At 58.8% G+C, this 57,671-nt stretch carries 50 protein-coding genes (2 of these 50 only partly in view); 22 read left to right on the forward strand and 28 right to left on the reverse strand.

The genetic code is table 11. From position 1 onward, the window contains the following. Together PMI11_RS26080 and PMI11_RS26085 are read right to left on the reverse strand one after the other, a co-directional pair. Window positions 1-1,274, reverse strand: partial view of a mannose-1-phosphate guanylyltransferase/mannose-6-phosphate isomerase gene (locus PMI11_RS26080; protein WP_007823284.1) — the 5' portion only. It extends 154 nt beyond the left edge of the window; the window shows 1,274 of its 1,428 coding nt (coding positions 1-1,274); the start codon lies at window positions 1,272-1,274; its stop codon lies off the left edge, out of view. Window positions 1,275-1,317: 43 nt separating this feature from the next. Continuing rightward, complete coding sequence (locus PMI11_RS26085) at window positions 1,318-2,742, reverse strand: phosphomannomutase (protein WP_007823286.1); 1,425 nt, start codon at window positions 2,740-2,742, stop codon at window positions 1,318-1,320. Between the two features lie 299 nt (window positions 2,743-3,041). Here PMI11_RS26085 and ung point away from each other — a divergent pair, with 299 nt between their 5' ends. The 3 genes from ung (at window position 3,042) to PMI11_RS26100 (ending at window position 5,420) form a co-directional block, all read left to right on the forward strand. After that, window positions 3,042-3,734, forward strand: a complete 693-nt coding sequence (gene ung / locus PMI11_RS26090; protein ID WP_007823289.1) for a uracil-DNA glycosylase — start codon at window positions 3,042-3,044, stop codon at window positions 3,732-3,734. Between the two features lie 129 nt (window positions 3,735-3,863). Further along, window positions 3,864-4,796: a VOC family protein gene (locus PMI11_RS26095; RefSeq protein WP_007823294.1), complete on the forward strand. Its 933-nt coding sequence runs from the start codon at window positions 3,864-3,866 to the stop codon at window positions 4,794-4,796. A 15-nt stretch (window positions 4,797-4,811) separates the two neighbouring features. Continuing rightward, window positions 4,812-5,420 carry an alpha/beta hydrolase gene (locus PMI11_RS26100; RefSeq protein ID WP_007823295.1) on the forward strand — a complete coding sequence of 203 codons (609 nt, stop codon included), beginning with the start codon at window positions 4,812-4,814 and terminating at the stop codon, window positions 5,418-5,420. Between the two features lie 65 nt (window positions 5,421-5,485). On the opposite strand, the gene PMI11_RS26105 is transcribed toward PMI11_RS26100, so the two are convergent. After that, window positions 5,486-7,786, reverse strand: a complete 2,301-nt coding sequence (locus PMI11_RS26105) for a polysaccharide biosynthesis tyrosine autokinase (RefSeq protein WP_162137083.1) — start codon at window positions 7,784-7,786, stop codon at window positions 5,486-5,488. Between the two features lie 571 nt (window positions 7,787-8,357). Here PMI11_RS26105 and PMI11_RS26110 point away from each other — a divergent pair. Then, complete coding sequence (locus PMI11_RS26110; RefSeq protein ID WP_007823297.1) at window positions 8,358-9,191, forward strand: metallophosphoesterase family protein; 834 nt, start codon at window positions 8,358-8,360, stop codon at window positions 9,189-9,191. Between the two features lie 14 nt (window positions 9,192-9,205). Here PMI11_RS26110 and PMI11_RS26115 read toward each other — a convergent pair whose 3' ends face one another. The 4 genes from PMI11_RS26115 to PMI11_RS26130 form a co-directional block, all read right to left on the reverse strand. Then, window positions 9,206-9,865: a hypothetical protein gene (locus PMI11_RS26115; RefSeq protein WP_244430689.1), complete on the reverse strand. Its 660-nt coding sequence runs from the start codon at window positions 9,863-9,865 to the stop codon at window positions 9,206-9,208. 256 nt (window positions 9,866-10,121) lie between these two features. After that, on the reverse strand, window positions 10,122-10,802 hold the full coding sequence (locus PMI11_RS26120; RefSeq protein WP_007823299.1) for a hypothetical protein: 681 nt from the start codon (window positions 10,800-10,802) through the stop codon (window positions 10,122-10,124). 93 nt (window positions 10,803-10,895) lie between these two features. Next, a complete protein-coding gene (locus tag PMI11_RS26125; protein WP_051034647.1) occupies window positions 10,896-12,107 on the reverse strand; it encodes a polysaccharide biosynthesis/export family protein in 1,212 nt (403 codons plus the stop codon). A gap of 252 nt (window positions 12,108-12,359) precedes the next feature. Further along, window positions 12,360-13,793, reverse strand: coding sequence for an O-antigen ligase family protein (locus PMI11_RS26130; RefSeq protein ID WP_244430691.1), 1,434 nt, complete (start codon window positions 13,791-13,793; stop codon window positions 12,360-12,362). A 332-nt stretch (window positions 13,794-14,125) separates the two neighbouring features. Here PMI11_RS26130 and PMI11_RS26135 point away from each other — a divergent pair, with 332 nt between their 5' ends. Continuing rightward, complete coding sequence (locus PMI11_RS26135; RefSeq protein ID WP_007823311.1) at window positions 14,126-14,719, forward strand: transglutaminase-like cysteine peptidase; 594 nt, start codon at window positions 14,126-14,128, stop codon at window positions 14,717-14,719. 99 nt (window positions 14,720-14,818) lie between these two features. Here PMI11_RS26135 and PMI11_RS26140 read toward each other — a convergent pair whose 3' ends face one another. Beyond that, window positions 14,819-15,862 carry a substrate-binding domain-containing protein gene (locus tag PMI11_RS26140; RefSeq protein WP_007823313.1) on the reverse strand — a complete coding sequence of 348 codons (1,044 nt, stop codon included), beginning with the start codon at window positions 15,860-15,862 and terminating at the stop codon, window positions 14,819-14,821. Window positions 15,863-16,147: 285 nt separating this feature from the next. On the opposite strand from PMI11_RS26140, the gene PMI11_RS26145 reads away from it, so the two are divergent. From PMI11_RS26145 to PMI11_RS26170, 6 genes are all read left to right on the forward strand, one after another. After that, on the forward strand, window positions 16,148-17,182 hold the full coding sequence (locus tag PMI11_RS26145) for a Gfo/Idh/MocA family protein (protein ID WP_007823314.1): 1,035 nt from the start codon (window positions 16,148-16,150) through the stop codon (window positions 17,180-17,182). 11 nt (window positions 17,183-17,193) lie between these two features. Continuing rightward, the gene (locus tag PMI11_RS26150; protein ID WP_007823317.1) at window positions 17,194-18,096 is read left to right on the forward strand and encodes a sugar phosphate isomerase/epimerase family protein; all 903 of its coding nucleotides are present in this window, start codon (window positions 17,194-17,196) and stop codon (window positions 18,094-18,096) included. A gap of 65 nt (window positions 18,097-18,161) precedes the next feature. After that, the gene (locus PMI11_RS26155) at window positions 18,162-19,394 is read left to right on the forward strand and encodes an ABC transporter substrate-binding protein (RefSeq protein ID WP_007823319.1); all 1,233 of its coding nucleotides are present in this window, start codon (window positions 18,162-18,164) and stop codon (window positions 19,392-19,394) included. A gap of 106 nt (window positions 19,395-19,500) precedes the next feature. Beyond that, on the forward strand, window positions 19,501-20,403 hold the full coding sequence (locus PMI11_RS26160; protein WP_007823320.1) for a carbohydrate ABC transporter permease: 903 nt from the start codon (window positions 19,501-19,503) through the stop codon (window positions 20,401-20,403). Beyond that, a complete protein-coding gene (locus PMI11_RS26165) occupies window positions 20,400-21,227 on the forward strand; it encodes a carbohydrate ABC transporter permease (protein WP_007823322.1) in 828 nt (275 codons plus the stop codon). The genes PMI11_RS26160 and PMI11_RS26165 overlap by 4 nt, the downstream gene beginning before the upstream one ends. Continuing rightward, window positions 21,224-22,294 (forward strand): ABC transporter ATP-binding protein, encoded by a 1,071-nt coding sequence (locus PMI11_RS26170; protein WP_007823324.1) that lies wholly within the window; start codon window positions 21,224-21,226, stop codon window positions 22,292-22,294. The genes PMI11_RS26165 and PMI11_RS26170 overlap by 4 nt, the downstream gene beginning before the upstream one ends. Before the next feature lie 428 nt (window positions 22,295-22,722). Here PMI11_RS26170 and PMI11_RS37465 read toward each other — a convergent pair whose 3' ends face one another. Then, the gene (locus PMI11_RS37465) at window positions 22,723-22,860 is read right to left on the reverse strand and encodes a hypothetical protein (RefSeq protein WP_157179701.1); all 138 of its coding nucleotides are present in this window, start codon (window positions 22,858-22,860) and stop codon (window positions 22,723-22,725) included. A gap of 80 nt (window positions 22,861-22,940) precedes the next feature. On the opposite strand from PMI11_RS37465, the gene PMI11_RS26180 reads away from it, so the two are divergent. Together PMI11_RS26180 and PMI11_RS26185 are read left to right on the forward strand one after the other, a co-directional pair. Continuing rightward, complete coding sequence (locus PMI11_RS26180; protein WP_244430694.1) at window positions 22,941-23,189, forward strand: hypothetical protein; 249 nt, start codon at window positions 22,941-22,943, stop codon at window positions 23,187-23,189. A gap of 139 nt (window positions 23,190-23,328) precedes the next feature. Further along, on the forward strand, window positions 23,329-23,631 hold the full coding sequence (locus PMI11_RS26185; RefSeq protein ID WP_007823329.1) for a hypothetical protein: 303 nt from the start codon (window positions 23,329-23,331) through the stop codon (window positions 23,629-23,631). A 6-nt stretch (window positions 23,632-23,637) separates the two neighbouring features. Here the strand turns inward: PMI11_RS26185 and PMI11_RS26190 are convergent, their stop codons facing one another. Next, the gene (locus tag PMI11_RS26190) at window positions 23,638-23,880 is read right to left on the reverse strand and encodes a DUF6074 family protein (RefSeq protein ID WP_007823331.1); all 243 of its coding nucleotides are present in this window, start codon (window positions 23,878-23,880) and stop codon (window positions 23,638-23,640) included. 228 nt (window positions 23,881-24,108) lie between these two features. Between PMI11_RS26190 and PMI11_RS26195 the strand changes: the two genes are divergently transcribed. After that, the gene (locus tag PMI11_RS26195) at window positions 24,109-24,888 is read left to right on the forward strand and encodes a DUF1194 domain-containing protein (RefSeq protein ID WP_007823333.1); all 780 of its coding nucleotides are present in this window, start codon (window positions 24,109-24,111) and stop codon (window positions 24,886-24,888) included. 16 nt (window positions 24,889-24,904) lie between these two features. Here the strand turns inward: PMI11_RS26195 and PMI11_RS26200 are convergent, their stop codons facing one another. After that, window positions 24,905-25,825, reverse strand: a complete 921-nt coding sequence (locus PMI11_RS26200) for a TIGR03571 family LLM class oxidoreductase (RefSeq protein ID WP_007823335.1) — start codon at window positions 25,823-25,825, stop codon at window positions 24,905-24,907. Between the two features lie 641 nt (window positions 25,826-26,466). Here PMI11_RS26200 and PMI11_RS36780 point away from each other — a divergent pair. Next, window positions 26,467-26,613, forward strand: a complete 147-nt coding sequence (locus PMI11_RS36780) for a DUF1127 domain-containing protein (protein WP_007823339.1) — start codon at window positions 26,467-26,469, stop codon at window positions 26,611-26,613. A 351-nt stretch (window positions 26,614-26,964) separates the two neighbouring features. Here PMI11_RS36780 and PMI11_RS37780 read toward each other — a convergent pair whose 3' ends face one another. The 3 genes from PMI11_RS37780 to PMI11_RS26210 form a co-directional block, all read right to left on the reverse strand. Beyond that, window positions 26,965-27,132 carry a hypothetical protein gene (locus PMI11_RS37780; RefSeq protein WP_007823341.1) on the reverse strand — a complete coding sequence of 56 codons (168 nt, stop codon included), beginning with the start codon at window positions 27,130-27,132 and terminating at the stop codon, window positions 26,965-26,967. A 96-nt stretch (window positions 27,133-27,228) separates the two neighbouring features. After that, window positions 27,229-28,155 (reverse strand): lytic transglycosylase domain-containing protein, encoded by a 927-nt coding sequence (locus PMI11_RS26205; RefSeq protein WP_051034653.1) that lies wholly within the window; start codon window positions 28,153-28,155, stop codon window positions 27,229-27,231. 97 nt (window positions 28,156-28,252) lie between these two features. After that, entirely contained in the window at window positions 28,253-28,516 is a 264-nt protein-coding gene (locus PMI11_RS26210; protein WP_007823346.1) for a DUF982 domain-containing protein, read from the reverse strand. A gap of 317 nt (window positions 28,517-28,833) precedes the next feature. On the opposite strand from PMI11_RS26210, the gene PMI11_RS26215 reads away from it, so the two are divergent. Continuing rightward, window positions 28,834-29,604 (forward strand): siderophore-interacting protein, encoded by a 771-nt coding sequence (locus PMI11_RS26215; protein ID WP_037072187.1) that lies wholly within the window; start codon window positions 28,834-28,836, stop codon window positions 29,602-29,604. A gap of 232 nt (window positions 29,605-29,836) precedes the next feature. On the opposite strand, the gene PMI11_RS26225 is transcribed toward PMI11_RS26215, so the two are convergent. From PMI11_RS26225 to PMI11_RS26255, 7 genes are all read right to left on the reverse strand, one after another. Next, complete coding sequence (locus PMI11_RS26225; protein WP_007823350.1) at window positions 29,837-30,211, reverse strand: hypothetical protein; 375 nt, start codon at window positions 30,209-30,211, stop codon at window positions 29,837-29,839. Window positions 30,212-30,277: 66 nt separating this feature from the next. Further along, window positions 30,278-30,496, reverse strand: a complete 219-nt coding sequence (locus PMI11_RS26230) for a hypothetical protein (RefSeq protein WP_007823352.1) — start codon at window positions 30,494-30,496, stop codon at window positions 30,278-30,280. A gap of 169 nt (window positions 30,497-30,665) precedes the next feature. Beyond that, window positions 30,666-32,669, reverse strand: coding sequence for an aldo/keto reductase (locus PMI11_RS26235; RefSeq protein ID WP_007823353.1), 2,004 nt, complete (start codon window positions 32,667-32,669; stop codon window positions 30,666-30,668). A gap of 36 nt (window positions 32,670-32,705) precedes the next feature. Next, a complete protein-coding gene (gene ugpC, locus PMI11_RS26240; RefSeq protein WP_007823354.1) occupies window positions 32,706-33,791 on the reverse strand; it encodes an ABC transporter ATP-binding protein in 1,086 nt (361 codons plus the stop codon). An 11-nt stretch (window positions 33,792-33,802) separates the two neighbouring features. Further along, window positions 33,803-34,639, reverse strand: a complete 837-nt coding sequence (locus PMI11_RS26245; protein WP_007823355.1) for a carbohydrate ABC transporter permease — start codon at window positions 34,637-34,639, stop codon at window positions 33,803-33,805. After that, entirely contained in the window at window positions 34,636-35,496 is an 861-nt protein-coding gene (locus PMI11_RS26250) for a carbohydrate ABC transporter permease (RefSeq protein WP_007823356.1), read from the reverse strand. The genes PMI11_RS26245 and PMI11_RS26250 overlap by 4 nt, the downstream gene beginning before the upstream one ends. Window positions 35,497-35,576: 80 nt before the next feature. After that, window positions 35,577-36,851, reverse strand: coding sequence for an ABC transporter substrate-binding protein (locus PMI11_RS26255; RefSeq protein WP_007823358.1), 1,275 nt, complete (start codon window positions 36,849-36,851; stop codon window positions 35,577-35,579). Between the two features lie 85 nt (window positions 36,852-36,936). Between PMI11_RS26255 and PMI11_RS26260 the strand changes: the two genes are divergently transcribed. Together PMI11_RS26260 and PMI11_RS26265 are read left to right on the forward strand one after the other, a co-directional pair. After that, window positions 36,937-37,845, forward strand: coding sequence for a helix-turn-helix domain-containing protein (locus PMI11_RS26260; RefSeq protein ID WP_037072188.1), 909 nt, complete (start codon window positions 36,937-36,939; stop codon window positions 37,843-37,845). Between the two features lie 210 nt (window positions 37,846-38,055). Further along, complete coding sequence (locus PMI11_RS26265) at window positions 38,056-38,340, forward strand: acylphosphatase (RefSeq protein WP_007823362.1); 285 nt, start codon at window positions 38,056-38,058, stop codon at window positions 38,338-38,340. Between the two features lie 3 nt (window positions 38,341-38,343). Here the strand turns inward: PMI11_RS26265 and PMI11_RS26270 are convergent, their stop codons facing one another. The 5 genes from PMI11_RS26270 to PMI11_RS26290 form a co-directional block, all read right to left on the reverse strand. Continuing rightward, a complete protein-coding gene (locus tag PMI11_RS26270; RefSeq protein WP_007823364.1) occupies window positions 38,344-39,324 on the reverse strand; it encodes an ABC transporter ATP-binding protein in 981 nt (326 codons plus the stop codon). 3 nt (window positions 39,325-39,327) lie between these two features. Continuing rightward, the gene (locus PMI11_RS26275) at window positions 39,328-40,152 is read right to left on the reverse strand and encodes a carbohydrate ABC transporter permease (protein WP_007823366.1); all 825 of its coding nucleotides are present in this window, start codon (window positions 40,150-40,152) and stop codon (window positions 39,328-39,330) included. Continuing rightward, entirely contained in the window at window positions 40,149-41,012 is an 864-nt protein-coding gene (locus PMI11_RS26280; protein ID WP_007823368.1) for a carbohydrate ABC transporter permease, read from the reverse strand. The genes PMI11_RS26275 and PMI11_RS26280 overlap by 4 nt, the downstream gene beginning before the upstream one ends. Before the next feature lie 63 nt (window positions 41,013-41,075). Next, the gene (locus PMI11_RS26285; RefSeq protein WP_007823370.1) at window positions 41,076-42,350 is read right to left on the reverse strand and encodes an ABC transporter substrate-binding protein; all 1,275 of its coding nucleotides are present in this window, start codon (window positions 42,348-42,350) and stop codon (window positions 41,076-41,078) included. A 75-nt stretch (window positions 42,351-42,425) separates the two neighbouring features. After that, the gene (locus tag PMI11_RS26290; RefSeq protein ID WP_007823371.1) at window positions 42,426-44,759 is read right to left on the reverse strand and encodes an alpha-L-rhamnosidase; all 2,334 of its coding nucleotides are present in this window, start codon (window positions 44,757-44,759) and stop codon (window positions 42,426-42,428) included. 141 nt (window positions 44,760-44,900) lie between these two features. Between PMI11_RS26290 and PMI11_RS26295 the strand changes: the two genes are divergently transcribed. After that, complete coding sequence (locus PMI11_RS26295) at window positions 44,901-45,920, forward strand: LacI family DNA-binding transcriptional regulator (protein ID WP_007823372.1); 1,020 nt, start codon at window positions 44,901-44,903, stop codon at window positions 45,918-45,920. A gap of 29 nt (window positions 45,921-45,949) precedes the next feature. On the opposite strand, the gene PMI11_RS26300 is transcribed toward PMI11_RS26295, so the two are convergent. Next, complete coding sequence (locus PMI11_RS26300; RefSeq protein ID WP_007823374.1) at window positions 45,950-46,369, reverse strand: RrF2 family transcriptional regulator; 420 nt, start codon at window positions 46,367-46,369, stop codon at window positions 45,950-45,952. A 103-nt stretch (window positions 46,370-46,472) separates the two neighbouring features. On the opposite strand from PMI11_RS26300, the gene PMI11_RS37095 reads away from it, so the two are divergent. From PMI11_RS37095 to PMI11_RS26315, 3 genes are all read left to right on the forward strand, one after another. Beyond that, window positions 46,473-47,162: a DUF1971 domain-containing protein gene (locus PMI11_RS37095; protein WP_007823376.1), complete on the forward strand. Its 690-nt coding sequence runs from the start codon at window positions 46,473-46,475 to the stop codon at window positions 47,160-47,162. Next, entirely contained in the window at window positions 47,155-48,369 is a 1,215-nt protein-coding gene (gene hmpA / locus PMI11_RS26310) for an NO-inducible flavohemoprotein (RefSeq protein ID WP_007823378.1), read from the forward strand. Before PMI11_RS37095 ends, hmpA begins: the two co-directional genes overlap by 8 nt. A 340-nt stretch (window positions 48,370-48,709) precedes the next feature. After that, entirely contained in the window at window positions 48,710-57,205 is an 8,496-nt protein-coding gene (locus PMI11_RS26315; RefSeq protein WP_007823380.1) for a GH36-type glycosyl hydrolase domain-containing protein, read from the forward strand. A gap of 64 nt (window positions 57,206-57,269) precedes the next feature. On the opposite strand, the gene PMI11_RS26320 is transcribed toward PMI11_RS26315, so the two are convergent. Continuing rightward, window positions 57,270-57,671, reverse strand: partial view of an adenylate/guanylate cyclase domain-containing protein gene (locus PMI11_RS26320; protein ID WP_037072191.1) — the final stretch only. It continues 657 nt past the right edge of the window; only the last 402 of its 1,059 coding nucleotides appear in the window; the start codon falls outside the window, past its right edge; its stop codon occupies window positions 57,270-57,272.

Below are 57,671 nucleotides of genomic sequence, written 5' to 3' on the forward strand. Positions count from 1 at the left end.
AGCATCTGCACATTGTCGCCGATCGTCACTTCCGCCGTTCCCTTCACCACGATCCAGTGCTCGGAGCGATGATGGTGCTTCTGCAGCGACAGTTTCTTGCCGGGCGTTACGAAGATACGCTTCACCTGGAACCGATCGCCGTTGAAGATCGAGGTGTAGCCGCCCCACGGACGATAGGATGTGGGATGCGTCTCAGTCAGCTTCGACGTCTTCTTCTGGCCGGCAAGCAGCTTGACGAGCTTGCCGACTTCCTGGCTCTCCTTCAGCGGTCCGACATAAACAGCATCCTCGCTGGCGATAACGGCGACATCGTCCATGCCCTGGACGGCAAGGTGAACGCCATGGGTCATGACGAGCGAGTTGCGGGTGTTGACAACAGTCGTATTGGCGGCGGCGATGTTACCGTTTTCATCCTGAACGCCGGTTTTCCATACCGCATCCCAGCTGCCCATGTCCGACCACCTGAAGGCGGAGGGCACGACCACCGCCTTGGACGTCTTTTCCATGACTGCGTAATCGATGGAGATGTCGGGGCTCTTTGCGAAGTGTTCGGCATCGAGACGCGTGAAATCGAGATCACGGGTTGCTTTGGATAGCGCCTTGTCGGCTGCCTTCAGCACATCAGGTGCATATTCCTGCATTTCGGAAAGCAGTTCGGCGACCGGGAACATGAAGATGCCAGAGTTCCAGTAAAAACCACCGGCGGCAAGCATTTGCTCGGCCTTCTCGCGTGCCGGCTTTTCGACGAAGCGCTTGACCTCGTGCGCGCCGCTGGGAAGCTGCTTGCCGATCTCAATGTAACCATAACCGGTCGCCGGCTCCGTGGGCGTGATGCCGAAAGTGACAAGCTTGCCCTTAAGAGCCGCATCCCGTGCAGTGCGGATGGCGTCGAAATAGGCTTCGTCCGCCAGGATTTCATGATCGGAGGCCAGCATCTGGATGATGGCTTCCTTGCCGAAATGCTCGGAGGCCAGGCTTGCAGCGGCTGCTACTGCAGCAGCAGTGTTGCGGGCGACCGGCTCCAGCAATACCGCGGCGAGCGGAATATCGAGTTCGCGGGCCTGTTCCGCGACGAGGAAGCGAAAGTCCTCATTCGTCACAACGACAGGAGCTTCGTAAAGCGCCGGATCGGAAACGCGGACCAGGGTTTCCTGAAACAGCGTCTTGTCCCCGACAAACTGAATGAACTGTTTCGGCGCGGTTGCGCGCGAGAGGGGCCAAAGGCGCGTGCCCTTGCCGCCAGCCATGATCACGGGGACGATTTTCTGTGTCATCGGATACTCTTCCTTGAAATGAACGGCCAGGTTTGTCGCATGCTTACCGGGCTTCTGCCCAGCGCTTAATTCGGGTCAATCCCGCATTCAAAAGTTCTAAGGCGGCTGCCTCTCCTTCGGCTTCCACGTAGCAACGCATTTCCGGCGCATTGCCGGACGGACGAAAATGAATGATGCGGCCATCGCGCAACGTCACGCGCAAGCCGTCAATATCGCTTTTCGAACCGACCTCGCCAATGGGCTGCAGGAATTCTGTGAGATTAGCGTCGGACCCACGCAGGTAGGTCATCAAGGCTGCGCTGGTTTCGACCGGGAAATTCTCAAGACGGTCGGCCGCCGCAAAGGGCAGTTTATATGAGGCCGCAACGATCGAAAGCGGTTCCTTGCGGATTGCGGCGAGCGAAAGCGTTGCCAGCATCGGCAAGAAGCAATCGCGCGTGGGCAACGCTCGCACGCTGTGGCCGTTGATATCGAAGGGTGTTGCCGTCAGGAGCCCGCCATTCGCCTCGAAGCCCATAACGAGGTCCTTGCCTGCGGAAACGGCCTCTTCCATGCCGGCGATAACGAAGGGAGAGCCGACACGCGTGCGAACGACTCTGAAAGATCCTGCCGCTTCAATTCCCGAATTGGAGGTGACCGGCGTGACGACGGTACCGGCGCCGAGGAAATTGGCAGATATCAATCCCAATAGGTCTCCGCGCAATGGCGTTCCGGTTTCGTCGGCAACCAGCGGGCGGTCGCCATCGCCATCGGTAGAAACAATCGCATCAAGGCCATGTGTGGAGGCCCAGCTCTTTAGAAGGGCGATCGTCTCTTCGGAAACGGCTTCGGTGTCGACGGGAATGAAGGTTTCAGACCGACCAAGGGCGACGATTTCGGCGCCATAATGGGCAAGAATATCGACCATCAGGTCACGGGCGACCGTGCTGTGCTGATAGATGCCGATCTTCATACCTAGAAATGCGCCTGCCGGCAGGAGAGCCGCATTGCGCTCGAAGAAGAGCTGCAGACAGGGCGCAGAGTGATCTTCCACTGCAGCCGGCGCGCTCACCACAGCCTCGCCGGAAGCTTCAATTTCGGCGGCAAAGCGCGTAATGGCGGCTTCGTCCGCTTTGTCGATCTCGCCATCGGGACGGTAGAATTTGATGCCGTTGCGGTCCGCCGGGATATGCGAACCCGTTACCATCAGGCAAGCGGCCTTTCTTTCCAGGCCGTAAAGCGCAAGCGCCGGTGTCGGGACGGGTCCGCAGTCGAGAACTTTGAAGCCGAGGCTTGCAAGCGCGCCGGCGCAGTTACCTGCAATCTCCGGGCTGGACTCCCGGAAGTCGCGGCCGATCAGGATGACATCGCCCTTTGCGGCTTTGTTGCTCTGCAGCAAATATTTGCCGAAAGCCATGGCATAAAGCGCCGATGCGCGTCCCGTGAGATCCATCGAGAGACCACGAAGGCCGCTTGTCCCAAACTTCATACGAAACACCCTCGCGCTGTGAACAACCGATTTCTACTGTGCTGATTTGCTTGGGTAAACAGCAAAATTAGGGCATAGTTAAAACGGCAGACGGCATAGCAAAGTATTGCCATCATTTGCGTATCGTTACCAGCACTTTTGGTAATGGTAGAGAATTTCCAATTTATGACAGCTGGAGCGCTCTTCGCATCTGCGAGATGGCAAGGCATAGCGTCGCAACCGTCGCGTATTGTGGCTGTGCGTAATTTTGCTAGAACGGTTTTCGTACATAGGCTGCATCGATCCGGGAGGTTTGCGTCGTGAACGACACGTCAGTCACTCTTGAAGAGAGTTGGAAAGCGGCGCTCGCCGGCGAGTTTGCAAGTCCCTACATGCAGCAGCTCAAGATCTTTCTCGTGGAGCAGAAGCAGCTTGGCCGGCGGATTTTCCCGAAGGGCGGGGAGTATTTCCGCGCCTTGGATCTGACGCCGCTTGCGAAAGTTAAAGTCGTGATTCTCGGGCAAGATCCCTATCACGGTATCGGCCAGGCTCACGGGCTTTGCTTCAGCGTTCGCCCCGGCGTGCGTATTCCACCGTCGCTCGTCAACATCTACAAGGAGATGGAGACGGATCTTGGAATTTCGCCGGCGCGACACGGCTTCCTGGAGCATTGGGCACAACAGGGTGTACTTCTCCTCAACAGTGTGCTGACGGTGGAGGAATCTCAGGCCGCCTCGCATCAGGGCAAAGGCTGGGAGCGTTTCACCGATGCCGTGATCCGCAAAGTGAACGACGAATGCGAAGCCGTCGTTTTCATGCTCTGGGGCTCCTATGCTCAAAAGAAGGCGGCCTTTGTCGATGCACGGCGGCATATGGTGCTGAAGGCGCCACATCCGTCGCCGCTTTCGGCCCATAACGGTTTTTTCGGATCCCGGCATTTCTCCAAGGCGAATGCGTTTCTGCAGTCGCATGGCCGTGAACCTATTGATTGGCAGCTTCCCGTCAATCCTTGAACGCTGCCGCATTGTCGTTCACAAAATAGAGACAATGCGTGTCAGCTTGCCGGGCTATGAGAACCGGCTCGAAAAGCTCATCTATGACCCATCGAAAGCCCGCCTGTTGCGGGCAGAAAGAGGTCTCAAATGCTCGATCAAATCAAAGGTCTGCACCACGTCACATCGATGGCGGAGGACGCCCGGACCAATAACCAGTTCTTCACCAATGCGCTGGGCCTGCGCCGCGTCAAGAAGACCGTCAATTTCGACGCTCCCGACGTCTATCACCTCTACTACGGTGACGAAACCGGTTCCCCGGGTACGATCATGACCTACTTCCCATTCCCAAAGATGGCGCAGGGGCGTCCGGGCACCGGTGAAGTCGGCACCACGGTCTACTCGGTTCCGCAGGGCTCGCTCGGCTTCTGGAGTGATCGCCTGACGAAGCTCAACGTCACCGGCCTGAAGACTGAGGAATCGTTTGGTGAAAAGCGCCTGAATTTTGCCGGTCCCGATGGCGACGGCTTTGCGCTCGTCGAGGTCAAGGACGATACCCGCGCTCCCTGGACGCATGGCGGTGTCAGCGAGGATCATGCCATCCGAGGTTTCCACTCCGTTGCCATGCGGCTGAGAGATGACGGTGCCACGGCCGAACTTCTGAAGTTCATGGGTTATGAGGTTCAGGAAGAACATGAAGGCGTCAAGCGTCTCATCATTCCCGGCGGCAATGGCGCGCATCTCGTCGATCTCGAAACCATGCCCAACATTGCCCGTGCGCTCCCAGGTGCAGGTTCCGTCCACCATGTTGCTTTCGCCGTTGAAAACCGCGAAAAGCAGCTCGAGGTTCGCAAGGCGCTGATGGACACCGGCTATCAGGTCACCCCGGTTATCGACCGAGATTATTTCTGGGCGATCTACTTCCGCACGCCGGGCGGCGTGTTGTTCGAGATCGCCACCAACGAGCCCGGTTTCGACCGCGATGAGGACACGGCTCACCTCGGCGAAGCGCTTAAGCTGCCGCAGCAGCACGCCCATCTGCGTGCCCTCATCGAGCAGCATCTGCAGCCGCTCGAAGCCTAAGCGGAGGTAAAGACGATGACGGACAATGGCTATGTGCACCGGCTGCATGCCGGTGCACCCGGAAAGCCCATCCTTTTCGTGCTTCACGGGACGGGTGGCGACGAGAATCAGTTCTTCGATTTCGGCAGGCGATTGCTGCCGGAAGCGACGATCGTTTCGCCGCGCGGCGATGTTTCCGAATATGGGGCGGCGCGCTTTTTCAAGCGAACCGGTGAGGGGGTCTATGACATGGCTGACCTTGCTCGGGCGACCGAAAAGATAAGTGGTTACGTCCAGAATCTGGCGTCGGCACATGGCGCATCCAGAATTCTCGGGCTAGGATTTTCGAACGGCGCCAACATTCTGGCAAACGTGCTTATCGAGAAGGGTCTGTTCGACGCGGCTGCTCTGCTCCATCCGCTCATCCCTTTCCGGCCTCGCGCGAATCCCGATCTTAGCGGCCGCAGGATATTGATTACGGCAGGCCAGCGCGATCCGATCTCGCCAGCCGCGTTGACGGAAGCGCTTTCTGCCTATTTCGAGGGCCAGAAGGCACAGGTGCAGACGGAGTGGCACTCGGGAGGGCATGACATCCGGCCGAACGAGATTGAGGCTGTCGGCAGGTTCTTTTCGGAATTGGCGTGACCAAAAAAAATTATGCGGCGAATTTCGCCGCATAATTCATTTCGAATTCCATTCGAAAAGTGTTCTTACGATTCGTGATAATAGGCGGAGTAGCGGTTGTAATAATACTCGCCGGAACCATAGGAACGATAAAGCTTCAGTTTTTCCGTATCGACCTTGTTCAGCACGACGCCGATGCACTTTTGCATGAGTTCAGGCTGAACTGCGAAGGTCGTGCGAACGACGCGCCGTGATGTACGGCCCCACTCGATGACGGCCAGCGAAGCATCGAGCATCGGGCTGATCGCGCGGGCATCGACGACCGGGCCAAGCGGAGGCAGATCGAGAACGATATAGTCGAAATGTGCCTTCAGCTCATCCAGCATGTTGACCATGATGGACGAGGAAAGCAGGTCAGAGGAGTGCGGTACACGGCGCTTGACGACCGCTGGCAGGAAGGCGAGCTTGGTCTTGCTGTCGAGCAGCAGCACGTCCTTCAGCGGCCTGCCTTCCAGCAATGCTTCCAGAATACCCTGTTCCGCATGGCGGCCGATGGCGCGCGTCGCACCCGGGTTGCGAAGGTCGGCGTCGATCAGCAGTGTGCGTGAGCCTTGCATTGCAAGGAGCTGCGCGAGGTTGATGGCGATGGTCGACTTGCCTTCGCCCGGGAGGCTGGAGATGACGCCAATGACCTTGCTGCGTGAGCTCGGATTTTCCATGTCGACGGCGATCTTTGCGCTGCGCATCGTTTCGGCGAAGGCCGACAGCGGATGGTTGACCACGTAATTGGTGATCCCGTTGCCGGTTTGCAGCCCGCGGGTCGACTCCAGCTCGCTGGCGCCGTTGGCGGCTTCCTTCGCGTCGACAGCAGGCACATGGCCGATATATTCCAGCGACAGCACATCGCGAACCTGATCACCGGTTCTGAAGAAGCGATCACGGAACTCTCGATAAGCGCCGACGCCGCTGCCAAAGATTGCACCAAGCGCAATTGCAAGAGCAAGAACGAGTGGCTTCTTTGGCGAGCTGGCAGATACCGGTACCTGCGATCGGGTGATGACGCGCGCTTCCGTGATGGGGAAAGTCTGTTGCTGAGTTGCTTCCTGGAAGCGGGCGAGGAAGGTCTGGTAAAGATTGCGATAGGTATCAGCGGTGCGCTCAAGCTCGCGCAGTTGCACCTGGGTTTCTCCAGCGGCAGCCGTCACGCTCGTTGCTTGCGTAACACTGTCCTGAAGGGACTTTTCTCGGCTCTGGGCGACCTGAAGCTCGCTCTGATAGCTTTCGGCAATACGATTTAGCTCTTCGAACATCAGCCGTTGATATTCGGCCATTTCGCCACGCAGTCGAACAGCTTGAATGTGATCCGGTCCCAGGCGGGCCGATATATCGGCCTCGATCTTCGAAGCCTCAAGATACTTCTTGCGCAGATCGTTGGAGATCGAGTTATCAAGAACGTCGGTTACGATCGCATCCGTACGCTTGTTGTCGATGATTGATTTGACGCGCTCATATTTCGCCTGTGCCTTTGCCGTTTCGGCTTGCGCAGTAATAAGCTGGGTCGTCAATTCCGAGAGCTGTTGATCACTGAGAAGCTGATATTGTCCGCCAGTGCTGACGAGCCCTTTCGCCGTACGGAACTTCTGGACCGCAAGGTCTGAATCAAGTGCCTTTTGGCGCAGCTCGTCTATCCGTTCCTGGAGCCAGTCACTCGCGCGGCGCGTCGCCTCGTATTTTGAGTTCAGCTTGTCGACGAGATAGGCGTCAGCAATTGCACCTGCTATGTTTGCTGCCAGATCCGGCGAAGTCGAGGTGTAGCTTATGGACAGAGCGTATGTGCGTCCGACGCGCTCGACATCCATATTGGAAACGATCTTGTCGGAGGCCGCCCGTCGTTTGGCGTCCATATCATCGGCGTCGACATCCGCGCTCGCAAACCATTTACGGAAATTGAGCATTGAACGAAGCATGGCGATCGGCGAGCGGTCAGGCGATGTAAAGGCCGGATTGTCCAGCAACTTTAACTTATCTATGACGGCCAAGCTGATCGTGTCAGACTTGAACAGCTCGACTTCGCTCAACACCGACGCATCATCCTCCACGGGAACGCCGGCGTTTGAAAGTTGGCTCAGGAGTTCGCTGTTGCCACGGTCGATAAGCACGCTCGTCGATGCAGTATATTTCGGAACTGCAGTGACAATATAAACAATCCCTAATACAAGGAAGGCAACTGCTGCAATCGCAACCGGTCGCCATTGACGCGCGGCGATTGCGATCAGCTTTTCAACGTCGATAGTGTCTCTTGACTCAGAGTGTTCCCACTCTTCGTTTGCGTATGCCGGGACCTTATCTGGCGAAAGCAATCCGAGACCTCCATTAAGTTGAGTCATATCAGGTAAAGGGTCTGTAGGTGCCCTTAATCAAATGCTTCCAGGAAGCCAATCGAAAGTGGGCGCACGCTACATGAAGGAGTAGCGCCAATCAATGTTTAAGCTCAAGCCGAGACAAAGCGCCCCGGCTTCAATGCTGTGAATTCGCACCAGGCCGCATTGACACCGTGTCTGCGCGGCGGTGATTTCTAATCACTATCTTAGCATCCGGCAACGCTGCTGTGACACCCCAGCCGGTCTGAATTTTATCAGAGGAATTTAGCTTTTTCTCACTGTCTGCATGTAGGCTTAGGATGTATTGATGGATAGGCAATCGACTCCGTGTTCGTTAGAATACTGTAGTCAGTAGTCATTGTTAAGCAAATCTTGGGATATGTCGAGGTCGTGCGCGAGATAATGGTGAATATCGATAGTGTTAGGCTAGCGCATGTTGTTGTTTTATCCCTTCCAGGATGACCAATCTATTTTAACTATTCGTTAACTTGCGTCTACCATCTGCGGAAGTTGTGATGCTGCTTTATGCACGCAGTAAGCTTCAACTACGGTAAGAGGTCTCGAGGATCAAAGTAGAATGTCGAATTCCCACGTGAAGCGCCATCAAAGCTTTATAAAGCCAACTTTATTTGGGGTGTTTCAGAAGCTCATAGGTAAAGGCAGGGCGCTGCCGGCGGTTCGCGAGCAAACCCGGCAAAGGCTCCATTTCGATCCGGCTGATTTCGCTGCTATCTACGCTATCGGCGACGTGCATGGTTGCCACAGCAAGCTTCTTGAAGCCAAGCAGAAGATATTCGATGACTTTTCGAGATATACAGGCACCGCATTAATAGTACTGCTTGGAGATTATGTAGACCGCGGCATATCCTCTAAAGATGTTCTCGAGTACCTTAGCAGGCCAACCTCTGCCAATATTAAGCAAGTCGCCTTGTGCGGTAATCACGACGACGCGTTTCTGCGATTGCTGGAGGAGCCGGATTTGCTTCCGAGCTGGTATCGCTTCGCTGGCTCGGAAACGCTGAAATCATACGGGATCGACGTCGCCTATTTGCTGAAGCATGGCGACAATGGGGCGGTCGAGCGTGCAATCAACGATGCCGTGCCAGTTCACCACAGAAAATTATTGGCTGAAATGCCGTCAATGCTCACTGTGGGAGATATCGTTTTCGTACATGCCGGGATTAGGCCGGGCATTGCTCTGCCTGAGCAAAGAGACCGTGATCTATTCTGGATTCGCGAGCCCTTTCTGACGCGAGGCCCCGAGCTCCCCCTGCTTGTGGTGCATGGTCATACGCCTGTTGCCCAACCGTTTTTTGGTAATGGTCGCATCGCCATCGACACCGGCGCGTTCGCCACGGGTAGGTTGACGGTGTTGCGCATCGTGAACCGCCAAGCGGTCGTGCTGAGCTGAAGCGGCGGCTTGCCTTACGGCAGTTTGTCGGGATTGAAGCCGAACCAGGTGAGCGAGCCCTTCTTGTTGGCTGGCAATTGTGTGACGGCCTGCTTCACATAAGGCAGCAGGGCAGTGCTGATTCTGGTCAATGCCGGCGCGACTTTCCGTGAATCTCCAAGCTTCAGGAGAAGGCTGACGTCGCTTTCGACCGTGGCTCGCGCATTTTCAAGCGTTGCTACGTTCAGATGGTTCCAGAAATAGACGCGGGCGAGAAGGGCGAGTTCGTCGGCGGGGGCGAGCCGGGCTGACATCGTCATCAGCCGAGCAATTGATTTTGGCTCTTGGACGATTACGGCACGAACGATCGCAAGCCTGAGCCAGAGATTGCTGTCGGTCGGCATGCAGGAGACGGCGTGACGCATGTATCGCTCGGCGTCGTCTGCAGCCTTAGCCCAGGCCTCATAGCCCGTGATCTCGTTTGCCGTGTCCAGCCTGTTCAGCACGAGTGTGGTGCCTGCCATGACGATATCCGAGCGGCAATAGTCGCCGGAGACGATCGTGTCGGTGTTGGCTGCCGTCCTGGCGAGCGTTTCAGCGCTGATTTGTCCGGATTGTTCAAGCCTTTCCGCGACGAGAAAGATATCAGCAAAGCGCGCTGACTGCCTGATATCGGCAACGGCGAAGGCCAGCAATGCAACGCCCGTCAAAATAAAAAGGACAGATAGGGGAGAGGGAAGTGACAGCGCAACCGGCGCCGTGGCCCTTCGCCGCGTTTGTTCGCTTGCCTTGGCGCGCTGAGACATGTCCTACCGGTCCGACCTGCTGCAGGAACGATCGGCTCCACTGCCGGCAACGACTCGCGCGAGATAGGAGCTTTTCTTTAAATGTTGAAAGGAGAGAAGAGGCCGAACGGCCTCTTCTGAGCATTACGTGAATTTTGGAAGCGTATCAGATGCTGCCACTGACAGAATTGTTGATTATAATCGTAAAATTGCCGGCGCCTGAAGCGCCCGTCTGAAGCGAACCCACGCCTGAGGCGTTCGTCTGAAGCGACCCCCCGCCTTGGGTGGCGCCGCCGGCATCCGCGCCGGCAGCCGGTCCACCCAAACCTGATGCACCAGGGCCGCTGATATCACCGCCACCTGCAGGGCCTGCGCCCGCGCCGCCGAGTGCTGCAACAGCGGTCTGGCTGGTCAGCGAAGCTTCAAATGCTGTGCGGAAGCTGCCGAGCGCCGGGTTGCTGACGATTGCTGCTGCGACAGCTGCCGCAATCTCGTCGGCGAGATCGGAGTGCTGCGGACGGCAAACGTTGACGGCGCGCCCAAGGCCGGCGCCGATAGCTGCTCTTTGAGCATCCGTTGTTGCTGGGTTGGCTGCCAGCGTCAGCAGCGTTGCCGTGACGTTCGTTTCGGTTGCTGCAAGATCGCGAACCGAGCCAGTGAGCACGCTGTCGGACGGATTGCCCGTGAGAATGCTTGCCGGCGTCGCGTTAAAGGCGTCCATCTGCGAACCGCTTGCCGCGCCCGGACCCGAAAAGCAGTTGCCTGCAAAGGACGACGTCGCAAAGCAAAGGGCGCCGAATGCGAAGACAGCGGTACCTTTCAATATATTCTTGCCTGCTTTTACCATTCCCAGCCTCCAAAGATTTCGGCGCTTATAGCATAAGCTCCGACGAGCACCAGTCCGTTCAATGTCAGGTGCTCGAAGTATTGTTTAATATATTTAATCTCCGAGATCTCGGACTGCGTCGCGGGTGTCGAGGGCATCGTTAGAAACGCCTCTGACCGTAGATGTAACCGAGTTCAGGACGTCGAGGAACTTCACGAGCTCAACAGTCTTAGCGTTGGAGATGTACATGACGTCCTTGTCGGCCATGCGGAACTCTTGAACCGCGAAAAGGGTCGCCGGATCACGCAGGTTTGCCCGGAAGATGACCGGCACCTGGTCGCTCTTAAAGCGGCTGGTGTCGATATTCAGGCGTTGAAGAGTGCTACGGTCGACCTTTCGATAGACCACGACTTCGCGCGGATCTGCACGCGAATCGAGGAGGCCGCCGGCCTTTGCCATGGCTTCGCCAAGGGTCAGGTTCGAATCCTCGAAGTCGATCCGGTTGTTGGTGCCGGAGGCGCCAAGGGCGATAAAGGTTCGGCGCTCGTGCTCGACCGAAACGGTGTCGCCCGGCGCGAGGTAGATGTTTTCGATCGGATTCTTCAGCAATGTTTCGTAAGCGATGGTCGCCGTTTTGCCACGACGCTGCAGCGTCACGTTTGTCTCGATATTCGGAGTCGTGAGACCGCCTGCCTCGGAAATCGCGTCCAGGATACGATCGCCGGCCGGCGAAAGAACGATCTTTTGCGGATCGTTGACGTCGCCAACGACGGCTACTTCGGATGAACGGCTGGTCGTGGTCGTGAGAACGACCTGCGGCTCGATCGCGCGGCTCGCCAGCTTGTCTTCGATGTCCTGCTCGACTTCTTCCTTCATGCGGCCGGCAGCGGGGACGCGGCCTGCATAGGGAATGCTGATCGTGCCAGCCTTGTCGATCGTCTGCTGCGGCAGGGTGATGTAATTGCCCGGGCGGCTGCCCGCGTCAGACGGGATGAAAAGACCGCCCGACTGAGCTTCGAAAATTGAAACCTGCACGACATCACCGAAGCCAAGCGGGATGTCCGGAGCGCCACCGCGGCCACCGCCGAATCCTGTCCGCAGAGAGCTTGACGGAATCTTATCGAAATAGGGCAGAATCCCCTTGTTGAGATCGATCAGAACGTAGTCGATTCCAACCTTGCGCTCGGGTGTCGTGACCTTAATTGCTGCATCGCGGTCGATATCCGTATGGTCCGGACCGGACCTAGGGAGAGAAGTGCAGCTGGAAAGCACGATCAGCATCGATACAATGATGCTGCCGCGTCGAGTTACAGGAATGCCCATCATGACCCTACTTGGTAATAGCACTAAAACTGTCTAGCCCGCTGATAACTTAAATGACAAGTAAATATCCGACTCTGTCAGATACTGCATACCTAACAGAAGGTTATTGTGGCAATAGCGCAACATGGATTGTCCCATTTATGGTAAATTAGAGAGAGTTGATACGTTAAGATTCTGTGGTAATTCGCATACAACTCAAACGAATATTCTGATCTTCTTTAATGGCGATTTTATGGGCACCTAGCCTTCAAATCGTCATATTTCAAGGATCTCCGATGAATGCTCGATTCTTGAGCTGGATGGAAGATCTTTCCTGTTCTCGCCGACCCTCTCTTCGCGCCCGCAGCAAATGGAGATAACTGTCGCGAGAAATGCCATAAAAAAAATGGCAAAACCGGGTATTTGAATCGAGAAATCGACGGCGGAATGAGCCGCTGTCAACAAGGTGCCAGCACAACCCAAAATTGAATAATGCCTCAGCCGACGGCGAGCCCGATAGCCGCTCCAGAAGGCCCGCATGAGCACGAAAAAGATCAAGCAAGCGACGACCGGGAATATTATTCCGAGAGTCAGGAAGGCTTCGAGATAGGAGCTATGAGCCCTGTCGACGATGCCGCCAATTCCGCAATCGGGTGTCCGGTAGGCCGAAAAGACGGTGCGGAATGTGCCGAAACCCGTTCCCTGAAACCAGTTCTGCGAGAGGGCGTGCATCGTATCGGACCAGACGCAGAAGCGATCGTCATCAGCGCCTCGCTGATCTGCACGCAGGATGGCTCTGCCGCCGAAAATAGCGGCGAAAACGAGAATAAGGGCGATCGCACCGGCTACCGTTATCCAATTTCGGGTCACAGAGCTGCCCGCTTCAGCAAGCAGCCTGGAGCGTCTGCCCTTCCATTGCCGGGCGAGATAGGGGAGGTAGAAGATCGAGCCAAGGCCTGTTGCAAACAGTCCGGCACGGGACTGGGTGAGCATCAGTGCAGTCAGGCAGGAGAGGCCGAGGCCGGCAAAAAGCCAGAAACCGAGGCCCTCCTTGAAACTGCCTGGTGGCGCGGATGAAAAGCCGAAATAGGCGCGGCCATTTTCCGAAGCAAATGTCGCAAGTATCAGAAAATTCAGCCCCAGGAAGGTCGCTGCCGTGTTGCGGTTGACGAAGACTGCAGTGAGGCTGTCGAGATAATAGCGCTTGCTTTCAGTCAGCAACATCTTCGGAAACAGCAGGAACTGGCCAAGCCCGAAGAGCGCGATCAAACCTGCGCCAACAGCAAGCACCATCAGGATACGGCGCGCCCGCTTGTCCGTATCTGCAACGATGAGACCGGTCAAAAACGTCATGACGGGCAGCGCTATATACAGAAGCGAAGTCAGTGTGTCGGCCGGCGCGACTGATATCGTATCTCTTGAGGCACCGGCGAGCGCGTTTGCATCCTTCCAGATCGGATTGATGAGGGATGGCCACGGGATGCGGATGGTCTGGATGATGATCCAGACCGAAGTAGCGATAAAGAGAAGCAGCGCCCACACGAAGACCCAGTGAGCACGCCGGGGCTCTCCGAAAAGCAGGAGTGCCGCGAGGCTCAGCGCGAACATGCAGATCGCGACGGCCGCGAAAGGCGTTGCATCGACCAGACCGAACGGAATGACAGCAACCAGCACCACCGTGCTGTAGAGGCCGGCAAATATGGTCTTCAATCTATCCGTCACAGCCACGGCCAAACTTTGAAAGGTCGGCCGCCCCTCCGGCGCCGCCGTGCTTGTCTCTGCAAGAATTCCGCGACTTTTGCAACCCTGCCCAATTCTGGTGCGACAATCGCACCAGAATTGGTGGCGGCACATTCGATCGCTTCGAAAAAACGCACTTCGTTAAAATTGTTGGGAACGATTTAAAAGGATCGAGAATGCTCCCTCCGTATGTTCCCCGTCATTGGCTGGAGCTGAACAGAACTTCGACCAAGGATCAAAAGCCGGATTTCAACCGGCATGGGCATTTGACCGTGTAGCGGTCGTCGAAACGGGGTAAGAAAATGTTTAAGCACGCACTGATTACCGCGGTGACGCTTGCATCTCTGTTTGTGGTTCAGACCGCGCAGGCGGCCGGTCCCGGCGGTATTGCCCGCGGATTGAAGGCAGCGCCGGCATTCAGCTACATTTCTGAAAAGCGCCGTACGACAGCACCTTTCGCGCATGTGATGTTCTGCGCGCAAAATCCCAATGAGTGCGTGGCACGCGGCGGAGCTTCGGAAGTTTCGCTGAGCGCGTTCGCAAGCAAGCAGCTTCGATCGGTCAATGCCTCGGTTAACCGCTCGATCCGCCCGGTCAATGACCGCCCCGATGAGGGCGATGTCTGGCAGGTGAATGTGAAATCCGGTGACTGCGAGGATTTTGCGCTGACGAAGCGTGATCATCTCATCGCCATGGGGTGGTCGCCGAAGGCGCTGCGTATCGCCGTTACCAAGACGCCCTATGGCGAAGGCCACGCTGTTCTCGTCGTCAAGACCGATCAAGGCGATCTGGTGCTCGACAACCGTACGAACGCGATCAAGGGCTGGAAGGATACGGATCTTCGCTGGCTGATGATCCAGTCGGGCGACAACCCGCGGGTCTGGTACGAACTTTAATTGAAATCTGCCGTCGCAGACGAAACGGGCCGCACGAGTGGTTTTGAGCGTAGTCGTTATTCTCTTATCAAGAACATGGATAGCGTGACGCACATCGCGTCACGCTTTGGGTTCTCTGACAAAAGCATCACTTTCCCCGGGTACAAGCTCCAGCGGCCAAATCCGGTTGTGCAAACCACTGCGGTAGATCTCCGAATAGGCAGGCATGCTTGCAAGCAAGGTTTCGGCAAGTGCTGCACCGAGGTCAGGCAGCGACATGCGGAAGCAGGTAAGCGTCGGCTGCAGGAATTTGGCGCGGGGCTCCTCGCGGAAGCCGATGACGGCGAGATCGCGGCCTGGGACGATGCCGGCTTCGACAAGGCGGCGGTAGAGGCCGATCGCCATCAGTTCGTAGATCAGGATGATCGCCGTCGGCCTGTCTTTGATCCGCAGCAGCTCGTCGCCAGCCTGATAGCCGCCCTGTTCGCTGGATTTCACGCGGATCACCAGCTTCGGATCATATTTGATGCCATGCTTTTCCAAAGCCTTCCGGTAAGCATCGACAAAGACATAGCCGAGATTGATTTCACCCGATGGTGCGGCAATCGCGATGCGACGATGGCCTTTGGCCACTAGACGGTCGACGGCGCAAATCGCAACACCTTCGAAATCTAGGTCGATCCAGGTGTAGTTGCCGCCTGAAGAGCTGCGGCCAAGCGCCACGAAGGGAATCTTCGTCTTGATGAGAAGATCGATGCGCCTGTCGATGCGCTGCGTCGCAGAAATGATCATGGCATCGACGACGCGGCGCGCCACCATGCGCTTCAGATATTCGTAGGGGTCCTCATCGCTGGGGCAGGGGAGCATGACGAGATCGAGCTTATGTCGCGAGAGCACGCTCTGGAGCCCGCCAGTGACGCCGAGGAAGAAGTTGTCGCTGTTTTCAACCGTTTCCGTGCTGGATTCGATCATCAGACCGATGACGTTGGTTGTTCCCTGACGAAGGCTGCGGCCGGATTGATTGGCGACGTAACCGAATTCTTCGGCAGCGGCCAGCACCCGCTTGCGCGTCTCCTCGTTAACATCGGCCTTGCCGTTCAGCGCACGCGAAACCGTCCCAATCGATATATCGAGATGTTCTGCGAGCTGGCGGATACCCTTCATCTGAGCGATCTTTCTTCCGATGCGATCATCTCATCTTATTGCCATGGGAAAACGTTTACGGAAAGCATTTGCCATGAAGGCGGAATGTATTTTTGCACGCTTCGAAAAAAATCTTGTTGCTGCATCGCCGAAGGTTTTGCCTAAGCGCCCGTTCGCATTGTGATTTTTCGCAGCATTTTGTCGAAACGCACTGGCATTGACAGCAGCAAACGTTTCCGCTTAGTATCGTAAACGTTTACGGAAGGCGTTTCGGGAGGAATCTGAAGCGCACCGCTGGAGGAAATCGTGAAATTGAATGCCGTTCTGTGCGGGTGCGGAGCTATGTCTAAAGGCTGGCTGCGTGCTATCAAGGAAACGCCTGATCTTGCCGAAGCAATCGAGGTCGTCGGCCTCGTCGACGTCAATCCGGCTGCTGCCGAGAAACTCGCCGAGGAATTCGGCTTGAACGCGCCTCGTATCGGCACTGACCTCGCTGCCGTCATCGCCGAAACCAAGGCGGACATCGTCTTCGACGTCGTTATCCCGACCGCACGTTTCAATGTCGTGTCAACGGCCATGAAGGCCGGCTGCCATGTGCTGAGCGAGAAGCCAATGGCGACTTCGCTTGCCGAAGGCGCAGCACTTATCGATCTCGCCGCCGAAACTGGCAAGATCCATGCGATCATTCAGAACCGTCGTTTCATTTCCGGTGTGCGCCGCCTGCGTCGCTTCGTCGAAAGCGGCGCGATCGGCGAGTTGACCGGCATTCATTGTGACTTCTTCATCGCTCCCCATTTTGGCGGCTTCCGTGAAGAGATGGACAATGTCCTGCTGCTCGACATGGCGATCCACACTTTCGATGCCGCCCGCTACGTGGCCGGCAAGAAGCCGCTCGCCGTCTACTGTGTTGAGCGCAATCCCAAAGGGTCCTGGTATCGGCATGGTGCCTCGGCCAATGCCACCTTCGAATTCTCTGACGATGTGGTCTTCACCTATCGCGGCTCCTGGTGCGCCGAGGGTGAGCGCACGAGCTGGGAAAGCCAGTGGCGCATCGTCGGCTCGAAGGGCATGCTGATCTGGGATGGTGAGGATGGTTTCAAGGCTGCCGTTTCGGCTAACGAGCCCGGTCTCCTTCACGGCTTTTCACCCGTCGAGGTTCCCGCACCCGAGCGTGCCGAAGAAACCCACGGTCATGCCAGCGTGATCGCCAGTTTCGTCGAAGCGATCCGCACCGGCAAGCGGCCGGAGACGGCCAGTTCCGACAATATCAGAAGCCTCGCCATGGTCTTCGGTGCGATCGAAAGCGCCAGGACCGGGCGTCGCGTCGAAATTTCAGCATAAGGATAGATGACGTGAGCAACCCCGCCAAAGCCATTCGTATCGGTACCATGGTCAGCGCCTCCAAGGGTGGCGCCGACAAGCGCATTGCCCAGATCGCCGATATGGGTTTTGAAAGCTTCGAGCCTTTCTTCTGGCAGACCACAAACGGCCAGGATCTCGCCGAGCTTGGTAAGCGCAGTGTTGAGGCGATCGGCGATCGCGATATCACCATCTCGACGCTCGGCATGTTCGGCAATCCGCTCGAAGAGACCGAGATCGACCTGCAGACGCTGCAGGGCTGGAAGGACTGCATCGATAATGCCCACCATTTTGGTGCCACCTGCGTCGCCGGTTTCACCGGCCGCATCCGCAACAAGCCGCTGACGGACAGCCTGCCGCGCTACAAGCAGATCTGGAGCGAGCTTGCCAAGCGCGCGGCCGACAAGGGCATCAAGATTGCCTTCGAAAATTGCGCCATGGACGGCAACTGGGCGACCGGCGACTGGAATATCGCCCATAATCCCGACGCCTGGGAGCTGATCTTCAACGAAACGCCCGATGACAATATCGGTCTCGAATGGGAGCCGTGCCATCAGATGGTTTATCTGATCGAGCCGCTGCCGCAGATCCGCAAATGGGCAAAGAAAATCTTCCACGTTCACGGCAAGGACGCGACGATCCGCTGGGATGTGATCAAGGAACACGGCATCTTCGGCAAGGAGAAGTTCGTCTTCATGCGCACACCGGGCTTCGGCGACAGCAATTGGACCGACATCATTTCCGAACTGCGGCTTGCCGGCTGGTCCGGCTCGATCGACATCGAAGGCTGGCATGACCCGGTCTATCGTGATGCGCTGGAAATGACCGGTCAGGTCTATGCACTCAATCATCTCAAACATGCCCGGGGCGGTGACTTCGTCGTTGATCCGGTATGAGACAACATGGCCGGCACGGAGGACATGCCGGCCATTCTCAAGGATAACCACAAAGGAGGAGAACTATGGCTATCCGCAAATTTGCAGTTCTGGGCGCGTTGGCGCTCGCAGGCGTCTCGCTCTTCGGTCTTTCCGCCAAGGCGGAAGACGTCAAGCTGACGCTCTGGTCGCTCGACAAGGACATCCAGCCGGCGCCGAACCTGGTCAAGGAATTCAATGACCAGCACAATGGTATCACCATTGAATATCGCCTGATCCAGTTCGATGACGTCGTCACCGAAGCGATGCGCGCCTATGCCACCGGCCAGGCGCCCGACATCATCGCCGTCGATAATCCGGAACATGCGCTTTTCTCGTCGCGCGGCGCCTTCCTTGATCTGAGCGACATGATCAAGAATTCCAAGGTCATCAAGCCTGAGAACTACTTCCCGGGCCCGCTGAAGTCGGTTGAATGGGATGGCAAATATTTCGGCGTGCCGAAGGCGACGAACACGATCGCTCTCTACTATAACAAGGACATGTTCAAGGCGAAGGGTCTCGACCCGAACAAGCCGCCGCAGACCTGGGATGAACTTGTCGAGGATGCTCGCAAGCTGACGGACCCGGCGAAGAACGTCTACGGCATGGCTTTCTCGGCAAAGGCGAACGAGGAAGGCACTTTCCAGTTCCTGCCCTGGGCGCAGATGGGCGGCGGCAGCTATGAGCACATCAATGCCGACGGTGCGGTCAAGGCGCTCGAAGTCTGGAAGACGATCATCGACGAGAAGCTCGCTTCTCCCGATACGCTGACCCGCGGACAGTGGGATTCGACCGGCACCTTCAACTCCGGCAATGCCGCCATGGTCATCTCCGGTCCCTGGGAGCTGGACCGTATGATGAAGGAAGCCAAGTTCGACTGGGGCGTCACGCTGCTGCCGGTCCCGAAGGAAGGCGCCGAGCGCTCTTCGGCCATGGGCGACTTCAACTGGGCGGTCTTCTCGACGACCAAGCATCCCGCCGAAGCCTTCAAGGCGCTTGAATATTTCGCCTCGCAGGATGACAAGATGTTCAAGAATTTCGGCCAGCTTCCGGCCCGTTCCGACATCTCGATCCCGGAGACCGGCCAGCCGCTGAAGGACGCCGCCCTCAAGGTCTTCCTCGAGCAGCTGAAATATGCCAAGCCGCGCGGTCCGCATCCGCAATGGCCGAAGATCTCCAAGGCGATCCAGGATGCAATCCAGGCGGCACTCACCGGCCAGATGAGCCCGAAGGACGCGCTTGATCAGGCTGCCGACAAGATCAAGGCAGTGCTCGGCTAACACCCGCATCACCGGATGGCCATCGGCCATCCCACCCTTTTCCTCCCGGCAGGGGCTGTCTCCCGCGAAAGCGCCAGGCAGCCCCGTTCGGAGCAATGGAGGACCCATGAGAAGGATCCTTTCCAGCGTCAGGGATGGCCGCGGTTTCGATATCGTGCTCGTCGCCTTTCCGCTCGGTTTTCTGTTCCTGATGGCAGGCTTGCCGCTCATCTACAATGTGGTGATGAGCTTCCAGGAGGTTGATATGTTCAGCCTCGGTACCTTCTCGCGCCCTTGGGTGGGTTTCAAGAATTACGTGGATCTTTTCGCGCAGCCGGAAACGCTGCCGATCCTCTACAATACCGCGATCTTCGTCGTTGGCTCGATCGCTGGCCAGTTCCTCATCGGCTTTGGTCTGGCGTTGTTCTTCTGGGTCAACTTTCCGGGCGCCTCCTGGCTGCGCGGCCTCTTTCTCGTCTCCTGGGTCATGCCCGGCCTCGTCGTCGGCGCGATCTGGAACTGGATCCTCTCGGGCGATTTCGGCGTGCTGAACTTCATCCTGAAGGAAAGCGGCATCATCTCCGGCAACATCTTCTGGCGCTCGGACCCGCATTATTCGCTTTACGCCGTCATCATCGCCAATATCTGGCTCGGCACGTCCTTCAACATGATCCTCCTGTCCGTCGGCCTTTCCGGCATTCCGGGCGATCTCTATGAGGCTGCCGAACTCGATGGCGCCACGGCCTGGCAGCGCTTCTGGACGATCACGCTGCCGATGATGCGCTCGACGATCGGCGCCATCATTGCGCTCGGCCTGATCTTCACATTGCAGCAGTTCGACCTTTTTGCCGCCATCACTTCAGGCGGACCGAACAACTCTTCCAACGTCACGCAATACTGGGCCTGGGATTTGTCTTTCCGCCAATATGATTTCGCCAAGGGCGCGACCATTTCCGTCATCATGATCGTCTTCGTGATGTTCGCCTCTGTCGTCTACGTGCGCTCAACCCGTCATGAGGTGCGCGGATGAGCGAGACTGCACGTAATCGCCTGATGCTCGTGATCGCCATCATCATGGCGGCGATCTATCTGTTCCCGCTCTACTGGATGTACATCACCGCGCTGAAAAGCGGCTCGGAGATGTTCGCCACCCCCCCGAGCTTCTGGCCGGCCTCGCCGCAATGGAGCACCTACGCCTATGTCTGGGAGAGCCGGAACATGGGGCTTTATCTCTGGAATTCGCTGGTGATTGCGATCGGTGCGGTGGTGATCATCACCGTGCTGGGGGTCGGCTGCGCCTATGTGCTCGCACGCTACCGCAATATCTGGGTAGATATCGGCCTCTTTCTCATCCTCATGCTGCAGGTTCTCCCGGCTTCACTGATGATCACGCCGATCTTCGTCGGCTTCTCGCAGATAGGCATGCTGAACTATCCAAGGCTTGCCGTCATCATCGCCATTGCCGCAAAGAGCATGCCGTTCTTCGTGGTACTGGTGCGCGCCACTTTCATGGCGGTTCCGATGGAGCTCGAAGAGGCGGCCCTCGTCGACGGCAATTCGCGTGTTGGCGCCTTCTTCAACATCGTGCTGCCGCTGGCCCGCAACGGCATCCTGGTCAGCGCCATTCTCATCTTCATGCAGGCCTTTGGCGAGTTCGTCTATTCCAAGTCGATGATCCAGGCGGCCGAGCTTCAGCCGGCAAGCGTCGGGCTCAATTCCTTCATGGGGCCGAACACCAATGAGTGGAACAACATCATGGCCTACGCCACGATGTATGTAACGCCGATCCTTGCCATCTTCGTTCTCTTGCAGCGCCGCATCGTATCCGGCCTCACTTCGGGAGCCCTCAAATGACCCCTCAGATCGAGCTTGCCGGCGTCAACAAATATTACGGCGCCTTCCACGCACTGAAGAATATCGATCTCTCCATCGCCAAGGGCACCTTCGTCGCGCTCGTTGGCCCTTCCGGCTGCGGCAAGTCGACCCTGCTGCGCTCGCTGGCCGGGCTGGAAACCATCTCCGATGGCAGCCTGAAGATTGCCGGCGCGCTGATGAACGGAGTGCCGCCGCGTAAACGCGATGTCGCCATGGTATTCCAGTCCTATGCGCTCTATCCGCATATGACCGTTGAGGAAAACCTCACTTACAGCCTGCGCATGCGCGGCGTTGCAAAGGTGGAGGCGAAGAAGGCAGCTGAGGAGGTCGCGGCCACTACAGGCCTTTCGCATCTGCTAAAGCGCTATCCGCGTGAGCTCTCCGGCGGTCAGCGCCAGCGCGTCGCGATGAGCCGCGCCATCATCCGCCACCCGAAGGCCTTCCTCTTCGATGAGCCGCTATCCAATCTCGATGCGGCCCTGCGCGTCCATATGCGCAAGGAGATCCGCGCGCTGCACGATCGTCTGCATGCGACCTCGGTTTATGTGACGCATGACCAGATCGAGGCGATGACCATGGCCGATCATGTCGTTGTCATGCGCGACGGTATCATCGAGCAGCAGGGCAGGCCGCTCGACCTTTACGACAAGCCCGCCAATAAATTCGTTGCAGGTTTCATCGGCTCGCCCGCGATGAACTTTATTCCGGCGATTGCCGGCGAGGATGGAAAAAGCCTGACGCTCGATCTCGGCGCGCTCAGGCCGCAGATCGCCATCGACCATCAGATCCAGCCAGGTCGCAGGGTCACCGCCGGTGTCCGTCCCGAGCATATCGGCATCACCAATCAGGGGCAGGGGAGCTTTGACGTGCCGGTCGCGGTCGTCGAATCCACGGGTTCCTCGACCTTCATCACTGCTGCGACCACACCCGAAATGACGATCGTCGAAACGGGCAGGGGATCGGTTCACCCGGGCCAGACAATCGGCCTCACAGTCGATCCGGCGCAGGTACATCTCTTTGACGAGACGAGCGGCGTCAGAATTTGAGATCTGGTTTCGGGCTGATCGGTTCCCGCAGAAACCCACTGCGGGACACTGCCGGACCATGACTTATCAGTGATAGATCTGATTGCCATATTCTCGGCCGCGATGATCGTCGGCCGAGCCGTTGCCGTGCTTATCGAGCGAGCGAAGCCGGCACAGCTTGCTTAGCTGCCACCTCTGTATCGTGCGGTCGTTCGTCGGAGTTTGCCCATACGGCCACAGCAAGTCCTGCGACTATAAAGTAGGGCAGTTTGCTTGAAAGCCTGAGCCTGCCGGAAACGGCATTGCCCCGGGTGCATTCAAAGCCGGACATTTCTGGGGTCATCAGTACCTGTCTCGTGTGAATATCACGCCGCAAACATAGTACATGCAGCGATTCGAATGAACCCCCAGATTAGGGGATATACAAGAAGTTGCTGACATCAGGCAGATCAGTGTCCGCCCTGATGGCCCGAACCCTCGCCAAGATCGGTCTTGCGCGGGATGAAGGCGAGCGGCAGAACTGCGAGCGACAGCCACATCAGCGTGTGGAAAACGTCGATATAGGCGAGATAACTCGCCCGGGACAAGCTGCAGAAGATTGCCGGCTTCGACGCCGGATATCTGTCGCTCTCGATCGAAGCGCGATAATGATGTCTGTGATGGGAAAATGTCGGACCCAACAAGCGAGCGCATCATGATCGACCGTTACATCAAACCTCGGGACGAAGCGCTGACATCGGATGACCTCGCCACATGCCAAAATGTGCTGGATGTGCTGAAGGCCGAGTTCGGGCTTGCCGATGACGACGAAGATGTGGCCCGTTCGGCCGCGATCATCATCGAGCTCTACCGTCAGGGCGTGCATGACGAGGAACGATTGAAGACGCTGGTCTTTGCCACGCGCGGCAAGATCTGAAGCCAGCACGTCTTCAATGTGGATGGATCGATCTGGTTTGTCATCCGCCCAAATCCTACCTTTATCGCGCGACATCAGCGCTGCTGTTGCGATTGAAGCCGCAAGCGTTGCTGCCAACCCGCCCGCATCAGGAGGTCTTATGAGAAGTTTGATTTTAGCGGCTGCCTTCTTAGTCCCCACAGCTGCCTTTGCTCTCGACGCCGTGGAGGTCAACGCGCGCGACCATTCCTGCCGCGAGCTCGCGCAGATTATCCAGCAGAAAAAGGCCGTCTTTGTTCGCATGGGCATCGGAGGCCGGAGCTTCCGTTACCCGCCTGCGCGATGCCGGCTGGGCGACAAATATGATGTCGCAAGGGTGCGCGCCGCCAATGGGGAAATGTGCGTGCTCGACTACGAGTGCGTTTACGACCCGCAATCCTTCTACAACCGCTTTCCCAAGTAATGCTTTCTATCGCTCCGCCGCCGCGGCGTAGACGACCTGAAGCTCCATCTGTACCGCATCCATGAACAGGGCGGCCTGCCGCGAGAGTTCGTGATCGCTGCAGCCCTGTTCTCTCAAATTGGTCGCGAACCCGGCCATCTCCGACCGCCAGAAGCGGTTGGCGGCCTCGCCGTGAAGGTTCTGAAGGGCCTCGGCGCAGCGCCTGATATCGGCTGTGCGTCGGTCGGCGGGAAACTGCAGAAGCGGCATGCTATCTCCGTCATTGCTGGGCGAATCGCCAAGTGTCCCGCAGAATGGCTGTGAGTTCTTCACAAGTGGTGAAGCCGATCGCGCGGACACGACTCCTCAAATGCTGCCCGTTCGTTCGATGTCACCCGACATCACTGAAAATTGACAGGATGCAGTCTGGCAGCACGCGCCGTCGCGCCAAGCTATTATGTTAGAGTTCTCGGCATAACGCAGTGATGGGAAGTGATGATGCTGACAACACTTGCGATGCTCGCGAGCCTGTCCGGCGCTGCCGCAACGATCGCGCAATCAAGCCAAAACGAAGTCGATGTCGAGCTGGTGCTGGCCGTCGATACGTCTCGCTCGATGGATTACGAAGAGGTCCGCATCCAGCGCGAGGGCTATGTCGAGGCGTTGCGGCACAAGGAGTTCCTCGACGCCGTGAAAGGAGGCCTGACCGGGCGGATCGCCGTCAGCTATTTCGAATGGGCCGGCTATGTCGTGCCCGGTTCCGTCATCGACTGGCAGGTGATCGAGACGCAAAAGGATGCGCTGGATTTTGCCGACAAACTGGAGGCGCGGCCGATTGCTACCCAGCGCCGTACATCCATATCCGCTGCGATCGTTCAAGGCGCGTCGATGCTTGCCGCGAGCCCCTATCAGGGGAACCGCGAGGTGATCGACGTTTCCGGCGACGGTCCCAACAATTCCGGCGATCCCGTCACACCTGCACGAGATGCGGCTCTGGAGGCGGGCATCGTCATCAACGGACTGGCCATCATGCTGCGACCATCCGATGTGCCCGAGGGGCTCGACAAGTATTACGGCGATTGCGTGATCGGCGGTCCCGGCTCCTTCGTTTTGCCTGTCCATAAGATCGAGGATTTTGCCGTTGCCGTCCGCAGGAAGCTGATCTGGGAAATCAGCGGGCTCGAACCGCCAGCGCGGGTCCGAAAAATTGCGACGAACCAGCCTACAACGGACTGCCTTATTGGCGAGAAAACTTGGCAGAATTTCTTCGACCGCTAACCGCGTACCTCCGAGATTATTGAGACGCCTGCAGTTCTGCGGCCTGGTTCAGTTGTGGCAGAACTTCCCGTGCGATGATCTCAAGATCGGTGAGAGCCTTGCGCCCATTGACGAGCAGGTTGAAGGCAACGTGGTGAACGCCGAGATTGCGAAGGGCGGCAAGAGTGGCGAGCAATCCCTCTGGTCCGGTCCGATAGCCGAGATTGATCTCGTCGATATGGTCTGATGGCGTATCCAGGAGATCAAGGGCCATGGCCTGACCCATGCCCCGGAATTCGGTGGTCGTGCGCTGTACCGCCCCATGCCACAGGGCTATCCGGTCCTTCTGTGCGGCAAGGGGCCGGTGGTAGGTCATCCAGGCGCCCGCATTTCTGGCGATCCATTCGAGTGATTGCGAGGACGAACCGACGGCGACCAGTGGAAGGCGCCGCCCGCTGCGTGGACGGATTTCGAATTGGTCTTCACTTGTCTGCGAGCCGATATGTCCGTTAAGCGCATTGCTGAGTGCAGCCCAGTTGGACCGAAACAATTCGCGCCGGTCATCGACATTGCGGTCGAAGGCCGCAAATTCCGACGGACGGTCGCCTGAACCAAGGCCGAGAACAAACCTGCCCGATGATAGGGCGTCCATCGACAGAGCCGCTTTGGCGACATGAAGCGGATGGCGCAAGGGCAGAACGATTGCGCCGGTCGCCAATGCGATCGAACGGGTAGATGCCGCCAGTGCGCCAAGCAGCACCCATGGGTCGGAATGTCCGACGGGATCCGGATAGGCGGGACTGTTCAAGGGGACGTCGCGGACCCAGATTGCCGAGAAGCCAAGCTCATCGGCGCGGCGCGCAAGCTCCAGCTGAAGGCCGAAGTCGATGTCGTGCCGCTCTCGCTCCTGCATGGGGAGAACGACACCGATCGTCAGCCGTGAATCTTCGAAGAGCATCAGTCATGTCCAGCACTGCCCAAATGCACTTGGGTGATCCGGGCAAGCTTTGCAATAGGATGAGATGCTGCGGCTACCAGAGGGCGACCGGCGCACTTGCGAGAAACTGTTCGAGAGCGGAAGCGACCGCGGGGGCGACAGCCAAGATCTCCTCATGGGTGGCGAAGACGAGCAGCCCCAGCAATGAAATCATCGATCCGACTTCCAGGGCGGACATCGGTTTGGCCTCGGACAATGGAACGCTAATGGGTAGAGCGACGATGGGTGGCCGGGTCGCATTTTGTCTATTGTCGTTTGCGGGATGGAACAGGCGGACAGGACGAGGGTGAGCGAGACGGGATTTACTGCATATTCCAGGATAGGTTTCGCAGACTGAGCTAGACATCGAATGTGCCCCTGATCGGTTTTGGAGGATCGTAGGGATCACGTGGGCCTTCGGCGGGCCGCCTTCAACTATACTCACGGATAGGAAACTGCCTCAGAAGAGGCCATTAGTCTGCTTCGTCATGCGTTTTGTGCATAGGTGAGCTGTAGTCTGAACGCTACTCATTCTTGCAACCCCATATTATATATTTCTCATCAAAGCGAACGAAGCGCCGCTACCTGGCAGCTGTCGCTGGACCCACGGAAAGGGGATTACAATGAACATTGCACGCACCTTCAACAACTGGCGCAAGTATCGTCAAACCGTTACTGAGCTTGGCCGTATGTCGAGCCGCGAACTGAACGACCTGGGCATTGCTCGCGGCGATATCCGCGACGTTGCACGCGCCGCTGTCGGCCGCTAAGACCAGTTCCTAATGAATGCCAAACGCGCTCGCCTGATGAAGGCGGGCGCGTTTTTGCGTCATATGAGCCCTTCTTCTGACGCATAGCGCATGGCAGCTTTGCAAATATGTGCCTAGAAGACTGGCAGGGACCGGCCTATATTCTGGTTCAACGAAGCGATGAAACTCCTCCCTCGTCGCTTTGTATGAGACGCGGCTTACCTCCTCCCAGCGTCTACGTGGCGGCATCCTCCTCCCGTCGCCACGCGTCATAAAAGGCGTCTGCTGGATCTCCTCCCCCGGCAGACGCCTTATTCTATTTGGGCGACGGCGGATACTAGACCGGTATTGGCGGTCATCGATCATGATCCATCAGGTGGAAGGGCTATCCTTTGACGGCTCCCGCCACGGGCGACCGGGTGCGATCGGATCGCTTGCCGGAAATGTTTCCTCAAGCGACTCCTCGAGAAAATCGTCCTGCTCCTGTTCGGAGGCGTCGGTGTCGTTAGGCTTGTTGGCAGCTTCGGCAGCTTTGATCATTTCAATCCCCTTGATGCTTGGTTTGGCGAAAGTAGCAAGCCCGGCGGCACTTCGGCACTAAACTGTCGGATAGGGCGAGCCGCGATGCGCTTCGGGTCAGCGATTCCGGAAGACCGTGCAGGCAACACCGGCAGCGCGGATCGTGCTGCAGAGCTTGGTGGCTTCGGCGCGTGTCTCACGGCCGATTCTCGCGGCATAGCGCGGGCGATAGCCGAAGTTTCCGCCCCTCTGGCGCACGATCAAGGCGCGCTCGGCGTTCAGCGGTTCGGGAAGCTTTGTGAGTGATATGGTGAAGAGCCGGTCGGCCACGGACGGATTGTAATGGGCGGCAAGCTGTACGCCCCACGGCGCCCAGTCGGCCGATCCGGTCAGGACCGGTTCATTCATTTGTCGGGTTTCGGCAAGCGCTATGCATGCGTCACGGAACGGCATGCCGTCCCGCAGCTCCGGCGCAGCGGTCTCCGGAGGGCTGTCCCGCCAGGTCTCGACGGTCTGCCCGGTAATCGCGAACACATAGTCGCGGGTCTCGATCGGCAGGCGGTCGGAGGAGAGAAACCGGCTGAGGCCGGATTCACCGGCATTATAGGCAGCGGCAGCAAGTCCGAGATTGCCGAAACGAAGCCTGAGTTCGTCGAGGTAGCTGGACGACGCTTTGAGCGCCTGGACGACGTCGAAGCTGTTTTCCAATGCCCTCAGCCGAGCAGTGCCCGGCATGAATTGGGCAATCCCCTCCGCGCCCTTCGGGCTGACCGCTTCTGGGCGGAACAGGCTTTCGCGCCAGATCAGCCGGGCGAAGAAGGCAGGTGGGATGTTATGGATCGCTGCGAAACGGTCCATGACCGTGCAGAGATCGGCATTGAAGTGATCTTTTCGAATGCAGAGCGTTTGCCCGTCACCGGCGTCCCCCTGGTAGAGGCAAGCCGCTTCGGGAGCGGATGGCTCGGCGGCGCTGGCCGCGGCCGCCACGATAACCCACGCTGCGGAAACCAGCGCCGCAGCCACTAAGCCTATGCCGCATCTCATCATCGCCAAACCTTGCCTGGCGACATCGTCGCGGTTTTCAGGCAAGACGGCAAGCTTCCTTCGTCACTCCCGCGGCCCTAGCCGCGGGCGACAGGCCTCAGTGCACAACGGTCAAGATCGCAATGCCGGCTTCAGCTGCCGCACGGCGAATGGCGTCCTGCAGTTCGCCAACATCGATCTGTCCGCTGATCGCATCGACGCAGGCCTTGACGGCCACGACATATTCCTCGCCGTCTTCCGACGGCCAGTCCGTTATCAAAACCTCAGCGGCGTCTCTCAACGTTCTGAGGACCCTGTATTTTTCCCGGCCACCCAGCATCAGCACAAGAGGGGGGAAGCGCTCGTATGTGTTCCATTCCATTACACTTGGTCTCCCCAACGTAAGGATATTGGTAACGTTGCAAGAACCATACCGATCGCGTGTGAAAATTTTGCATCCGACAACTTTAGGGTTGCGGGTCGATTTTGGGGTTCGGGTAACACTCAAAAATGGAGATGAAAACTCAAGTTTTTATTGCGTCTCGTTCCGGCCTTCGCTAAAGAAGGATCGTCATTGGCTGGAGACGCTCCGCCACGTAAGCGTTAACGTCACTCAACGCGTATGATCGAACGGCTTTGCGGCTTCGATCTGCGCGACTGTGTCCTGCGGATCGTTTCCCAAAGCCCCGGAAGGACATGATGGATAGCAACCAATCCACAAACCACCCGTTCCCTGCGCCTATTATCGAACGGGTTCGCCATGAATTGCGCCGCCGTTTGCTGACGGTTGAAAGCGTGGCCGATATCACGCCCGGCATGCGGCGCATCGTGCTGACGGGCGAAGACCTCGCCGATTTCACCAGCCTTGCACATGACGATCACATCAAGATCATCGTGCACGGCGCCGATGGCGCCGAGGAACGTCGGGACTACACGCCGCGCCGCTATGATAACGCTGCCCGCAGCCTGACGATCGACTTCGCCCTGCACGAGGCCGGTCCGGTCACGCAATGGGCAATCGACGCCAAGGTCGGCACTTCTCTTGAGATCGGTGGCCCGCGCGGCTCAGCCGTGGTTGCCGGGAGTGTGAAGACATGGCTTTTGGTCGGCGACGAGACGGCTTTGCCCGCCATCGGCCGGCGCATCGAGGAGAGCGGGGCCGATACGACCATTGTGGCAATCGCCGCAGTCGCAGGCCCTGAAGAAGAACAATCCTTTGACACAGCTGCAGCGCTCACAACGCGTTGGGTTTACCGTCCTCTCTCTGATGCGACGAATGCCGAGCCACTGATTGCTGCCCTGGCAGGTATCGACATCGTTCCCCAGACCTTCGTCTGGATTGCAGCCGAAGCGTCGGTGGTGCGGGCAATCCGTGCCTATCTCGTCGAAGAGCGCGACTATCCGCTGAGCTGGATCAAGGCCTCGGGCTACTGGGTCAAGGGCAAGGCCGATACGACCGAGAAATTCTGATAGCCGAGAAAATTCCTTGGCTCCGCCATATCGCTCCTGCCAGCCGGCCGGAGCGACCTGGAGGCGCCCTCATTTGAACTCTGCGCCGGAATCTCGAACGAATGCCGGTGTTCCTGCGAACGAGACGATGCAGGAGTTGATGGATGACGACGATCGCGACGATGCGGCTCTGTTGCAGGGCGCGGGTGAGAGCGGTGACATTCTTACGCGACACTAGTCGCGCATAGGTAGATTATTTCTCGGTTCGCTCCAGCAGAATTCGGGCTTCCTCGAAGCGGCGTTTTCGATCGGCATCATCTTCACCTGGCGAATAACAGGTGTTCGATACGCAGAACCGCGCAAGATGATGCGGCTTGTCAACTTTGTCGAATTCGCATTCGAACGTATCGGTCATCTCGCCCGGCGCTGTTCCCGATCGCGTCGAATAGGTCATGCGAACACCCGGTGGCTTGAGTTCCGGGAAGGATTGAACCGTGCCGATCGAAAGCTGATCGCTCATGAAGAAGCCCTTGGCGACTGATTGGCATGTTGCTTCCAGATCCGGGGATTGCGCGAAAGCTGCCGCCGGAGAGAGGATAATGCCGAATAATACTAGATGTTTACGCAAGGGCGTCTCCTCATGGCATCGTTCAGAGTGAGGTAGCGCCAATACGACAAAAACAAGTGGGGCGCCTCAGGCGGCGCCGGAAAAATCTTCCGACAGCAGGCCGAGCAACTCTTCGCGATCCCGCACACCGAATTCGAACCAGTCGACCAGAGCTTTCGCCTTTACCATTCCGAGATTGCTGCTACGGCTGCAACGCGCGGCCGCGCACCATTCCTGATGAATGCCGTCGAGAAAATTCATTGTCTCCGACGTCAGCGCTTCCTTCGGCCAAACCGTTCGCGTCATCGCTTTGCTCCCTCGTGCGGTCACACACTAGATGACCTATGGTTGAGGGCAATGGCGAGAATGCAACACCGACGGATTAGTTGTCATGGCCGCTGCGCCGTCGCGCAACAGAAAAGCGGCAGGCGTTGAGGCCTGCCGCATGTCGTCACGTACCCTCTGGACGAGGCAATCAGCCTTCCAGCCACTTCACCTGTTCGGGCGTCAGCCTGATATTGAGCGCCGAAAGGCTGTCTTCCAGCTCGGCGATCGTGCGCGGTCCGATCAGCGGGATGACGGGAAACGGCTGGGCGATGACATAGGCAAGCGCAATGTGGATCGGATGCCGGCCAAGCTCTTTGGCAAGCGCGATTGCTCGGTCACGCCGCTCGAAATTACGATCCGAATACCAGCAGCGAACAATCTCCTCGTCATCGCGCTTGTCGCGGCCGGCACGGTCGGTGAAGAAGCCACGACCCTGGCTCGACCAGGCGAAGTTCGGGATCTGCTTTTCGTTCAACCACTTTTTCCACTCATCGTCCGAGGCGGCAACGCAGCCGGCCCAGATCGGATCGAGCATTTCGGCGAGCGAGAAGTTATTGGAAAGGGCGGCAGGTGCTTGCTTCCCGTTCTTCTTCGCATAGGCGATCGCCTCGTCAAAACGCTCACGCGTCCAGTTCGAGCCGCCGAAGATGCCGCGGATGCGGCCGCGCTTGACCTCGGCATCCATGGCATCGACGAATTCGCCGACCGGCACGTCAGTGTTATCGCGATGCATGAAGTAGATATCGATATAGTCGGTCTTCAGCCGGTTGAGAGACTGATCGAGCTGCTTGCTGATGACATCGGGATAGCAGAGCGGCGAGTGGACGCCCTTGCCGATCAGCACGATCTCCTCGCGTGGAACCTGCCGGCTCGTATGCCAGTCGCCGAAGATAGCCTCCGTCTTGCCGCCGCCATAGACGAAGGCGGTATCGAAGACATTGCCGCCGGCTTCATAGAAGGTATCGAGCGTCAGCGAGGCGGCCGCGAAATTCGGGAAGAATTCGAAGCCGAGGGTGACGACCGAGGCCGGCTTGGAAATGCCGGGAATCTGGCGCTGCGGAATGGAGTTGCCGCGCCGGACAGTGCCGCCGGCAATGTTCAGGGTGCGCTTTGCGGCTTTCTCGACGCCATATTCGAGACCAACCGAAGCGCGCCACTGGTCGAGCACCTTGAGATTGTTGATCGAATCCGCCCAGCTCATGCCCGGTGAGCGGAATTCCAGCTCGCCCGCGCGGATCGCGTCACCGGCAGCGTCCGCTTCGAACGAGTAGAGCCAGCGGTCTTCCTTGACTTCGATCGTCTCCTGCTCGCCGCTCCTGAAGATCTCGATCTTGCCGACGCCGCCCTTGTGGCCGGAGGCGAACCAGAAATCGTTGACTTCGATGCGGCCCGCAGACCCGATGATGCGCAGCACATTGTCCTGCTGCGCCATGATCGAGCACGAGACCTCAGCGATGATCTCGTTCGGGAATTTGAGCACGGCCGACGCCCATTCGTCGACGCCGGACTGGCCGAGATGAGCGACACCCGAAACCTTCTCCGGATCGAGGAATGGTTTGCCGGCCACTGCACCGGCAATCAACCGGGCCATGGAAACGGGATAGCCGCCGACATCGAGAATGCCACCGCCAGCCGTTTCGTTGGCAAAAAGGCGGTGTTCCGGCTTGTAGGTGCCCATGCTGAAGCCGAAGCTGGAGCGGATGATGCGGATTTCGCCGATCGTGCCGCTCTTGATGAGCTCGACCAGTTTCTCGGTCTGCGGATGCACACGATACATGAAGGCTTCGCCGGCAAAGACGCCAGCCTTCTTCGCCTCGTAATAGATCGCCTCGGCATCATAGGCCGAGAGAGCGATCGGCTTTTCGACCAGCACATGTTTGCCGGCGCGGATTGCCTTGATGGCCCATTCGGCATGCCCGGTATGGGGCGTGGCGATATAGATCGCGTCGACCTCCTTGTCGGCCAACAGCGCTTCATAACCCTTGACGATACGCGCACCTGGAAAGCCATCGGCAAGGCCTGGCTTGTCGGGATTGCGGGTGGCGATCGCCACGAGTTTGCCGGTGCGCGAATGCGCGACGCCATCGGCAAAAGTGCGGGCGATGGTGCCGGGGCCGATAATGCCCCAGCGGATCGGATTATCTGAAGTCATGACTATCCTCTTTCGTCTTTCGGTCTTGGGATTGCGTTATCGGAGCCGCTTGCCGGCTGCATCGAACAGGAAGGTGCGGGCGGCGGACAGCGACACCGTCAGCCGCTCGGTCTTGCCGAGGCTGCGGGATTCCGGCTGTTCGATGATGAGCTGCTCACCGCCAAAGTTTGCGTAGATGTAGCTGGTATTGCCGAGGTGCTCGGCGACATCGACGGCAACCGTCAGATCCGCTTCTCCCTGACCCGCCTCGCCAAAATGCTCTGGCCGGATGCCGAGCGTGACTGATGTCCCCGATGTGATGGACGGATCGTGCAATGGTACCGTGAGGCGCACCATTCTGTCGTCCGCGAGCGCGACTGTCGCCTTGCCCGCCTGGACCTCGGCCACCTCGGCCTTGAGGAAATTCATCTTCGGCGAACCAACGAAGCCGGCGACGAACTGGTTAGCCGGATCGTCATAGAGGTCGAGCGGCGCGCCGATCTGTTCGATACTGCCGGCGCGCAGAACGACAATCTTGTCGGCGAGCGTCATCGCCTCCGTCTGGTCGTGTGTCACATAGATCATCGTCGTGCCGAGCTGCTTGTGCAGTCTGGAGATCTCGACACGCATCTGTACGCGCAGTTCCGCATCAAGGTTTGATAGCGGTTCGTCGAACAGGAAGACCTGCGGTTCTCGCACGATGGCGCGGCCGATTGCGACGCGCTGGCGCTGGCCGCCGGAAAGCTGCTTCGGCCGGCGCTTCATCAATTCCGTGATCTGCAGGATCTCCGCGACATGGCGCACGCGCCGTTCGGTGTCTGCCTTCGGGTTACCATTCATGCGCAGGCCGAAGCTCAGGTTCTCCTCGACAGTCAGATGCGGGTAGAGCGCATAGGATTGGAAGACCATGGCGATGCCACGGTCGGCCGGCTCGACATCGTTGACGACACGGCCGCCGATCTTCAGCTCGCCGCCGGTGATATCCTCAAGACCGGCGATCATGCGCAGCAGCGTGGACTTGCCGCAGCCGGAAGGGCCGACGAAGACGACGAACTCGCCGTCCTTCACGTCCAGATCGGCGCCGTGAATGATTTCAAGCGCGCCGTAGCGCTTGACGATATTGTTGAGTGAAAGCTCTGCCATAGGCCCCTCGATTATTTGATTGCGCCGGCCGCAATGCCGGCGATGAAGTGACGCTGCAGAGCCACGAAGACGACGAGGATCGGTGCCGTCAAAAGCACCGCACCCGCCATGATGCCGCCCCAGGAAACCTTGGTGAGGCCGATCAGCACGCCGAGCGCCACCGGAGCGGTCATCATGCCGGGCTTCGAATTGATCAGCAGCGGCCAGAGATAATTGTTCCAGGAGGCGAGGAAGAGGATGATCGCCAGTGCCGCCATGGTCGGCCGGGCAAGCGGCAGCGCGATGCGCAGGAAGATCTGCCATTCCTTGACGCCTTCGACGCGGGCTGCATCGAAGAGGTCATTCGGCATCATCGAGAAAGACTGCCGCATGAAGAGCACGCCGAGCGAATTGAAGAGAGGCGGCACGATGAGGGCGATCCAAGTATTGGCGAGCTTGAAGTCGCGCGCCACCATGATGAATTGCGGAATGACGACCACGAAATAGGGCAGGGTGATCGTGCCGAGGATGATGGCGATGACCAGCGAACGGCCGACGAAACGGTACCGCGCGAGCGCCCAGCCGGCCATGGAGGTCAGCATCACCGACAGGGCAGTATAGACGGTGGCGACGACGATGGAGATCACCATGGCGCCTACGAAGTTCGTGTCTGCCTGCAGGTTTCGGAAATTCGCAACGAAATTGGTCGAGGGCCAGAGCACGATCTGCGGGCTGAAGATGCCGTAATCGGGCATGGTCGAGAAAACGAACATCATCCAGAGCGGAAAGAGCCAGATAATTGCGAGCGGCAGCAGGAAGGCGTGCAGGGCGATCTGGCGGATGAGAAGCGATTGCGACTTAGATCTCATTTCGGCTCCCTCCCGACCCAAAGGTTGAGCAGCGAGATCGCGACTGCGAGCGCTGCCATCGTATAGGCGATCGCCGAGGCATAACCGAAGTTCAGTGATGTAAAGCCTTGGCGATAGAGCAGCAGACCAAGTGTCTCCGTGCCACCGCCAGGTCCGCCTCTATTGGTAATGAGGAAAGGTTCGGCAAAGAGCTGCATCGTACCGATGACGGACAGGACCACGCAGAAAAGAATGATCGGCTTCAGGAGCGGCAGGGTGATGTGGAAGAACTGTTGCAGCTTGCTGACGCGGTCGAGCGTGGCCGCCTCGTAGACATCTTCCGGGATCGATTGCAGGCCGGCCAGGATGATGATGGCATTGTAGCCCGCCCATCGCCAGGTGACGGCAATGATGATGACGACCATGGCGGCATTGGCATTGTCGAACCAGGAAACGGGAGAGAGGCCGGCAGCGCCGATCAGCTTGTTGATGATGCCGAAATCGAGATTGAACATCAGCCGGAAGACCGCCGCATAAGCGACCTCGCCAACCACGACCGGCGCAAAAAAGGCGAAACGGAACATGGCGCGTGCTTTCAGAAGCGGCGAATTGAGCAGCACGGCCATGATCGTTGCAAGGGTGATCATGACCGGCACCTGGATAACCAGGATGATGAGCGTGTTATAGACGGCGTTGTAGAAGGCCGGGTCGGCGAAGAGGCGCCCCCAATTGGCCTGAAGGCTGAATTTCCACGGATTGATGCGCGTGTTCTGGAACGAGATCAGAAACGAATTGATGATCGGCCAGACCCAGAAGGCGGCAAAGACCAGAAGATAGGGCGCAAGGAACGCATAGGCGCTGCGGTTTCTGATCGGCATGAATCCTCCTTACCGAAACGAATGTGCCAGCCGCCTCCCGCGGCAGGCGAGGCCGGGCGCTTAGGCGCCCGGCTTGCCATTCATTGTGCGATCGGAAGACCGGTAGCCGATGCAATCTGCTTGGCGGCATCGTCGAGGGCCGCCTTCGCATCGGGATAACCGCCGGCGAAATACTTCGTCTGCGTCGTCTTGTAGATGGCATCTGCATCCGTCTGGAAGGCCGTACCGCGGCTCGGCACGATCTTCGGCAGGGTAGCGAGGATGTCGGCCCAGATCTTCTGGCCGCCCCAATAGGGCTGCGGCTCGTTGACGAAGGGATCTTGCACGGCCGACAGCAGCGACGGCACGAGGCCGAACGACTTCAGCATCGTGACCTGGCCCTCATTGGTGGTGAGTGCGTAGGTCAGATATTTGAAGGCTGCTTCCTTGTTCTGCGAATTGGCATTGATGGCGAGCGAGGAGCCGCCGAGGTTGGCAGCATGCGGGCTGTCTGCGCTCATGCCGGGCATGGCGTAGACACCCCACTTGCCCGACAGATCGGGAGAGCCGGAACGGATCGTGCCTTCATACCAGCCGCCGAAGACCTGGCTTGCGACTTTGCCGGCGGTGTTGGAGGAGATCTTCTCGTCCCAGTTTGCTGCCGTCAGCGTGCCAGCATCCTTCATCGCCTTGACTTTTTCCAGCGTCTGGACGCAAGCCGGCTGGTTGACGGTGATCGACTGGCCGTCGGTCGAGAAATAGCCACAGCCTTGTTCGTTGGCGAGCATGCGGAACCATTCGCTGTCGCCGTTGAAATCGGCCTGGCCCATCACGACGCCGGGATTGGCTGCCGAGATCTTCTTGCCGGCGGCAATGAAATCGTCCCAGGTTGCAATCGACTTCGGATCTACACCGGCCTTTTCGTAGTAATCGCGACGATAGAAGACGGTGACCGGACCGGAATCCCACGGCATGGCATAGGCGACATCGCCGATCTCGAGCTCGGTGCGCTTGAAATCGGGGAATTTCGACTGCATGTCGGCGTTGTAACCGAGGTCCTTCAGATTGGCGAAGCAATCCGGGAAGCGGCTCCAGAAGATCTCCGCCTCGAAATTCTCTATCGTGACGATATCGGGAAGGCCATCGCCGCCGGCAGCGCAGGCGGCGAGCGTCTTGTCGAAGACCTGCTGGTTGCCGAGATCCTGGACATCGACCTTGATGTCGGGAAACTGCTTGTTAAAGCCTTCGACCGTCGATTTGAGAGCCGAAGCTGCGACATTCCAGCTCCAGATGGTAAGTGTAGCGGACTGCGCATAGGCAGATCCGGATGCAAGCAGCACAAGCGCTGTCGTTGCCGTGATGAGTTTAGAGCGCATGAAAATCCTCCCTTTTCAATTGCCGTCGCTGAGCGAACGTGCCTAATTTAGCGCGGCGGGAGCGGCTGTCTCATAAAAAGGGAATATGGAATTGGCGGAAAGTAAGGTCGTTGGCAAACCTGTTTACCAGCCTGGTGCCAGCACGATTGAAGGCATGCCGATGGCGCTGCAGATGTTTTATGCCCATCCGCCTGTCATGGCGATGCCGCATTGGCATGCCCAGGTCGAGGTCAATTACATCATGCGTGGCAGCGTCCATTATCGCATGAGCGACCATGACATTACCCTCAAAGCCGGCCAGATGTGCCTTTTCTGGGGCGGGCAGCCGCATCAGATGGACGATTCATCAGATGATTCCCTCTATGCGGGCGCGCATCTGCCGCTCGTCTATTTTTTCAGGATGCGCCTGCCTCCGACCATAGGTACCCGTTTGATGAAGGGGGAAATCCTGCTGACATCGGCGACCGATGCTGCGGATGAGGCAAATTTCCCGCGCTGGTATGACTATGCGAAATCCAATGATGTCAGGAAGACGCAGCATGCCGTCGATGAATTGCTCCTGCGCATCGAACGGATTGCCCTGGAATCATATCTGATGGTTCCGGGCACCAGCACAGAAGAGCTTGAGCAGCCCAATTCGCATCTTTCCCGCAGCGTCGCGCGCATGTGCGATTTCATTGCGAGCAATTTCCTGCAGGATATCGATACCGTCGAAATCGCCCGCGCGGTCGATCTTCATCCGAAATATGCGATGAACCTGTTCAAGAAGACGACGGGTATGACGATCAGCAAATACATCAATCTGCTGCGTCTTTCGCATGCCCAGGCGCAACTGATGGGCGAAGGAGCGAACGTTCTCCAGATCGCGATGGACAGCGGTTTCGGCTCGATCAGCGCCTTCAACAAGTCCTTCCGCAATATCGCCGGCATGTCTCCATCTGATTTTCGGCGGGATATGCGTTCGATGATCGGCGCTATCTCCGCCGCTGGTTGAGACGCCCTGAGCTTGCCTTCGAAAGCTGATCCCGATCGCGGGCATGGATAGGGTCAGTCCAGTCGTATTCGGGCGCTAGCTTGACTGCGGATCGTCAAGATCGGCCCCGCAAGAAGACGTGTTGAACGGGTGCGTCTTCCGCCGATGGAAACATGACCCTTGCAAAGAGCGCCGGCAGCTACATCATCTGGTTGTCGGAGAGGAATTCAGATGACCGCAACCCAGGATGCTTTTCGTGTGCAAATCACCGGCGGGGTGCAAGGCGTCGGCTATCGCGCCTGGACCCGCGGCCAGGCCCTCCAACTCGGCTTGACGGGCTGGGTCAGGAACGAGGCCGACGGCTCGGTCAGCGCTTTGATCGTTGGTTCTCAAGGCGCCACCGGCTCCATGCTTGAGCGTTTCTGGAGCGGTCCCGCCGGCTCCTCCGTGGCAGACGTGAAAGCGGAGCCGGCAAATCTCGATGAGATACCGGGCGACTTCCGCATCGTACGATAGAGATCAGGAGAACCTGTGCTCTTTCCCGGCCAGCGGTGAGGCGAACTGCGTTTCACCTGTTGTCACTGGCCGGTCGCCGTCCGTACGCACGACAAGCGTCTGCAATTCCGGCACATCGAGGTAGACGACCGTATCTGCGCCGAGCCTCTCGATATGGCGCACCTTGCCTTGCCATTTGCCTTCCGTCGGCGAGAGCGTGATATGCTCGGGCCGGATACCGTAGGTCCGGCACCCCTCCTGTGCGGCGATCTCCCCTTCGAACAGGTTCATCTTCGGCGAACCTATGAAGCCTGCGACGAAGGGGCTCGCCGGATTGTTGTAGAGCGTCATCGGCGTTCCGACCTGCTCGATCTGCCCGCCGTTCAGAACAACGATCTTGTCGGCCATCGTCATCGCCTCGACCTGATCATGGGTGACGTAGATCATGGTCGCGCCGAGTTTGGCATGAAGCTCGGTCAGTTCGATGCGCATTTGCGAGCGCAGCGACGCATCGAGATTCGACAGCGGCTCATCGAACAGGAAGACTTTTGGATTGCGGATAATCGCCCGGCCGATGGCGACACGCTGCCGCTGCCCGCCCGATAGTGCCTTCGGCTTGCGATCGAGCAGGTGCGACAGCTGCAGGATATCGGCGGTCTGCTTCACCCTTTCGGCGATTTCCGCCTTGGGTCGCCTGGCGAGCGACAGGCCGAAGCCGATGTTTTCTGCGACGGTCAGATGCGGATAGAGCGCATAGGACTGAAACACCATGGCGATGCCGCGCTCGGACGGTTCGGCATAGGTCACGTCCTTGCTATCGATGAAGACCTTGCCCGAAGTCTGAGTCTCCAGTCCGGAGATGATGCGCAGCAAGGTCGATTTCCCGCAGCCGGACGGACCGACGAAGACGCAGAATTCGCCCGGCTCTACGGTGAGATCGACGCCTTTCATGACCTCCAGGCTGCCGAAGCTCTTGCGGACACTTTCGAGAACAACTGATGTCATGGCTTATCCCTTGACTGCACCGGCGGTCATGCCTGCAACGATCTGCCGGTTGAAGAAGATGAAGACGATCAGGGGCGGAATGGTCACCAGAAGAATGTTCATGAACAGCAGGTTGAACTGGGTCTGGAATTGTCCCTGAAAATTATAGAGTGTCAGCTGCACCGTGACGTTTTCCCGGCCCGGCAGATAGTAGAGCGGGTTGGTGAAATCGTTGAAGATGGCGATCGATTGGACAACGACAACTGTCACGGTGACCGGCTTTAAGAGCGGCAGGATGACGCGAAAGAAGATCTGGAATGGCTTTGCCCCGTCGATGATGGCAGCCTCATCGAGATCCCGCGGGATCGTTGCGATGAAGCTGCGAAACAGGAGAACCGTGAAGCCGAGACCATAGGCAACCTGGATCAGCACCATGCCGGACAAGGTCTTGAAGAGGCCGAGGAGTTGCAGCACCCAGATGGTCGGAACAATGGCCGGCGGGATCATCAAGCCGGCGAGCACGCAGCCATAAATGACCGTGTTCCAGCGCGAGGGGCGGCGCTGCAGTACATAGCCGACCATCGCGCCGAACAACACCAGCAGGGTGACGGCGGCCACCGTGATGACGGTCGAGTTGAAGTAGGCGAGCAGCAGCATATAGTTGCGGGTCTGCACGACCTCCATGAAATTCTGCCAGAGCTGCCACTCGACCGGCCAGCTGAATCTCAGCGTTGCCGCATCCTGTTTCGTCTTGGCGGCCGTGATGAAGATGAAGATGAAAGGCAGCACGAAGATCACGCCGCAGGCGGCCAATGCCGCAATCCCGGTATACAGCTGGCGGCGGCTCATAGATCCACCTCTTTGCGGTTGAACCAGGCTGTCAGCGGCAGGACAATGAGGCCGATGAGCAGGAAGAGGATGACATTCCCAGCCGTCGAAAGGCCATAGAAGCCCGCCTGGTACTGCTTGTAGATGACGCTTGCGAGCACATCCGAGGAAAAGCCGGGGCCGCCGCGTGTCATTGCCCAGATCAGGTCGAAGCTTCTGAGGCCACCGATCAGCGAGAGCGTCACGACCGTCACCGTCGCGGGCTTGACCAACGGGACTGTCACGCGAAAGAACATCTGGGTGCGGGTCGCGCCATCGATGCGGGCGGCCTCATAATAGTCGGGGCTGATCGATGCGAGCCCGGCAATATAGATCACGGTCGCAAGCCCGATGCCCTTCCAGAGGTCGACGAAGACGATGGAGTAAAGCGCAAGAGCCGGATCGGTCAGCCAGCCGGGGCCGTGGATGCCAATGGCGGCGAGCGCCACATTGATCAGCCCGCGTGTCGGATGCATGAGCACCGAGAAAGTGATGCCGACGCCGATCGTCGATACCAGAACCGGAAAGAAAATCACGGTGCGCAGCAGGCCTTGTCCCCAAAGGCCGGAGGTCAACAGCACCGCGAGCAGGAGACCGAGAACGGTTTTCGTGCCTGAGGTCAGTACTGCATAGATGACGGTGTTGACCAGGCCCTGGATCAGAAAGGGTTCGCGGAAGAATTGCCGGTAGTTCTCCAGGCCGATGAACTGCGTGGTGAACAGGTCCCAGCGCGTAAGGCTGAACCAGAAGGAGGCGACCGTCGGAGCCAGAAAGAGGACAGTGAATATCACCGCCGCCGGCAGGACGAACCAGTAGGGATAGGGTGACTTGCGTTTTATCATACGGACACCATGAAGCGTCCCCCACTCAGGCTCAAAGAGGTGAGTGGGGGATCGGCTGGAAGGTTACCAGTTCGGCAGGCCGAGCTGCTTGGCCTGCTTCTCGACATCCTGGTCGTAGAGGGCGGCCGCATCCTTGGCGGAGCGTATGCCGGTTCCGACCTCGACCGTGATCTGCTCAAGCGCCGGTCCCTTGACGGGCGAGAGGAATTCGAGCGCCGGACCGTTGCGTCCCTCGGTATCGAAATAGGGCAGCATGTCGGAAACGACCGGCGGAACGTCCTTGGGAAGTTCACATCCCTTGACGAGGTAAGGACCCGACGGAACGGCCTTGGCCATCAGGTCGCAGGCTTCCTTGGAGCCGACGAAATCAAGAAATTTCTTGGCTTCCTCCAGGTTTTCGGACTTTGCGGAAGCATAGAGCGCGGAAGGCATCCAGACGGTCAGGCCGTTTTTGGCAGCGTCCGTTCCAGGCTGAGCGAAGAAGCCCAGATCCTTCAGGTTGTCAGGGAAATTCTGCTGGATGTTGCCGATACCGAACGTGAGGTTCGGATAGTGCGCGGCTTCGCCTGTGGCCACCATCCGCATGCCGTCGTCAAAGGTCGCCGCGCCGAAGTCCGCGTTGAGGAAACCGCCTTTCGCGACCTCCTCAAGGTGTTCGAAACCGCGCAGGGCAGCTGGCGTATTGGCATATTTGATCTTGTTGGCGGTATAGTCGGCCGCGAAATTCGGAACCTCGGCCTGGACGTTATAGAAGTCGGCAAGCACGAAGAGCTGCGAGGTCCAGGTCGTGCCATAGGTCTGCGCCACGGCAACCTTGCCGGCCGCCTTGATCTTCTCGTTATTGCTCATGAACTCCGCCCATGTCTTCGGCGGCGTCAGCCCGAGATCGGCGTAGATCTTTCTGTTGTAGAAGATGCCGCCGCCCATGGCCGGACCGAAAGGAAGGCCGCGGACATGGCCGTCCGGGCTGGTCACGACCTTCTTGAAGCTGTCGAGAATTCCGGCTTCCGATGGAAGATCGGAAAGATCTGCGATCGTTTCCTGCGGCTTCAAAGCCTGAAAGAGGGAGCCGCCATTATACAGGAAGATATCTGCCATTTCGCCGGTGGCGAGCCGGGTCTTGATGATGTTGTCGCCCTCGGAGCCTCCGGCACGCTGCTCGACATCAAATGTGACGTCGGGGTGCTTTTCCATATAGGCTTTGGAAACCGCATCGAATGAGGCAATCGTCTCCGGATTGGTGTCGATCAGAACGCTGAGGGTTACATCCGCATGGGCCACTCCAGCGGCAAGAGCCATAATACTGGCTGCAAGGATGCTGCACTTCGTCATTCGCATAGTCATTTCCTCCTCTTGAAGACCGGAATGCGTTGGGCTGCTTGCCCGCGGATCAAAGATCCGCGAGCAACCGCATCAGATAGAAAACGTAATCGTATGTTCTCCCGCACCGAGCTTGGTCTCCTCACCTTGCTCAATCAGAGTGCCGTCTGCCTTCAGTGACTTGCGGTCGTCTCTACCCTGCAGACGCGCTGTCACGCCTTGCGGCAGTGAGAGACGGCATGTGACGTTCCCCTCCTCCAGGGTCCATCCAGCTTCGATACGGCCAAAGCGCGTGTCATGCCAGGCCGAAACCGGCGAGAGAGCAGGCAGGATGGCGGGATCGAAGGCGATTTCCTCGAAGCCGGGATTGTCTTCCAGCGGCTTGATGCCGGCGACATCCTCAAAGAGCCACTGGCATACCGCGCCATAGGCGTAGTGATTGTAGCTGTTCATGTCGGGATCATAGATCGTGCCGTCCTCGGCGAGCGCATCCCATCGCTCCCAGATCGACGTCGCGCCGCGCTCGACCTGATAGAGCCAACCGGGGACTTTCCGGTTGAGGAACATCTTTTCGGCAAGGTCCAGCATGCCGAGCCGGGTCAGCGCCGGCAGAAGGGCAGGGGTGCCGATGAAGCCTGTGCCGATAACGCCGTCTGTCTCTTCCGCGACCCTGCGGAAATAGTCGCGGGCAGCCGGTTCATATTCCGGCGGGACGAGGTCGTAGAGAAACGCCAAAGACCACGAGGTCTGGTCGTTATGGGCAATGCGGCCGGAGGGCGAGAAGAATTCGTGCTTGAACGCCGCCTTGATTTCATCAGCGCGCTTGTCGAGCCTTGCTGCTTCGACGCTCTCACCCAGAATGCGCGCGATCTTTGCCGTCAGCTGGGTGGAAATGAAATGATACAGGGTGGCGGCGCAATCGTCTGCCACTGTCGGACGTGGCTTCCTGTTATCTCCGACCGGCTGCAGCCAGTCGCCGAAGGTGAAGCCATGCGCGCCCCAGACTGCCGGCGGACGAATGATCGGTCCATCCGAGATGCCCCAGAGGTAATCGAGCCAGCGAAGCATTGCAGGGAAGCATTCTTCCAATACGGCGCTGTCGCCGTAATGCAGGTAAAGCTGCCAGGGAATGATGGTGATCGCATCGCCCCAGCCGGTCGAGCCTGCCCAATCGCCGCGCCCGTCGATCGGATGAAGACGCGTCGGATCAGGCGAAAAATGCGGGACTGCGCCGTCGGCACGCTGGTCGTGGACCACATCGCGAAGATACTTCCTGAGGAAGGACTGGCTGTCGGCAAGCCAGCAGGCCGTTCCGGCAAAGACCTGGGCATCGCCGGTCCAGCCGAGGCGTTCATCGCGCTGCGGGCAATCGGTCGGCACTTCGATGAAATTGGAGCGTTGCGACCAGATGGTGTTGTCGACGAGCCGGTTGACGGCCGCAACACCTGATGTGAAGCCGCCGGCACTTGTTGGCACCGAGGTAATCGGCACCATAGTAATAGCGACCAGTTCGGCCTGGCCTGTCAGGGTGATGCGCGCATAGCGGAAGCCCATGAAGGTGAAGAGCGGTGCGTATTCCTCTTCGCCTTCACCCGAGAGCGTATAGATCAGCTCGGCACGAGCGCTGCGATAATTGCGGTTGTCGAAGAAGCTGTCGGGACCGAGCACTTCGGAATGCTCGACGCGCACCTGCGCACCGGCTGCACCCTTGAGGCGCAGGCGGATATAGGCGCCAGCATTCTGTCCGAAATCATAGACAATCCGACCATCGGCCTCCGTCCAGCGGTCGATGGGAGAGAGCCCGGCCAGTTCCTTGACTGCGCCGGTCTCGTGAGGAACGAGCAAAGCCTTGTCGAAAGAGAGAACGTCGACGCCGTGACTGTCCTGCGGACGGGTGCGGGCGTCATAATCCTCGCCATAATAGATCCCGTTGCGGACAACGGGGGTAAAGCCGCTCTTCCAGCTGTCATCCGTCTTCAGAAGCGTTTCACCGCCGGTACGCAATTCTGCGATCGCCGCCGTCCGGTCGCCCCAGCAATTGATAATTGGATTGGAAGCCCACATCAGCTGGCTGCGATACCAGCCGTCGCCGAGCCAGATCTCGATGCGGTTGGCGCCGGGCTGCAGGAGCTTCGCGACGTCATAGGTCTGATAGGCGATCCGGTCATCGTAGCAGGTCCAGCCGGGCGTCAGAAGGTCGGTGCCGACACGGTTGCCGTTGATGAAGGCGCGATAGAGGCCGAGGGCCGAGATGCGCAGCGTTGCTTCCGCAGGGACGGTGTCGAGCGCGAATTCGCGCGAAACGAACGTGCCAGATGTTGCCTGGCCGCCATCGCAGGTCGGGCCGATCATCGATGCTGTAAACTGGAAAGCAGAGCCGGCAAGGCCGTCTTCCCCGGCGATGCCGTGGGCCGAAACAGTCTTCATATGAACCTCCCTCAACCGCCAATCTCCTCAAGCGGTCGCTCAGTGTGTATCGTTCTATGTATATCATTCTACACTATCGATTGCTGCGCAAGAGGTTTTGTGCCTATAATTTCCCAAGATTTGAGAGTGAGGCAATTTGGAATGAAAAATCAGACCGTTAACGCGACAAGGGACCGGATAACGATCCGCGATGTGGCACAAGATGCCGGTGTCTCCGTTGCTGCGGTATCGAAGGTCCTTCGCAACGCTTACGGCGTCAGCGACATCTTGCGGACAAAGGTCGAGACCTCGATCGAAAAGCTGAATTACCGGCCCTCCGTCGCGGCGCGGGCTATGCGCGGCCGAACCCAAACGGTGGGTATGCTGGTCATCGAATTGTCGAACCCATTCCTGGCGGGTGTTATCGAGGAGGCCAATGCGACCTTGTCCGAGAGCGGTTTCAAGGCGCTGATCGGGATTGGCCGTTCCACAAGCCCGATCGAGGCGTCGATGATCGAATCGATGATTGATAACCGCATGGACGGCGTCCTGATCATCGCCCCGCGAATATCTGGCAAGATCCTTGAGCTCTATTCGAGGCAAATCCCGATTGTGGTGATTGCCCATCATGAGCCGCATGCCCAGACCTACGACACCGTCAATTCCGATGACCACAGGGGCGCCTATCTGGCAGTCGAAGCCGCCTTGCAGCGGGGTTATCGGGACATCGCAATGCTCGGCTACGACCTCGGCGACTCGCCGCCGACCATCGTCGCTCTTCAGCGCGAGAAGGGTTATCTGGATGGCGTGAAGGCGGAGGGGCTGGAAGGCCGCATCATCCGCCTGCCGTTGGTAGGTGCTGACCGTCGGGCGGCAATCAATGATTTTCTGGCGTTGAAGGACCGCCCCCGCGCGGTCTTCGTCTGGTCCGATCTCGATGCCGTGCCCCTCATCAATGCCGCGCGTATGAGCGGCATACGGGTTCCAGAAGACCTCGCCATCATTGGCTACGACAATTCGCCGATGGCGGCCATTCCGCTTGTCGGTCTGACCAGCGTGGACCAGAACGCCGCGGCACTCGGCAGAACAGCGGCGGAGACGCTGCTCGGCAGGATTGATGGCCGCGAAGAGGCTCGTCATCTGTTGATCGAGCCGCATGTCGAGATGCGCGGAAGCACCTGAAAGCTGACAGCCTTTCGGCAGTCCATACCCTATGCTGCGGCAAAGAACGTTCTCAGCACATCTTTCCGTTCAATGATATCGGCAACGCTGTAGCGGTCGAAGACGCCGACAAAAGCGGCCGTCGCCTCTCGCAGGATGGGCGGTATGCCGCAGCCGGCTCTGATGGAACAGGAAGAGCATTCGAGAATATCGTCAAGGCCCTCGGTATGTCTGAGCAGGCGACCGAGATTGATGGAGGCGGCCGGACGGCCGAGCCGGATTCCGCCGTTTCTACCCCTGATCGATTCCACGAAACCGGCTTTCGCCAGATCCTGAACCACCTTCATCAGATGGTTCTGGGAGATTTCATAGGCGTCAGCGACCTCCTTGATCGAACGGATTTCTCCATCGTGTGATCCGAGGTAAATCATCACGCGGATCGCATAGTCGGTGTACCGTGTGAGCTTCATGGCACCTGCGTCAAAACGCCCAGAAAGAAATGATGTATTCAAATAGCATCTTTTATCGGCGGCGCATACATGCATTCCAGATACATGATTATGGGGTGACGCGATGGATGCGGCCAAGTTGGAAGAGAGCCAAATTCTGCCGGTGTTGGAGCGGTTCTATGAGAAAGTCCGGCGCGACCCGATGCTTGGCCCGGTTTTCACCGTGGTGGCGGATTGGCCGGAGCATTTGCGGCGACTGACTGAATTCTGGTCTTCGCTGATGCTCACGACTGGCAAATACAAGGGCAATCCGGTCGCGATCCACCTGATCCATGCTGATAAGATAGAGCCCGCCATGTTTGAGCGCTGGCTTGCGATCTGGCGCGAGACGACAGACGAGATGCTGCCTCTCGCTGTTGCGCAAGAGATGCAGATCAAGGCGAGGCGGATTGCCTCGCGGCTGAACCTGGCGCTGACCGGAGAGATGCTTGAGCTGCAGGCAGAAAAACCAGCGCCACCGAGACCGAGGCCATACAAGACAACAAAGATCTTCGATGAAACGACTGTGCCAACAGCACTTCTCGAAAGTCATCGCGTCAAGTCCGGCGCCTGGGCGCTCATTCGCGTTCTGACGGGCAGCATGCGCCTGGTGACAGGGCAGACGGTGAGTCCCTTAAACCCCGATCACATCGGCCGAGTCTTGCCGGAGGTGGAGCACCACCTGGAGCTCTACGGCCCTGTTCGATTTCAGATCGAATTCTTCGATCGCGACCCTCTCCATATTGATAGCATTGAAAGGAAAGAACATGCCTAATCCACTTTCGGCACGCACCATTGAGCTGGTGAAGCAGAGTGCTCCGGCGGTTGCCGCGCATGCGAGCGACATAACGAAGACGATGTACGGGCTGCTCTTCAAGGACGAGCACATCAAGGCGCTCTTCAATCAAGCGAATCACGGTGAAAATGGCTCTCAGGTTCACGCGCTGGCGGCGGCAATCGTCGGTTATGCGCAGAACATCGATAACCTCGCGCCTCTTTTGCCCGTCATCGAAAGGATCGCGCATAAACACATCGGTTTTCATATCCTCTCCGAACATTATCCCTATGTCGCCAAATCACTGCTGGCGGCAATCCGCGAGGTATTGGGTGAGGCGGTATCCGAGGAACTGATCAACGCCTGGGGAGAAGCTTACTGGTTCCTTGCCGACACCCTGATCGAACGAGAGGAGCAGATACGAGCCGAGCTTGAAAAGCGGGCAGGGGGCTGGAACGGCTGGCGCGAATTCAGGGTTGCCGAAAAAATCAAGGAAAGCGACGTGGTGACATCGTTCGTCCTGCGTCCAGTCGACGGGCACGGCGTCGCGCTTCATCGAGCCGGCCAGTATCTGACTTTCGATCTCTGCCTGCTCGATGGCAGCAAGATGAAGCGGAACTATTCGATCTCGTCCGGACCAAATCAGGGCTTCTATCGCATCTCGGTCAAGCGGGAGGAGAACGGCAAGGGCGGCTCACGCTATCTGCACGATCACGTCGCGGTCGGCACGGTGCTGAAGGTCACGCCGCCTGCCGGTGACTTCTACCTGCCTGAGGAGCCGACCAGCGAAATGGTTCTGTTGTCAGGCGGCGTGGGCCTCACGCCGATGGTCAGCATGCTGGAAGCGATCGCCGGCGATTATCCTGACGTCGAAGCCCATTTCGTTCACGGAGCCATGAACAGCTCGACGCACGCGATGGACAAGCATGTCCGTTCGCTTGCCCAGCAGCACGGCCGGGTAGCGGTCAGCACCTTCTACAGCGAGCCTGCCGCCAGAGATGTTGCCGGTTTTTCTCACGACGAGGATGGTTTCATCACCAGAGGATGGCTGGAAGCAAATACGCCAATCGATACGGCGAACTTCTATATTTGCGGTCCAAAGCCCTTCTTGCGGTCGATGGTCAGTGATCTGCGGGCGCTTGGCGTTTCCAGTGATCGCATCCATTACGAATTCTTCGGCCCGGCCGATGAATTGCTGGCAGCCTAGAAGCGTCCGGCTGACAGTCTAAATCCACAGCACGAACCGATATTCGACCAAGCGGAACCACCGTTTCTCCGCCTGGTCGATTGCATTTTCAGAGACGGTGATGGACGCGGCGGCATGGCGATAGGGGTTCATTTTACCCGGCCAACGGTTCGATTAATCGTCCGTTCATTTTGCGGCCGCTATTGACCACTATCCGCCATTTCGAACAATCCACGTTTGAATGTAAACTCCCGCTCAAAAGCAATGAAGATGCCCAATTCGAAACGCTCGTGCCCCTTCTCGCATCCAGTTCTGCAAGAATGCATCGGCCGGACACGAACTCAGTAGAAGAGAAAACACCATGTCCTCTCAAAATATTACGGGCGCTTCGGGCGCGAATGTTCATGCTACCGCCGCTGATCCCGATTTCGGTATCCGCGCCACTCTCCTGTCGAATGATCAACTGAGGGTAAAGGCCGCGCAGTTTGCGGAAAACCGCGCCCTTGACGTGGCGAGTTTCAAGAATTTCGATTTCTTCCAGCGTCACCGGGAGAACGAAGCCGAGATCCTTAGGGTCTATCGCGCTGCTGCAAAGGATGTCGATGCGGGCGAGAGCATTACACCGGCGACCGAATGGCTGCTCGACAACCACTACATCGTCGAGGAAGCCATCCAGGAAGTCCGTCGTGACTTTCCGAAGAAATTCTATCGCGAACTGCGCAAGATCAAGCTTGACGGAACGGAAGTGCCGCGCACGCTGGCGCTTGCCTGGCTCTACATGGCGCATGCCCATAGCAATATCAGCAATGCTGGTATGGCCGCGGTCACGGAAGGCTTCCAGGACAGGGAGACGCTGCGCATCGGCGAACTCTGGGCGCTGCCATCGCTCGTCCGTTACGTGCTCATCGACAACCTTCGCCATGTTGCGACGCATGTCGACAAGAGCCGCGAAATGCGCACCAGCGCCAATGCAGCGGCCACCCAGGCGATTGCGCTCGGTGATGCCGGGTCCGCCGGTTTCCTGGAGACGCTGGTCGCCAATCTCGACGATACGACCTTCGTCACCCAGCTGCATTATCGCCTGCGTAACGCGCTGGAGCCGACCGAAGCTGCGCTGAGCTGGCTCGAGGCCAAGCTCGCGGCAAAGGGGAGCGATGCCGAAACGGTGATGTCGGCCGAGCAGGTGCGTCTTGGCGCGGCCAATACGCTGATGGGCAGCATCATCAAGAGCCTGCGCGAGATAAACGACACCGACTGGTCCGAATGGGTCGAAGAGGTCAGCACGATCGACAAGCTGCTCTGGCAGCAGACGGATTATGCCGAGCTCGATTCCGGCTCCCGCAACAGCTACCGCCGCCAGATCGAAAAGCTTGCCAAGCGCTCCGACAAGACGGAAATGGATATCGCCGAGGCGGCCGTGCGCCTGGCTGACCGCGCAAAGGCAGGAAGCCAGGACCCATCTTCCTCCGCCGGCAATGTCGGCTATTATTTCGTCGGCAACGGGCGTCCGGCGCTGGAGACTGAAATCGGCTTCCGACCGACGCTTGGCCTGCGGTTCATGCGCGTAATCCGCGAGCTGAACTGGCTGGCGATCTCCGTGCCGGTTCTGCTGCTGACGCTGCTGGCGCTGGTCATCACGGATGCGATTTTTGTGGATGCCGGCATGCCGCTTTTCGCGACGATCGTTTTGCTGCTGATGTTCGCGCTTCCCGCATCAGAGGGAGCGACCGGTCTCTTCAACTTCTTCGCCACCTTCTTCATCACGCCCGACCGTCTGGTCGGCTACGAATTCAAGAAGGGCCTACCGGCAGACGCCCGCACGCTCGTCACCATCCCCTGCCTGATCGGCAAGCGCGAGCATGTCGATGAACTCGTCCGCAATCTCGAGGTCCATTATCTCGCCAATGCGCGCGGTGAAATCTATTACGCGCTTTTGAGCGATTGGCCGGATGCACAGGAGGAACAGAGTGCCCGCGATCTCGAAGTGCTCGACTACGCATTGAGCAAGATCGCCAATCTGGAGGCACGTTACGCCGAGGACGGCAAGCAGCGCTTCTATCTGCTGCATCGCCGCCGCCAATATAATCCCGCCGAAGGCGCCTGGATGGGCTGGGAGCGCAAGCGCGGCAAGCTGCATGAACTCAACACGCTGCTGCGCGGCGAGCCGAACACGAGTTTCCTGCCGGGCGCCGATATTGTGCCGCAGGACGTGAAATATGTCATGACGCTCGACAGCGACACGCGCGTCGTCCGCGACACTGTGACCAAGCTTGTCGGCAAGCTGCATCATCCGATCAATCGCCCGGTCTTCGACGCCAGGAAACAGCGGGTCGTCGATGGCTATGGCGTGCTTCAGCCCCGTGTGACGCCGTCGCTGACGACAGGCAAGGATGCATCGACCTTCCAGCGTGTCTTCTCGGTCAACCGCGGCCTCGATCCTTATGTCTTTGCCGTCTCCGACGTCTATCAGGACATCACCGGCGAAGGCACCTTCACCGGCAAAGGTCTTTATCACGTCGATGCCTTCGAAGCGTCACTGAAGGGACGGATCAAGGAAAACTCGGTTCTCAGCCACGACCTGCTTGAAGGCTCGATGGCGCGTTGCGCGCTGGTGACGGATTGTGAACTGGTCGAGGACTTTCCGATCCGCTACGAAGTGGAAGTCTCGCGCCAGCATCGCTGGGCGCGTGGCGACTGGCAGCTTCTGCCTTACATCTTCGACGATCGCCGTGGCGTCACTGCACTCGGCTGCTGGAAGATGTTCGACAACCTGCGTCGCTCGCTGACGCCGATCGCCTGGTTCCTGGCATCCGTGCTCGGCTGGTACTGGATGGATCCGCTCGGTGCGCTCATCTGGCAGATCCTGCTGATCTTCAGCCTGTTCGTCGCACCGACCCTGTCGCTGATCAACGGCATCATCCCGCGCACCAGCGACATCATCCTGCAGGCCCATCTGCATACTGTCTGGAAAGATATCGAGAATGCCAACGCCCAGGTGGCGATGCGCATCGTCTTCATCGCCGACACCGCCTGCGTCATGGCCGACGCCATTATCCGCTCGCTCTACCGCCTGTTCGTCAGCCGCAAGCTGATGCTGCAGTGGCGCACCGCCGCAAGCGCCCAGGCCATGGCGCAGACGACCATCCTCGGCCATTACAAAGTCATGTGGCGGGCTCCGGTGCTCGCCATCCTGGCATTGCTTTTCGTCATTTCCTCCGGCGACAGCGCCTGGATGGTCGGCCTTCCCTTCGTTATTTTGTGGGTCCTCTCGCCGGCTATCGCTTGGACGGTCAGCCAGACGGCGGAAACTGAGGACCGGCTCGATGTGCCCGACAATGTCCGCAACGAATTGCGCAAGATCGCAAGACGCACCTGGCGGTATTTTGACCATTTCGTGGTTCCCGGCCAGCATTACTTGCCGCCGGACAACGTTCAGCAGACGCCGCATGCCGTCGTCGCCATGCGTACCTCGCCGACCAATATCGGCGTCTACCTTCTGTCGGTGATTTCGGCACGTCGTTTCGGCTGGATTTCCTTCGAAGATGCGGTCAAACGCATCGAGCAAACGATCGAAACCGTCGACAGGCTTGAGAAATATCGCGGCCATCTCTTCAACTGGTATCATACCGACACGCTGAAGCCGCTCGGCCGCCGATATGTGTCATCGGTCGACAGCGGTAATTTTGCCGGCCATCTGATTGCGGTGTCGTCTGCCTGCCGCATCTGGGCGCAGGCTCCGCTTGCCCACATTCACACCGATCTCGATGGCATTGGCGATGTCGCAGCCATTCTTCGCGAGGTGCTGAACGAGCTTCGAGAAGAAGACAAGTCGGTCCGATCCCTTCACGATCGCCTCGATGGCCGGATCGCCGATCTCGAAACGGCGGTTGCCACCGGCAAGCGGGAGAGAGAATTCTCCTCCGGCCTGATCGAGCGATTTGCCGGACAGGCCCGCGAAATCCGCGAACTTGCTGGCAGCCTCGACCGCGAAGTGAAGACGGCGCAAAGCGATGAGGTCGTGCAATGGGCCGAAAAGCTCGTGGCTACCTGCGAGCTTCATCAGACCGACAAGGCTTTCGATGCTTCACAGGTGGATGCCATCAGCGAAAGGCTGGCCCGCGTCGGCAATCGCGCCCGCGAAATTGCTTTCGACATGGACTTCAGCTTCCTCTACCGCCCCGAGCGCCGGCTGCTGTCGATCGGCTTTCGGGTCGAGACGGAAGAAGTGGATGCGGCCTGCTACGATCTGCTTGCTTCGGAAGCACGTCTGACCAGTCTCTTTTCCGTCGCCAAGGGCGACCTGCCGACGGAGCACTGGTACAAGCTCGGCCGTCACGTCGTTCCGGTCGGCCCGCGCGGCGCGCTGGTCTCCTGGTCCGGTTCGATGTTCGAATATCTGATGCCGCCGCTCGTCATGCAGGAGCGCAGCGGTGGTGTTCTGAACCAGACCAACAATCTGATCGTTCTCGAGCAGATGAACTATGCCCGCAAGCTCGGCACTCCCTGGGGCATCTCGGAAGCGGCCTTCAATGCTCGCGACCACCAGATGAACTATCTGTACAGCAATTTCGGCGTGCCGACGCTCGGCCTGAAGCGCGGCCTCGGCCAGAATGCCGTCATCGCGCCCTATGCCTCGCTGCTGGCGAGCCAGTACAACCCGGTCGCCGCCCTCGAAAATCTCAACAGGCTGCGGACCCTTGGTGCGCTCGGCATGTACGGTTTCCATGATGCCGTCGATTTCACGCCGAACCGCGTGCCGGAAGGCAAGCAGTGCGCAGTGGTCTATAACTACTATGCGCACCATCACGGCATGTCGATTGCGGCCGTTGCCAACGTCGCCTTCGACGGCATGCTGCGCGAACTCTTCCACGCCGATCCCGTCATCGAGGCGGCCGAGCTGCTGCTGCAGGAAAAGGCACCGCGCGACATTCCGGTCATGGCGGCCAAGCACGAGACCGATGCGCCTGCCACCATCCAGGGCGACCTTATGCGTCCGGAAGTGCGCCGCCTCGAAGATCCGGCATCGCGCGAGCGCGAACTGCTGCTGCTGTCCAACGGCCGCTACTCGACCATGTTGACGGCCACCGGCTCCGGCTACAGCCGCTGGAGGAACCTGTCGATCAACCGGTGGCGGGCCGATCCAACGGAAGATCGCTGGGGCTCCTTCGTCTTCATGAGGGATACGGCATCCAACGAATGGTGGTCCGCAACGGCCGAGCCGCGCTCGATCGCCAACGAGCATGTCCGCGTCAGCTTCAGCGACGACAAGGCCGAATTCATCAAGACCGTCGGCGAGCTGACGAGCGAAATGGAAGTCTTCGTCGCGAGCGATCGCGATGCGGAAGGCCGTCGCCTGACGATCACCAATACCGGCACGCAGGATCGCGTCATCGAAGTGACCTCCTACATGGAGCCGGTCGGCACGCTCGACGTCGTCGATACGGGTCACCCGGTGTTTGCCCGCATGTTCCTCAAGACCGAAATCGCCGCAGCCGGCGATGCGATCGTCGTCGAACGCCAGAAGCGTGGATTGACCGATCCCGAGATCGCGATTGCGCAGCTTATCGTCGATACTTCGGGCGAAAGTGGTCCAACACAGTATGAAACGGATCGTATGCGCTTCCTCGGCCGGGGACGGACGCTGACCGAAGCCGCCGCCTTCGATGCCGGCGTGCAGCTGTCGGGCACCGACGGCTTCACAATGGATGCCTGCGTGTCGCTGCGCCGTACGCTTCGTGTGCCAGCCGGCGAGAAGGTCAGTGTGACCTTCTGGACCATTGCGGCCGCCGATCGCACTGAACTCGACGCGGCGTTGGAGCACTACCGCCAGCCGGAAAGCTTCGCCCAGGGTCTCATTCAGGCCTGGACGAGAACGCAGACCCAGCTGCGCCAGATCGGCGTCAATTCCAAGGAAGCCGCCGCCTACCAGCGCTTTGCGCGCTACATTATCTATCCCGACATGGCACTGCGGGCCGACAACAAGCTGGTTCGCGAGGGTCTGAAATCACAGGCCGTGCTCTGGGGGGCAACGCTGTCAGGCGACGCACCGCTGATGACGCTGCGCATCACCGACGAACTCGGCACGGATCTCGTCAAGGAGCTGCTGCGCGCTCAGGGTCTCCTGCAGGCCCGTGGCGTCGAGGTCGATCTCGTGATCTTCAACGAGCGCACCGGCGAGGCGGCTGCGGAAATGCAGCGCACGATCGACCAGCTCTGCGATGCGGCGCGTCATGCCAGCGAAATTGCCGGCATCCAGCGCAATATCTATGTGCTGCGGAAGGACCTGACGACACCGGAAGCCTATAGCGCCATTATCGCCGCCTCGCGCGTTGTTCTGCGCGGCCGCGAGGGTAGCCTGATCGACCAGCTGCAGAAGGCTCGTTCCGTCGCCGGGTCACCCGCGCTGCTCGGCCAGTGGGGCGATTCCACATTGGTGCCGAGGATGGTCCGAGGCCTGGCCTCGCCGGAACCGGTTGACGGAAGCGATCTCGCCTTCTGGAACGGCTATGGCGGCTTTGCGGCCGATGGCAGCGAATATGTCGTACGCCTGTCGGGCGGCGAGCAGACGCCGCAGCCGTGGGTCAACATCATGGCCAATGACAGTTTCGGCTTCCATGTTTCGGCCGAAGGTGCTGCCTTCACCTGGAGCCAGAACTCCCGCGACCACCAGCTGACACCCTGGACCAATGACACAGTCACCAACCGGCCGGGCGAGGCCTTCTACCTGAAGGATCTCGACCGCGGCTCGGTCATCGTGCCCTATGCGTCTCTGGCGCAGCGCTCAGATACGCGCTTCGAAGCCCGTCATGGCCTCGGCTACTCTGTCTTCTCGACGGTTCAGGACGAGATCGCCCTGGAGGTCACGCAGACCCTGCATATGCAGAAGTCGATCAAGCTGACGCAGCTGCGCATCCGCAATGATGCGGGCGAGGCACGCAAGCTGCGTCTTTACGGCTATGCCGAATGGATCCTCGGCAACAACCCGACGAAGAGCAAACCCTTCATCATCTCCAGCTACGACAGCGCGAGCGGGGCGGTCTTCGCGAGCAATCCGTTCAGCGTGAGCTTCGGGACGCGTGTCGCGGCATTTGCGGCAAGCGAAACGCCGTCGAGCGTTTCCACCAGCCGTCGCGAATTCATCGGCCGACACGGAACGATCCAGCAGCCGCGCACCGTCTCGGCGGGCTCGCGTCTCTCTAACGCTTTGGATCTCGATGGTGATCCGGCAGCCGCCATGGCCTTCGATCTGACGATCGGGCCCGGCGAGGTACGCGACATCTGCTTCTATATGGGCGATGCTGCCTCGCAGGAAGAAGCCGCTGCTCTGATTGCTGAGATCCGCTCCGGCAGCTTCGAAGAGGTTCTCGGTCAGACCCGTGACTTCTGGAAGAACTTTACCGGCAAGACGCGGGTTTCGACGCCGGATCAGCGCCTCGATTTCATGGTCAACAGCTGGCTGCCCTATCAGACCTACGGCTGCCGTATCATGGCCCGCACCGCCTTCTACCAGTCGAGCGGCGCGTGGAACCTGCGCGACCAGCTGCAGGATTCGCTGGCCTTCCTGCTGCACTCGCCAGAGATCGCCCGTAAGCAAATCCTCAATACCGGCAGGCGCCAGTTCCCGGAAGGCGACTTCCAGCACTGGTGGCTGGCTGACAGCGGCGCCGGCGTTCGCACGAACATCTCCGACGATCCGGTCTGGCTTGCCTATGCGGTCGATCAGTATTGCACGGCGACTGGGGACAGCGCGATCATGGACGAGATACTGCCCTTCGTCGAAGGCGCACAGCTCAGCCCCGGCCAGTATGACGCCTTCTTGCAGCCGCGTGTTTCCGACACGACCGCATCGCTCTATGAGCATGCCGCTCTCGGTCTCGATCTCGCGATCAAACGTACCGGCGTCAACGGCCTGCCGCTGATGATGAGCGGTGACTGGTGCGACAAGATGGACCGCGTCGGCATGGCCGGCCGCGGCGAAAGCGTCTGGCTCGGCTGGTTCCTGGCCGGTGCGTTGCGTCGCTTCATCGCCTATGCCGAAGCTCGTGGCGACACCCGGCGCGCCAGCCACTGGACCGCACATCTGGAAAAGCTCAAGAGCGCGATCGAAACGGCTGGCTGGGACGGCGAATATTATCGCCGTGGCTACTATGATAACGGTGCGCCACTTGGCTCCAGCCAGTCCGAAGAGGATAAGATCGACTCAATCGCTCAGTCCTGGAGCGTGCTGTCGGGCGAGGGCAATCCGGAACGCAGCGAGATGGCGATGACGGCCGTCCTCGACAAGCTCGTCGATGAAGAGGGCAAGTTCATCCGCCTGCTGACACCGCCCTTCGTCAAGCCGGTCAACGATCCCGGCGTGATCAAGGCCTATCCGCCTGGCGTTCGCGAAAACGGTGGGCAGTATACCCATGCTGCCACCTGGGCGGTCCTCGCTCTCGCCCGCATGGGTCGCGCCGAAGACGCTTGGCGGGCCTTCGAGATGCTGAATCCGATCAATCATTCGCTCGATAAATCGTCTGCGGACGTCTATCGCATCGAGCCTTATGTGATCGCCGGCGACGTCTATGGCGAAGGTGCGCTCAAGGGCCGTGGCGGCTGGAGCTGGTATACCGGTTCGGCCGGCTGGCTCTACCGTGTGGCAGTCGAGGGCATCCTCGGCATCCGCTCGGAGCATGGCCGCCTGCACGTCAAGCCGGTCCTGCCGGCCGGCTGGAACGGCTTCTCCGCCGAACTCGATCTGCCGAGCGGGAAATATCAGGTTTCCGTCTCAAAGGTGGACGCGGATCGGTGCTCTGTGACGATCAACGGCACGGCGCTCGACGATTTGAGCGAGGGCTATCTGCTAGCAGCCAAATGAGAGCTCACTGCCGGGGCAGATTGACTGGTGTCACTGTCCCGGCGATTGCCGCGACCTGCGTCGCTCAAGCCCTTGGCAAAGTGAAGACAGTGCAGGGATCGGCGATGCCGCGTAACCGATGTTCGCCCAGAGGGACCAGTTGCGTCGCAACCTCCGCAGCGAGCGCGCCTGATATGAGCACACGATGACCAAGGGACTTGCAGAGCCCCTCCAGCCGGCTGACCAGATTGACTGCGGGGCCGATTGCGGTGAAGTCCAGCCGGTCGGCCGCACCGATATTGCCCCAGAGCATTTCACCAAAATGCAGCGCCATGCCGAAGGGTAGCGGCGGCAGGCCTTGTGCTTGCCGCGCGGTGTCGAGATGGGCCATGCCGGCACGGGCGGCCGCGACGGCGCGTAGCGACGCTTCGCAAGCCTCACCGGGCGTTCCGGTAACGGGAAAGATCGCCAGAACACCGTCACCAAT

It is taken from the genome of Rhizobium sp. CF142 (assembly GCF_000281145.1).
GTDB lineage: Bacteria > Pseudomonadota > Alphaproteobacteria > Rhizobiales > Rhizobiaceae > Rhizobium.

What these genes read in the sequence shown, in the direction of transcription:
- PMI11_RS26290 (WP_007823371.1), bottom strand. Translation starts at nt 44,759, where the DNA reads ATGAAGACTGTTTCGGCCCACGGCATCGCCGGGGAAGACGGCCTTGCC.
- PMI11_RS37095 (WP_007823376.1), top strand. Translation starts at nt 46,473, where the DNA reads ATGGATGCGGCCAAGTTGGAAGAGAGCCAAATTCTGCCGGTGTTGGAG.
- PMI11_RS26255 (WP_007823358.1), bottom strand. Translation starts at nt 36,851, where the DNA reads ATGCGCTCTAAACTCATCACGGCAACGACAGCGCTTGTGCTGCTTGCA.
- PMI11_RS26230 (WP_007823352.1), bottom strand. Translation starts at nt 30,496, where the DNA reads ATGACGCGAACGGTTTGGCCGAAGGAAGCGCTGACGTCGGAGACAATG.
- PMI11_RS26250 (WP_007823356.1), bottom strand. Translation starts at nt 35,496, where the DNA reads ATGCCGATCAGAAACCGCAGCGCCTATGCGTTCCTTGCGCCCTATCTT.
- PMI11_RS26160 (WP_007823320.1), top strand. Translation starts at nt 19,501, where the DNA reads ATGAGAAGGATCCTTTCCAGCGTCAGGGATGGCCGCGGTTTCGATATC.
- PMI11_RS26095 (WP_007823294.1), top strand. Translation starts at nt 3,864, where the DNA reads ATGCTCGATCAAATCAAAGGTCTGCACCACGTCACATCGATGGCGGAG.
- PMI11_RS26275 (WP_007823366.1), bottom strand. Translation starts at nt 40,152, where the DNA reads ATGAGCCGCCGCCAGCTGTATACCGGGATTGCGGCATTGGCCGCCTGC.
- PMI11_RS26265 (WP_007823362.1), top strand. Translation starts at nt 38,056, where the DNA reads ATGACCGCAACCCAGGATGCTTTTCGTGTGCAAATCACCGGCGGGGTG.
- PMI11_RS26170 (WP_007823324.1), top strand. Translation starts at nt 21,224, where the DNA reads ATGACCCCTCAGATCGAGCTTGCCGGCGTCAACAAATATTACGGCGCC.
- PMI11_RS26140 (WP_007823313.1), bottom strand. Translation starts at nt 15,862, where the DNA reads ATGAAGGGTATCCGCCAGCTCGCAGAACATCTCGATATATCGATTGGG.
- PMI11_RS26210 (WP_007823346.1), bottom strand. Translation starts at nt 28,516, where the DNA reads ATGGAATGGAACACATACGAGCGCTTCCCCCCTCTTGTGCTGATGCTG.
- PMI11_RS26270 (WP_007823364.1), bottom strand. Translation starts at nt 39,324, where the DNA reads ATGACATCAGTTGTTCTCGAAAGTGTCCGCAAGAGCTTCGGCAGCCTG.
- PMI11_RS26195 (WP_007823333.1), top strand. Translation starts at nt 24,109, where the DNA reads ATGCTGACAACACTTGCGATGCTCGCGAGCCTGTCCGGCGCTGCCGCA.
- PMI11_RS26180 (WP_244430694.1), top strand. Translation starts at nt 22,941, where the DNA reads ATGTCGGACCCAACAAGCGAGCGCATCATGATCGACCGTTACATCAAA.
- PMI11_RS26260 (WP_037072188.1), top strand. Translation starts at nt 36,937, where the DNA reads ATGGAATTGGCGGAAAGTAAGGTCGTTGGCAAACCTGTTTACCAGCCT.
- PMI11_RS26315 (WP_007823380.1), top strand. Translation starts at nt 48,710, where the DNA reads ATGTCCTCTCAAAATATTACGGGCGCTTCGGGCGCGAATGTTCATGCT.
- PMI11_RS26215 (WP_037072187.1), top strand. Translation starts at nt 28,834, where the DNA reads ATGGATAGCAACCAATCCACAAACCACCCGTTCCCTGCGCCTATTATC.
- PMI11_RS26120 (WP_007823299.1), bottom strand. Translation starts at nt 10,802, where the DNA reads ATGGTAAAAGCAGGCAAGAATATATTGAAAGGTACCGCTGTCTTCGCA.
- PMI11_RS26100 (WP_007823295.1), top strand. Translation starts at nt 4,812, where the DNA reads ATGACGGACAATGGCTATGTGCACCGGCTGCATGCCGGTGCACCCGGA.
- PMI11_RS26235 (WP_007823353.1), bottom strand. Translation starts at nt 32,669, where the DNA reads ATGACTTCAGATAATCCGATCCGCTGGGGCATTATCGGCCCCGGCACC.
- PMI11_RS26280 (WP_007823368.1), bottom strand. Translation starts at nt 41,012, where the DNA reads ATGATAAAACGCAAGTCACCCTATCCCTACTGGTTCGTCCTGCCGGCG.
- PMI11_RS26155 (WP_007823319.1), top strand. Translation starts at nt 18,162, where the DNA reads ATGGCTATCCGCAAATTTGCAGTTCTGGGCGCGTTGGCGCTCGCAGGC.
- PMI11_RS26125 (WP_051034647.1), bottom strand. Translation starts at nt 12,107, where the DNA reads ATGATGGGCATTCCTGTAACTCGACGCGGCAGCATCATTGTATCGATG.
- PMI11_RS26300 (WP_007823374.1), bottom strand. Translation starts at nt 46,369, where the DNA reads ATGAAGCTCACACGGTACACCGACTATGCGATCCGCGTGATGATTTAC.
- PMI11_RS26185 (WP_007823329.1), top strand. Translation starts at nt 23,329, where the DNA reads ATGAGAAGTTTGATTTTAGCGGCTGCCTTCTTAGTCCCCACAGCTGCC.
- PMI11_RS26205 (WP_051034653.1), bottom strand. Translation starts at nt 28,155, where the DNA reads ATGAGATGCGGCATAGGCTTAGTGGCTGCGGCGCTGGTTTCCGCAGCG.
- PMI11_RS26105 (WP_162137083.1), bottom strand. Translation starts at nt 7,786, where the DNA reads ATGACTCAACTTAATGGAGGTCTCGGATTGCTTTCGCCAGATAAGGTC.
- PMI11_RS26200 (WP_007823335.1), bottom strand. Translation starts at nt 25,825, where the DNA reads ATGCTCTTCGAAGATTCACGGCTGACGATCGGTGTCGTTCTCCCCATG.
- PMI11_RS37780 (WP_007823341.1), bottom strand. Translation starts at nt 27,132, where the DNA reads ATGATCAAAGCTGCCGAAGCTGCCAACAAGCCTAACGACACCGACGCC.
- PMI11_RS26295 (WP_007823372.1), top strand. Translation starts at nt 44,901, where the DNA reads ATGAAAAATCAGACCGTTAACGCGACAAGGGACCGGATAACGATCCGC.
- hmpA (WP_007823378.1), top strand. Translation starts at nt 47,155, where the DNA reads ATGCCTAATCCACTTTCGGCACGCACCATTGAGCTGGTGAAGCAGAGT.
- PMI11_RS36780 (WP_007823339.1), top strand. Translation starts at nt 26,467, where the DNA reads ATGAACATTGCACGCACCTTCAACAACTGGCGCAAGTATCGTCAAACC.
- PMI11_RS26245 (WP_007823355.1), bottom strand. Translation starts at nt 34,639, where the DNA reads ATGAGATCTAAGTCGCAATCGCTTCTCATCCGCCAGATCGCCCTGCAC.
- PMI11_RS26165 (WP_007823322.1), top strand. Translation starts at nt 20,400, where the DNA reads ATGAGCGAGACTGCACGTAATCGCCTGATGCTCGTGATCGCCATCATC.
- PMI11_RS26110 (WP_007823297.1), top strand. Translation starts at nt 8,358, where the DNA reads ATGTCGAATTCCCACGTGAAGCGCCATCAAAGCTTTATAAAGCCAACT.
- PMI11_RS26085 (WP_007823286.1), bottom strand. Translation starts at nt 2,742, where the DNA reads ATGAAGTTTGGGACAAGCGGCCTTCGTGGTCTCTCGATGGATCTCACG.
- PMI11_RS26285 (WP_007823370.1), bottom strand. Translation starts at nt 42,350, where the DNA reads ATGCGAATGACGAAGTGCAGCATCCTTGCAGCCAGTATTATGGCTCTT.
- PMI11_RS26190 (WP_007823331.1), bottom strand. Translation starts at nt 23,880, where the DNA reads ATGCCGCTTCTGCAGTTTCCCGCCGACCGACGCACAGCCGATATCAGG.
- PMI11_RS26135 (WP_007823311.1), top strand. Translation starts at nt 14,126, where the DNA reads ATGTTTAAGCACGCACTGATTACCGCGGTGACGCTTGCATCTCTGTTT.
- ugpC (WP_007823354.1), bottom strand. Translation starts at nt 33,791, where the DNA reads ATGGCAGAGCTTTCACTCAACAATATCGTCAAGCGCTACGGCGCGCTT.